The 47,827-nt window shown below is 69.0% G+C and carries 43 protein-coding genes and 4 pseudogenes; 20 read left to right on the top strand and 27 right to left on the bottom strand.

Annotation, left to right across the window (positions count from 1 at the left end; all coding sequences use genetic code 11):
* Positions 1-86: 86 nt before the first annotated feature.
* The 3 genes and pseudogenes from ABZ464_RS47035 to ABZ464_RS47025 form a co-directional block, all read left to right on the top strand.
* A pseudogene (locus ABZ464_RS47035) lies at positions 87-1,166 on the top strand (glycoside hydrolase family 38 C-terminal domain-containing protein); the annotation flags it as partial.
* A 54-nt stretch (positions 1,167-1,220) separates the two neighbouring features.
* Positions 1,221-2,594 carry an alpha-L-fucosidase gene (locus ABZ464_RS47030; RefSeq protein WP_359288137.1) on the top strand — a complete coding sequence of 458 codons (1,374 nt, stop codon included), beginning with the start codon at positions 1,221-1,223 and terminating at the stop codon, positions 2,592-2,594.
* Between the two features lie 188 nt (positions 2,595-2,782).
* A complete protein-coding gene (locus ABZ464_RS47025; protein ID WP_359288125.1) occupies positions 2,783-3,670 on the top strand; it encodes a sulfotransferase in 888 nt (295 codons plus the stop codon).
* A gap of 337 nt (positions 3,671-4,007) precedes the next feature.
* Here the strand turns inward: ABZ464_RS47025 and ABZ464_RS47020 are convergent, their stop codons facing one another.
* Positions 4,008-5,696, bottom strand: a complete 1,689-nt coding sequence (locus ABZ464_RS47020; RefSeq protein ID WP_359288123.1) for a carbohydrate binding domain-containing protein — start codon at positions 5,694-5,696, stop codon at positions 4,008-4,010.
* 190 nt (positions 5,697-5,886) lie between these two features.
* Positions 5,887-7,026 carry an ATP-grasp domain-containing protein gene (locus ABZ464_RS47015; protein WP_359288121.1) on the bottom strand — a complete coding sequence of 380 codons (1,140 nt, stop codon included), beginning with the start codon at positions 7,024-7,026 and terminating at the stop codon, positions 5,887-5,889.
* A gap of 328 nt (positions 7,027-7,354) precedes the next feature.
* On the opposite strand from ABZ464_RS47015, the gene ABZ464_RS47010 reads away from it, so the two are divergent.
* Together ABZ464_RS47010 and ABZ464_RS47005 are read left to right on the top strand one after the other, a co-directional pair.
* Complete coding sequence (locus tag ABZ464_RS47010; protein ID WP_359288119.1) at positions 7,355-8,257, top strand: metallophosphoesterase; 903 nt, start codon at positions 7,355-7,357, stop codon at positions 8,255-8,257.
* Positions 8,254-8,943 (top strand): 4'-phosphopantetheinyl transferase superfamily protein, encoded by a 690-nt coding sequence (locus ABZ464_RS47005; RefSeq protein WP_359288135.1) that lies wholly within the window; start codon positions 8,254-8,256, stop codon positions 8,941-8,943. Before ABZ464_RS47010 ends, ABZ464_RS47005 begins: the two co-directional genes overlap by 4 nt.
* 4 nt (positions 8,944-8,947) lie before the next feature.
* Here the strand turns inward: ABZ464_RS47005 and ABZ464_RS47000 are convergent, their stop codons facing one another.
* From ABZ464_RS47000 to ABZ464_RS46985, 4 genes and pseudogenes are all read right to left on the bottom strand, one after another.
* Positions 8,948-9,208 carry a hypothetical protein gene (locus tag ABZ464_RS47000; protein WP_359288117.1) on the bottom strand — a complete coding sequence of 87 codons (261 nt, stop codon included), beginning with the start codon at positions 9,206-9,208 and terminating at the stop codon, positions 8,948-8,950.
* Positions 9,209-9,539: 331 nt separating this feature from the next.
* Complete coding sequence (locus ABZ464_RS46995) at positions 9,540-10,067, bottom strand: toxin-antitoxin system, toxin component (RefSeq protein ID WP_359288134.1); 528 nt, start codon at positions 10,065-10,067, stop codon at positions 9,540-9,542.
* 32 nt (positions 10,068-10,099) lie between these two features.
* Positions 10,100-10,750 (bottom strand): helix-turn-helix transcriptional regulator, encoded by a 651-nt coding sequence (locus ABZ464_RS46990; protein WP_067251940.1) that lies wholly within the window; start codon positions 10,748-10,750, stop codon positions 10,100-10,102.
* Between the two features lie 234 nt (positions 10,751-10,984).
* Positions 10,985-11,281: pseudogene (locus ABZ464_RS46985) on the bottom strand (hypothetical protein); the annotation flags it as partial.
* A 135-nt stretch (positions 11,282-11,416) separates the two neighbouring features.
* On the opposite strand from ABZ464_RS46985, the pseudogene ABZ464_RS46980 reads away from it, so the two are divergent.
* Positions 11,417-11,567: pseudogene (locus ABZ464_RS46980) on the top strand (ABC transporter permease); the annotation flags it as partial.
* On the opposite strand, the gene ABZ464_RS46975 reads toward ABZ464_RS46980, so the two are convergent.
* From ABZ464_RS46975 to ABZ464_RS46945, 7 genes are all read right to left on the bottom strand, one after another.
* Positions 11,564-12,394, bottom strand: coding sequence for an ABC transporter ATP-binding protein (locus tag ABZ464_RS46975; protein WP_359288115.1), 831 nt, complete (start codon positions 12,392-12,394; stop codon positions 11,564-11,566). The pseudogene ABZ464_RS46980 and the gene ABZ464_RS46975 overlap by 4 nt on opposite strands.
* A gap of 29 nt (positions 12,395-12,423) precedes the next feature.
* Entirely contained in the window at positions 12,424-13,203 is a 780-nt protein-coding gene (locus ABZ464_RS46970) for an ABC transporter permease subunit (protein WP_359288113.1), read from the bottom strand.
* A complete protein-coding gene (locus tag ABZ464_RS46965) occupies positions 13,200-13,973 on the bottom strand; it encodes an ABC transporter permease (protein ID WP_359288110.1) in 774 nt (257 codons plus the stop codon). Before ABZ464_RS46965 ends, ABZ464_RS46970 begins: the two co-directional genes overlap by 4 nt.
* On the bottom strand, positions 13,970-14,938 hold the full coding sequence (locus ABZ464_RS46960; protein WP_359288108.1) for an ABC transporter substrate-binding protein: 969 nt from the start codon (positions 14,936-14,938) through the stop codon (positions 13,970-13,972). Before ABZ464_RS46960 ends, ABZ464_RS46965 begins: the two co-directional genes overlap by 4 nt.
* A 176-nt stretch (positions 14,939-15,114) precedes the next feature.
* The gene (locus ABZ464_RS46955) at positions 15,115-16,053 is read right to left on the bottom strand and encodes a PDR/VanB family oxidoreductase (RefSeq protein WP_359288106.1); all 939 of its coding nucleotides are present in this window, start codon (positions 16,051-16,053) and stop codon (positions 15,115-15,117) included.
* Positions 16,050-16,223, bottom strand: a complete 174-nt coding sequence (locus tag ABZ464_RS46950) for a hypothetical protein (protein WP_359288104.1) — start codon at positions 16,221-16,223, stop codon at positions 16,050-16,052. Before ABZ464_RS46950 ends, ABZ464_RS46955 begins: the two co-directional genes overlap by 4 nt.
* Positions 16,220-17,293 (bottom strand): aromatic ring-hydroxylating dioxygenase subunit alpha, encoded by a 1,074-nt coding sequence (locus tag ABZ464_RS46945; protein ID WP_359288102.1) that lies wholly within the window; start codon positions 17,291-17,293, stop codon positions 16,220-16,222. Before ABZ464_RS46945 ends, ABZ464_RS46950 begins: the two co-directional genes overlap by 4 nt.
* Positions 17,294-18,185: 892 nt before the next feature.
* Here ABZ464_RS46945 and ABZ464_RS46940 point away from each other — a divergent pair.
* A pseudogene (locus tag ABZ464_RS46940) lies at positions 18,186-18,314 on the top strand (IS3 family transposase); the annotation flags it as partial.
* Between the two features lie 43 nt (positions 18,315-18,357).
* Here ABZ464_RS46940 and ABZ464_RS46935 read toward each other — a convergent pair.
* The 9 genes from ABZ464_RS46935 to ABZ464_RS46895 form a co-directional block, all read right to left on the bottom strand.
* Positions 18,358-19,314 carry an aldo/keto reductase gene (locus tag ABZ464_RS46935; RefSeq protein ID WP_359288100.1) on the bottom strand — a complete coding sequence of 319 codons (957 nt, stop codon included), beginning with the start codon at positions 19,312-19,314 and terminating at the stop codon, positions 18,358-18,360.
* Positions 19,315-19,357: 43 nt separating this feature from the next.
* A complete protein-coding gene (locus ABZ464_RS46930) occupies positions 19,358-19,717 on the bottom strand; it encodes a substrate-binding domain-containing protein (RefSeq protein WP_359288132.1) in 360 nt (119 codons plus the stop codon).
* A gap of 340 nt (positions 19,718-20,057) precedes the next feature.
* Positions 20,058-20,762: an NADPH-dependent F420 reductase gene (gene npdG / locus ABZ464_RS46925; protein ID WP_359288098.1), complete on the bottom strand. Its 705-nt coding sequence runs from the start codon at positions 20,760-20,762 to the stop codon at positions 20,058-20,060.
* A complete protein-coding gene (gene cofC, locus ABZ464_RS46920) occupies positions 20,749-21,435 on the bottom strand; it encodes a 2-phospho-L-lactate guanylyltransferase (RefSeq protein WP_359288096.1) in 687 nt (228 codons plus the stop codon). Before cofC ends, npdG begins: the two co-directional genes overlap by 14 nt.
* 5 nt (positions 21,436-21,440) lie before the next feature.
* Positions 21,441-24,068: a bifunctional FO biosynthesis protein CofGH gene (locus tag ABZ464_RS46915; RefSeq protein WP_359288129.1), complete on the bottom strand. Its 2,628-nt coding sequence runs from the start codon at positions 24,066-24,068 to the stop codon at positions 21,441-21,443.
* A gap of 268 nt (positions 24,069-24,336) precedes the next feature.
* Positions 24,337-25,368 (bottom strand): TIGR03842 family LLM class F420-dependent oxidoreductase, encoded by a 1,032-nt coding sequence (locus tag ABZ464_RS46910; protein ID WP_359288094.1) that lies wholly within the window; start codon positions 25,366-25,368, stop codon positions 24,337-24,339.
* A 9-nt stretch (positions 25,369-25,377) separates the two neighbouring features.
* Complete coding sequence (gene hydA, locus ABZ464_RS46905) at positions 25,378-26,796, bottom strand: dihydropyrimidinase (RefSeq protein WP_359288092.1); 1,419 nt, start codon at positions 26,794-26,796, stop codon at positions 25,378-25,380.
* Positions 26,797-26,878: 82 nt separating this feature from the next.
* On the bottom strand, positions 26,879-27,727 hold the full coding sequence (locus ABZ464_RS46900) for a nitrilase-related carbon-nitrogen hydrolase (RefSeq protein ID WP_359288090.1): 849 nt from the start codon (positions 27,725-27,727) through the stop codon (positions 26,879-26,881).
* Positions 27,728-27,794: 67 nt separating this feature from the next.
* The gene (locus tag ABZ464_RS46895) at positions 27,795-29,081 is read right to left on the bottom strand and encodes a thymidine phosphorylase (RefSeq protein ID WP_359288088.1); all 1,287 of its coding nucleotides are present in this window, start codon (positions 29,079-29,081) and stop codon (positions 27,795-27,797) included.
* Between the two features lie 727 nt (positions 29,082-29,808).
* Here ABZ464_RS46895 and mtnA point away from each other — a divergent pair.
* The 13 genes from mtnA to ABZ464_RS46830 all read left to right on the top strand — a co-directional run bounded on the left by mtnA (position 29,809) and on the right by ABZ464_RS46830 (position 43,235).
* Entirely contained in the window at positions 29,809-30,825 is a 1,017-nt protein-coding gene (gene mtnA, locus ABZ464_RS46890) for an S-methyl-5-thioribose-1-phosphate isomerase (protein ID WP_359288086.1), read from the top strand.
* Positions 30,826-30,916: 91 nt separating this feature from the next.
* Complete coding sequence (locus ABZ464_RS46885) at positions 30,917-31,600, top strand: GntR family transcriptional regulator (RefSeq protein ID WP_359288084.1); 684 nt, start codon at positions 30,917-30,919, stop codon at positions 31,598-31,600.
* A 44-nt stretch (positions 31,601-31,644) separates the two neighbouring features.
* The gene (locus ABZ464_RS46880) at positions 31,645-33,612 is read left to right on the top strand and encodes an SDR family oxidoreductase (RefSeq protein ID WP_359288082.1); all 1,968 of its coding nucleotides are present in this window, start codon (positions 31,645-31,647) and stop codon (positions 33,610-33,612) included.
* 15 nt (positions 33,613-33,627) lie between these two features.
* Positions 33,628-34,011: a cupin domain-containing protein gene (locus ABZ464_RS46875; RefSeq protein WP_359288080.1), complete on the top strand. Its 384-nt coding sequence runs from the start codon at positions 33,628-33,630 to the stop codon at positions 34,009-34,011.
* A gap of 65 nt (positions 34,012-34,076) precedes the next feature.
* Complete coding sequence (gene lsrF / locus ABZ464_RS46870) at positions 34,077-34,961, top strand: 3-hydroxy-5-phosphonooxypentane-2,4-dione thiolase (protein WP_359214315.1); 885 nt, start codon at positions 34,077-34,079, stop codon at positions 34,959-34,961.
* Positions 34,962-35,273: 312 nt separating this feature from the next.
* On the top strand, positions 35,274-36,113 hold the full coding sequence (locus ABZ464_RS46865) for an SDR family NAD(P)-dependent oxidoreductase (protein WP_359288078.1): 840 nt from the start codon (positions 35,274-35,276) through the stop codon (positions 36,111-36,113).
* A gap of 62 nt (positions 36,114-36,175) precedes the next feature.
* Positions 36,176-37,270 carry a BMP family ABC transporter substrate-binding protein gene (locus ABZ464_RS46860; RefSeq protein ID WP_359288076.1) on the top strand — a complete coding sequence of 365 codons (1,095 nt, stop codon included), beginning with the start codon at positions 36,176-36,178 and terminating at the stop codon, positions 37,268-37,270.
* 88 nt (positions 37,271-37,358) lie between these two features.
* Positions 37,359-38,927 carry an ATP-binding cassette domain-containing protein gene (locus tag ABZ464_RS46855; RefSeq protein WP_359288127.1) on the top strand — a complete coding sequence of 523 codons (1,569 nt, stop codon included), beginning with the start codon at positions 37,359-37,361 and terminating at the stop codon, positions 38,925-38,927.
* Positions 38,920-40,008, top strand: coding sequence for an ABC transporter permease (locus tag ABZ464_RS46850; protein WP_359288074.1), 1,089 nt, complete (start codon positions 38,920-38,922; stop codon positions 40,006-40,008). The genes ABZ464_RS46855 and ABZ464_RS46850 overlap by 8 nt, the downstream gene beginning before the upstream one ends.
* Positions 40,009-40,010: 2 nt before the next feature.
* Positions 40,011-40,916 (top strand): ABC transporter permease, encoded by a 906-nt coding sequence (locus ABZ464_RS46845; RefSeq protein WP_359288072.1) that lies wholly within the window; start codon positions 40,011-40,013, stop codon positions 40,914-40,916.
* A 27-nt stretch (positions 40,917-40,943) separates the two neighbouring features.
* Positions 40,944-41,390, top strand: a complete 447-nt coding sequence (locus ABZ464_RS46840) for a cupin domain-containing protein (protein ID WP_359288070.1) — start codon at positions 40,944-40,946, stop codon at positions 41,388-41,390.
* A 51-nt stretch (positions 41,391-41,441) separates the two neighbouring features.
* Positions 41,442-42,239, top strand: a complete 798-nt coding sequence (locus ABZ464_RS46835) for an SDR family oxidoreductase (RefSeq protein ID WP_359288068.1) — start codon at positions 41,442-41,444, stop codon at positions 42,237-42,239.
* 87 nt (positions 42,240-42,326) lie between these two features.
* Complete coding sequence (locus tag ABZ464_RS46830) at positions 42,327-43,235, top strand: sugar phosphate nucleotidyltransferase (RefSeq protein ID WP_359288067.1); 909 nt, start codon at positions 42,327-42,329, stop codon at positions 43,233-43,235.
* Positions 43,236-43,479: 244 nt separating this feature from the next.
* On the opposite strand, the gene ABZ464_RS46825 is transcribed toward ABZ464_RS46830, so the two are convergent.
* The 5 genes from ABZ464_RS46825 to ABZ464_RS46805 all read right to left on the bottom strand — a co-directional run.
* Positions 43,480-44,196, bottom strand: a complete 717-nt coding sequence (locus tag ABZ464_RS46825; RefSeq protein ID WP_359288066.1) for a GntR family transcriptional regulator — start codon at positions 44,194-44,196, stop codon at positions 43,480-43,482.
* A 916-nt stretch (positions 44,197-45,112) separates the two neighbouring features.
* Positions 45,113-45,424: a hypothetical protein gene (locus tag ABZ464_RS46820; protein WP_359288065.1), complete on the bottom strand. Its 312-nt coding sequence runs from the start codon at positions 45,422-45,424 to the stop codon at positions 45,113-45,115.
* 114 nt (positions 45,425-45,538) lie between these two features.
* Positions 45,539-45,796, bottom strand: a complete 258-nt coding sequence (locus ABZ464_RS46815) for a hypothetical protein (RefSeq protein ID WP_359288064.1) — start codon at positions 45,794-45,796, stop codon at positions 45,539-45,541.
* 614 nt (positions 45,797-46,410) lie between these two features.
* Positions 46,411-47,127 (bottom strand): ParA family protein, encoded by a 717-nt coding sequence (locus ABZ464_RS46810; protein WP_359288063.1) that lies wholly within the window; start codon positions 47,125-47,127, stop codon positions 46,411-46,413.
* 172 nt (positions 47,128-47,299) lie between these two features.
* Positions 47,300-47,827, bottom strand: a 528-nt coding sequence (locus ABZ464_RS46805; RefSeq protein ID WP_359288062.1) for a helix-turn-helix domain containing protein, incomplete at its 5' end; no start/stop codon positions are given.

Below are 47,827 nucleotides of genomic sequence, written 5' to 3'. Positions count from 1 at the left end.
CGGCGCCACCACGGCTTCACGGACGAGGAGCTGGCGGAGCTGGCGCGGCAGTCGGTCCGGGGTTCGGCGGCCCCGGAGGACGTGAATCGCCGGCGCCGGTGACCGTGTCCGGCCGGACCCTCGACAACGGACTCGTCCGTGTACAGGTGGCGGACGACGGCACACTGTCTTCTGTATACGACATCCGGGCGGGCCGCGAGGTCCTCGCCGGCCGGGGCAACCTGCTCCGTCTGCACACCGACCTGCCCAACTACTGGGACGCCTGGGACATCGACAAGCACTACAAGAACCGCTTCACGGACCTGCTCGAGCCCGACTCGGTCTCCGTCGTCGAGGACGCCCCGCTGCTCGGTGCGATCCGCGTCACCCGTTCCTTCGGCAAGGGCTCGACCCTCACCCAGACGATCACCGTCCGGGCGGGCAGCCCGCGCATCGACATCGAGACCGACATCGACTGGCACGAGGCCGAGAAGATCATCAAGGCGGCCTTCCCGGTCGACGTGCGGGCCGCGCACTCCTCCGCCGAGATCCAGTTCGGTCACGTCCAGCGGCCCACGCACACCAACACCAGCTGGGAGTCGGCCCGTTTCGAGGTCTCCGGCCACCGATGGGTGCACATCGGCGAACCCGGCTACGGCGTCGCCGTCCTCAACGACTCGACGTACGGCCACGACGTCTCCCGCACGGTCCGTGAGGACGGCGGTACGACGACCACGGTCGCCCTCAGCCTGGTGCGCGCCCCGCGCATCCCGGACCCCGAGGCGGACCAGGGCCGGCACCGGTTCACGTACTCCCTGCTGCCGGGCGCCACGATTGGCGACGCGGTCGCCGAGGGCTACGCGCTCAACCTGCCGCTGCGCGTGGCGGAGTCGGCGGGCGCGGCGGAGCCGGTGGTGAGCGTGGACGGCGACGGGGTGACCGTCGAGGCGGTCAAGCTCGCCGACGACCGGTCCGGTGATGTGGTGGTGCGCCTGTACGAGTCGCGGGGCGGCCGGGCCCGGGGACTCGTGCGCACCGGGTTCCCGCTGGCCGGCTTCCAGGTCACCGATCTGCTGGAGCGGCCCCGCGAGGAGGACGCGGAGGCGGCCACGGCCGCCGACGGCGCGGTCGAGGTGACCCTGCGGCCCTTCCAGGTCCTGACGCTCCGCCTGCGGCGCGGCGAGTAGGGCCGGACCCCTTCCGGGCGGGCACGCCCGGACCCCAGCCGGGCGGGCACGGTACTGCACCACCGTGCCCGCCCTTCCCTCAAGCCCCCAGCCCCCAGCCCCCGGCCATCAGCCCCCAAGGCCCCAAGCCCTCAAGCCCCCAAGCCGAAGTCGCCCTCTTCGCCGAGGAGTTCAGTCGTGCCCATGCAACCCTGGTTCGCCGACGCCAAGTTGGGGATCTTCGTCCACTGGGGCATCTACGCCGTCGACGGCGTCCAGGAGTCCTGGTCGTTCTACGACGACATCGTGCCGCACGAGCAGTACATGTCCCAGCTCGGCCGTTTCACCGGCGCCCACTACGACCCGAAGGCCTGGGCCGACCTGTTCGCCCGCGCGGGCGCCCGGTACGCGGTGCTGACGAGCCGTCACCACGACGGGGTGGCGCTGTGGGACACGGCGTACGGCGATCTCAACCTGGGCCGCGACTACCTCACCGGCTATGCCGACGCCCTGCGCGAGAAAGGTCTGAAGGTCGGCCTGTACTACTCCCACTCCGACTGGAACCACCCCGACTACGCCTCCACCCGCAAGCCGGGCCGCCCGCCGGAGATGGAGGACAACCGCTACTCGGAGTGCTCGGCCGAGGACGAGGATCTTCAGGCCTGGGAGCGGTTCATCGCCTACCGGGACGGCCAGATCCGGGAGTTGGCCTCCCGTTACCGGCCCGACCTGATGTGGTTCGACGGGGAGTGGGACCGCAGCGAGGAGCAGTGGCGCATCCCCGAACTCGCGGCGCTGATCCGGTCGTACAGCCCGCACGTCGTCTTCAACGCACGCATGCTCAGTGAGGGCGACTACGCGACCCCCGAGCAGGGCGCGCCGATCGTGCCGCCGGACGGCCCCTGGGAGCTCTGCCTGACGATCAACGACTCATGGGGCTACCAGCACCACGATCACAACCACAAGTCCCTTGCCCAGCTGATCCGTTACTTCACGGAGACCATCGGCGGGGGCGGCAATCTGCTGCTCGACGTCGGCCCGATGGAGGACGGCACCATCCCGCAGCCGCAGGTCGAGCGGCTGGAGGGACTGGGGGAGTGGATCCGCAGGCACGCCGACGCCGTGTACGGGACGGTCCGCGGACTGCCGGCCGGGCACCACTACGGTCCCAGCACCCTCTCCGCCGACGGCCGCACCCTCTACCTCACCCTGTTCGACGCCCCGCGCGCGGAGATCGGTGTACGGGGTCTGGCGACACCGGTGCGCAGGGTCTCCGTGCTCGGCACCGGGGCCGAGCTCGGGCACCGGGTCGTGGGCGGGCTGCACGAGGCGGTCGGCGTGCTGTGGATCGACCCGCCGGCCGGGGCCGACCTCGACCCGTACGCCACCGTGCTCGCCGTGGAACTGGACGGTGAGCTGGAGCTCTACCGGGGCTCGGGCCGGTTCTGAGGCCCGGGTGCTCCGTCACACCCAGCACACACCCAGGTAAGTCATATGAACAATTAAGAAAGCGGTAAGAGGCCAGGTCAGGGGCGGAATGGGGGATTCCGCGGCTACCGCGCTTCATCTGCGAGACACCTGGACGTCGTCTTGGGCCCCTGGGATGCGGGCGCCAGGCGCAAGAGAGAGGTGTCGACGTGAGGGATACGCGCATAGCGGCGATGGGCAAGGGGCTGAAGCGCCGCGGGAGGCTCATGCGGGAGGCGGTGAGTCCGCCGCGGCGCACCCTGGACGCCATCCCCTCCCCGCGCAGGGAGCCCGCGCCCGCCGTGGCCTCGTACACCGCCCCGGCGGGCCCCCGCCTGGTGGAGTCCCCGGTCTTCGTGCTCTCCTCGGTGCGCTCCGGGTCCACCCTGCTGCGGGTGATCCTCAACAGTCACAGCCGGATCCGCGCCCCGCACGAGATGCATCTGCGCACCCTGCACGTGAAGCTCAGCCGGGACTTCACCGCCGAGGCCATGAAGGCGCTCGAACTCGACCGCACGGAGCTGGAGCACATCCTCTGGGACCGGGTCCTGCACCGGGAACTCACCCGCAGCGGCAAGGACGTCGTCGTCGACAAGACCCCGGCCAACACCCTCATCTGGCCGCGGTTGCACCGATGTTGGCCACACGCCCGGCACATCCTGCTGCTGCGCCACCCCGGCGCGGTGATCGCCTCTCTCACCGACCGCCGCAAGGACCCGGACCACGACGCCATCCGCGCCGAGGTGCTCGGCTACGCCGAGAAGCTCGAGGAGGCCCGGCTGGGTCTCGAGGGCGCGCACGTGGTCAGGTACGAGGAGCTCACCGCGGAACCGGAGCGCGTCACCCGTGACCTGTGCGCCCACCTCGGGGTGGAGTGGGAGCCCGCGATGCTGGAGTACGGCCGTGGCGACCACGGCGCCTTCCGGCCGAAGCTGGGCGACTGGTCCAGCACCATCAAGTCGGGCCGCATCCAGCCCGCCCGCACCGCCGACCCGGCCCTCGCACTGCCGCCCCGGCTGACCGAGATCGCCCGCGCCTGGGGTTATCCGACGGGGTGAGGACAGGGCGGGAGCGGGCGGCCGCTCCCCGTGACAGCGGCCGTCCGCCCCGATCCCCCGATCCCCCCGTGCCCCCCGGGCATCCCCCATGGCTCCCGGGGGCTGGTGCTTCCCCGTACTCCCCGTGCGTCACCCTGAACGGTGCACCCTGAACCGCGGTGCTTCCGCACCGGCCCACCGGGACCCTCACGTTCCCCCGTCGTCCCCGGTGGGCCTTCACGGTTACACCCTTTAGAACCCGCACCTCGCGCCGTGATACACCCCGGACGAAAGAAAGTTCCCCGGATCCTGAGCGGGATCCGGGGAACCGTGTACCGAGGGGCGGGGACGGGTCGGCTCAGCCGGTGAAGCCCGCCGTGATGGAGGTGAACTGCCAGGTGCTCTGGCTGATGCCCGAGCAGTTGCTCACCACGCCCCCGCCCGGGCAGGACCGGTCACGGTTGACGGCCCAGTAGGCGAGACGGGCGATGTGGTGCGCGTTGGCCCAGTCACGGATCGACGTCCAGATCGCCGGGGTGGTGTTCTCCTGCTGGTCGGACAGGCCGTTCATGCCGGAGATGCCGATGTGGGCGTAGGCGGTGGCGTCGTCCCAGCCGAAGGTGGACTTCAGCTTGGCCTTCAACCCCTCCGTGGCGTTCACGGTGTTGCCGTACATGTCGGAGCCGCCGCCGAAGTCGAACGGCATGATGGTGAAGACGTCGATGTCGGCGCCGATCGACTTGGCCTGCTCGATGAGACGGTTGCCGTAGTAGGTCGGCCCGGTGGTCGAGGTCCCGAAGGTGACGATGGTCCTGAGCCCCGGGTTGTTGGCCTTCACCGTCTTCAGCGCCGTCAGGATCCGCGCCTGCACGGCCTCGTTCTCGAACTCGTCCGTGTTCTCGATGTCCATGTCGATCGCCTTGAGCGCGTAGGCGTCGATCACCTTCTGCAGCGCGGCGGCCAGGGCGCTCGCGGAGGAGCAGTTGGCGCCGAGCTTGCTGCCCTGCCAGCCGCCGAACGACGGCACGATGTCACCGCCCGCCGAACGGACCTGGTTGATGACGCTCTGGTCGACGCCGCCCGTCAGCGGACGGGCGCTGTCCCACATCGGGTTGCAGCCGCCCCCGTCCAGCATGAACGCCATCGTGAACCACTTGACGCCCGTCGCGCTCATCACCGTGGACACACTCGGCGGATCGCCCCAGCCCTCGTACAGATAGGGCGCAGCCTGCTTGAAGGAGGTCCCGCCGCTGCCCGCGTTCGTCGTGACGGACACCGAGTTGGAGGACCCGGAGACGTTCCCGGCGGCGTCGCGCGCCTTCACACTGAAGGTGTAACCGGTGCTGGGCGACAGGCCGCTCACGGTGGCGGAGGTGCCGGAGACGCTCAGCACCCGCGAGGAGCCGCTGTAGACGTCGTACGCCGTGACGCCGACGTTGTCCGTGGAGGCGCCCCAGGACAGCGACACGCTGGAGGAGGTCTTGCCGGTGGAGGTCAGCCCGGTCGGCGTACTGGGCGCCTGGGTGTCCGAGCCGCCGCCCCCGCCGCCCGGCCCGTCCAGACCGATGTCGTCGGCGTAGTAGGTGCCCTGGGCGTACCAGCCGTGCACATAGACGGTCGCGCTGGTCTGCGCGGCACCGGTGGTGAAGGCCACCGACAGTTGGCTGTACGCCGACGGCGACGACGTCCAGGTGGAGGCGCCGCCGTCGACGCCGAGGTAGACGTAGCTGCCCCGCACCCAGCCGCTGAGTGTGTACGTCGTGTTCGGCTGGACGGAGACGGTCTGGCTGCATCGGGCGGTGTCGCTCGAACTCACCGCTCCGGCAAGGGCCTTGGACCCGGCGTGCACGGGCGAGGACACGACCGAGCCGAGGTTGCCGGTGCAGGACCAGGGGGAGAGGGAGCCGGATTCGAGTCCGGGGTTGGTGAGGATGTTCGCCGCCTCGGCGGTGCCGGGCAGGGCGATGGCCCCGGCGAGCGCGAGGGCGGCGGAGCCCATCAGGGCGAGAACTCGACGCCAGGGGCGTCTGTGAGGTGTCGTGCGCACGCGATCTCCCTGAAGGTATGGGGGTGTTCGGGAGTGCAGAGATGCAAAGGGGTGCGCAACAAAGTTGGTATGGACCAATCCGGCTGTCAAGGCGACGGACAGAATTGGTCCATACCGGTGAGTCGACCACCTGAAGGAGTGCGGGGAACTGCGCGAGCAACCGCAGCCGGCCCCGCACCCGGCGGCGAACCTAGAGCGGCAACACCTCGGCCGCGCCCGCCGGCGTCACCTCGACGACCTCCGCCTGCGCGGGAACCGCGGGCAGCAGCGGCTCGGTGCTGTCCTCGATCCGCTGGTGCGGCAGCGACACCGCACGCAGCGGACGCGGCCCGGACACCACCGTGTAGTCCTGCCCGAGGAACGGCGGCACGACCTCGCCCGAGTCTTCGCCGAGCGCCAACTGCACTGCCGCCCAAGGAGCGTTGACCCCGCACAGCGACAGCTGGTGCAGTCCGCCGGCGGGACGCGTGTTGACGTCCATGAGGACCGGCTCGTCACCGAACATACGGAACTGGATGTTGGACAGGTAGTGCAGCCCGAAGCCCTCGGCGATGCGCCGGGCCGGCTCCAGCCACTGCTCGTGCAGGGTGAAGCCGCGGCGGCGGCCGTTCTTGCTGCGGCCGATGGCCATCCGCACCCGGTTGTCGGGGCCGGTGAGGCAGTCCACGGACACCTCCGGCTGCTCCAGACGGGGCATCACCAGCCAGTCCACGGCCTCGTCGCCCTGCTTCAGCGCCTCGACGACCATGTCCAGCTGGACGTACGGGGTCGGGAAGCCGCTGAGGTGCATGAGCGAGAAGGGGGCGCGCGTGATCACCCGGAAGCCCACCCCGCCGGCGCCGGAGGCCGGCTTGAAGCACGCCCGGTGCCCCGCCTCCTCCAACTCCTCCACGGCGGCGACGAGTTCGTCGGCGTTGCGGGCCCGGTACCACGGCGGCACGGGCACGCCGATCGCCTGGACGGCCTCGTACGCGACGATCTTGTCCTCGAACACGGCGACGGCCTCGGGCGTCGGCGCCAGCAGGGCCGTGCCGATCGCCTCGAAGTCGGCGCGGTGCGCCACGATCGCGGCCTGCTGCAGCCGGGGCACGAACACGTCGATGCCGCGGCGCTGGCACTGGTCCAGCGCGTACTCGACGTAGGCGGCGGGGGACAGGCCCTCCGGCTCCAGGTCGGCGGTGTCGGCGGCGGCCAGCACGGGCGAGTCCGCGTCGCCGTGCGTCGCATGGATCTCGACCGCGCGATCGCTCGGATTTCGCCGCAGCTGATCCATGAAGAACACGTTCTCCGCGTACGTGCGGTTGAGCCAGACGCGTACGCGAGAGACCATGCGAGGCCGCCTTTCAGGGGTCGCGGGCAGGGCGAAGCAGGCCCGTGCCCGGGCAGGGGGATTGGAGGGTCACCAAACCGCCCTGCTGAAGAGGCGTTCATGGCGGTGGTGTTGGGGCGATCATACGGCTTCCCAGCCGTGCCGCGTGCAACGCGCGTGTTACGGATTTTCTGATCTTGTTCACTCATGTCATCCCGTCCGGTAAGGAAGTGACCACTCGGTAACCGTGGCGTGCACATGAGTGACACGAGGGGGGGCGGCCTTGTTCCGCGCCCGCGAATGTGCTGTCGTGGTGACCTTCGTGGGGTGGTGGACGGAAGGACGCGAGGTGACGTCGACGGCCGGTGGTGCCGGGCAGTTGCTGGCCATCAGCGATCTGCACATCGGCCATCCCGAGAACCGCGCCCTGGTCGAGCACATGACGCCGGACACGGACGAGGACTGGCTGCTGGTGGCCGGGGACGTCTCGGAGAACGTGGCCGACATCGGCTGGGCGCTGAAGACCCTCGCCGGCCGTTTCCGCAAGGTGGTCTGGGTGCCCGGCAACCACGAGCTGTGGACCCACCCCTCCGACCCCGTCACCCTGCGGGGCGTCGCCCGGTACGAGCATCTCGTCGGCCTGTGCCGCGACCTGGGCGTGGTCACGCCCGAGGACCCCTACCCCGTGTGGGAGGGCCCGGGCGGCCCGGTGGTCGTGGCGCCGCTGTTCCTGTTGTACGACTACTCGTTCCTGCCGGCCGGCTGCACGACCAAGGCCGAGGGGCTCGCGTACGCGGAGGGGACCGGCATCGTCTGCAACGACGAGTACCTGCTGCACCCCGACCCCTACCCGACCCGCGAGGACTGGTGCCGGGCCCGGGTCGCCGAGACCGCGCGCAGACTCGCCGAACTGCCGGACGATCTCCCGGTCGTTCCCGTCAACCACTATCCGCTGCACCGCCACCCGATGGACGTGCTGTGGCACCCCGAGTTCGCCATGTGGTGCGGCACCGAGCTGACCGCGGACTGGCACCGCCGCTTCCGCGTGGCGACCATGGTCTACGGCCATCTCCACATCCCGCGCACCACCTGGCACGAGGGCGTCCGTTTCGAGGAGGTCTCGGTGGGCTATCCGCGTGAGTGGCGGCAGCGCGTGCAGCCGCCGGGCCGGCTGCGCCGCATCCTGCCCGTGCCCGCCGAGGACACGATCCTGACGTGGCGGAAGACGCCGGCGGAGAGCGAGGACCGGTGATCGAGGAACTGCTGCCGGAGTCCGTGGTGGCCGTCGAGGCCTTCGGGGAGGAGGGCGTCCGGGAGTTCGGGGACGCGCCGCTCTACCCCGAGGAGGAGGCGCTGGTGGCGCGCGCGGTCGCCAAGCGGCGCCGTGAGTTCACCGTCGTACGCTCCTGCGCCCGGCGCGCGATGGAGAAGCTCGGGGTGCCGCCGCAGCCGGTGCTGCCCGGCGAGCGCGGCGCGCCGCAGTGGCCGGACGGCCTGACCGGCAGCATGACCCACTGCGAGGGCTACTGTGCCGCCGCGCTGGTGCGCGCCGCCGACCTCGCCTCGCTCGGCATAGACGCCGAGCCCAACGAGACGCTCCCGGAGGGGGTGCTCAGGGCCGTCGCCCTGCCCGCCGAACAGGAGCGGCTGGAGCGGCTGAGCGCCCGGCGCCCCGAGGTGCACTGGGACCGGCTGCTGTTCAGCGCCAAGGAATCCGTCTACAAGGCGTGGTTCCCCCTCACCCGTAAGTGGCTGGACTTCAGCGAGGCCGACATCGACGTCTCGGCCGGGACGGACGGGGAGGGACACGGCACCTTCCGCGCCCGGCTCCTCGTGCCCGGACCGGTGGTCGGCGGCCACCGGCTCGGGCACTTCGACGGCACCTGGACGGTCCGCCGGGGCCTGGTGGCCACGGCGGTCACCGTCCACCACCGCTGACCCGTCACGGTGCCGGGCACCAGCTCTGCAGCAGGCTGAAGAACTCCTCCTCGTTGCCCGCGAGTCCCGCCTCCGCCAGGGCCTGCTCCGCCTCCGCCAGCACGGCGGGTGGGACCACCGGGGGCCGCCGGTGGTGCGGCCGGCCGGAGACGCCGCCCCGCTCGTCGCCGGCGTCCTCGCCGAAGGCGGCGCGGACGGTGTGCAGCAGTCGCAGATAGGCCTGGACGGCGGTGCGCTCGCGGTCGGTCAGTACGGCAGTGTGCATCGGTCGGCTCTCCCCGTGTCGGCGTCGTCTCCGCGCCGCCGCGGCGGCGCGTACGCCGCCTTGCGACGGCGCACCCCCCAGCTTGCCGCGCACCACTGACAATCCGGTCGCACCGCCCGCCGGTTCGCCCGCTCAGCGGAGGCGAAACGCTCCGAAACCCCCGGACGGACACGCTCCCCACGCAGGGAGGAAGCGCTGTCGACCAGAGAGGAGGACGGGTGTTCGACGTCCCGTCAGGGCGTGCGGGAGTTTCGCGAGGCGAGTCGGCGCAGCGCGATGTGCTCGTCGTACGGAGAGGGCGGCGGTTCTCGGGAAGTCGGTTGTGCGGAGGTCAGTTCTTCGGGCCCAGATAGCCGAGCGAGGTCTCGATGCGGCCCGCCAGGTCGTCGCGGCCGCGGCCCCGCGGGGACGAACCGGCGAGCCAGGCACGGCACTTGCTGGCGAGCAGCAGGCCGAAGCTCTCGGCGTCCTTCTCCTCGGAGAGGTCGAAGCGGGTGCGCGCGGCGACCCTGCGGACCGTCGCCTGGAGGTCCGCCCCGTCGGTGAGTAAACGGGCCGCGACCGAGGCGCCCTCGACGTGCTGGCCGCAGTGGCCCGCGTTCATGTGCCACAGTTCGTGCCCGAGGATCACCAACTGGTGGTCGGGCGCGGTGCGTTCCTCGATGACGACGAGATCCTGGTCGGCCATGTCGAGCCACAGCCCGCTCGCCGTGTCGGTGGGGAAGGCGGCCGTGCGGAAGTGGACGGGGCGGCCCCGGCGTCTGCTCATCCCGTCGCACAGGGCGGTGTACAGCTCGGCCGGCGCGGCGGGCGTCGGCAGGGTCAGTTCGGAGACGAGTCCGCCGCACAGGCGGCGCATTTCCCTGGCTGTGCCCACTGTTCTCCCCCGGATCACGACTCGGGCCGCTTCACGCTCTCCAGGAGCATGTCCAGCCACTCGGCGACCTTGTCCCGGTGCTGGTCGGTGGGCAGCTGGGCCGCCCGCCAGGCGATCCCGCGCACGCCGTGGTCCTGGAGCAGCCGCTCCAGCGGGTCCTCGGCGGCGGCGGCCGCCTCGCGTGCGGCGAGCTTCTGCAGCAGCTCCTGCTCGGTGTGCTGCAGGGCGCCCGCGAGGGCCTCGGGGTCCTCCGCCGTCAGGAAGCCGGCGTGCACCCGGAAGAACCGCTGGATCGCGTCGCAGTGCTCCATCGTGGGACGGCGGTCGCCGTTGATGAGGGCGCCCGCCTGCTGCCGCGACATGCCGGCGCCGTCGGCGATCTCCTGCTGGGTGTACTTGCGGCCGTTGGGCTTGAGCCGGGTGCGGCGCAGCAGGTCCAGGCGCTGCAGAAAGCGGGCCTGGACGTCGGGTTCGCCCGCGGGGCGGCCGCTCAGCAGGGCCTTGACGACGGACTCGGGGACTCCGGAGGCCACGGACAGCCGTCCGGTGTCGAAGACCTCCGCGTGGGGCACGCCGAGCCGGTCGGCGGTCACGGCGACACGGGCGACGACGGCCGACAGCAGCACCGTCGCCGTGGCGCCCGGAACCTCGAAGCCATCCGACACCGACAGGTCTCCTACGTCTCTCACGTCCCTCTCACCGCACGGGCCCACCGCACAGGCGATCGCCGCGAACTGCGTGGAGAGTAGCCGGTCTTTCGAACTCACATCCAGGTCTCGCCACAACTGTGGCCAATTTCAGCCGTCAATGAGCATGGAATGCCACAATAGTTGACACATCATGTACCCGTGGCGGCACCGGCAAGAGGGGTGACCTCCCGATGGCGTCTCAGGCACCCGCCCGGTCTCGCGGGGCAGGGCGAACCAGTCCCAGTGGGGGCAGGCCGCGTACGCCGAGTGGCCCGGATCGAAGTCCGGCAGCAGTCGTACGTCCCCGTCGGCGCCGGTCTGCCACCACTCCGGCCACGCCGCTACGTCCGTCAGCAGACCCGGCGCCGCGACGAAGCCGCTCCCGGAGACCAACTCCTCGCGGGCGAGCAGCAGATGGAGCCCGGGGCGCGGGGCGGCGAGGTCGGCGGTGGCGGGCCGGCGGCCCTCGGCGGCCACCCGGCCGAGCAGGGCCGTCGTCTCGGCGCGCCCAGGGCCGCGGGTCTGCTGCTCATGGCACCCTCCGGTGGCCGGTGACCGGGCGCGGTGCCGCTGCGGGGCCAGGCGCAGGGCGATGAGCCGTGGCGTCGACTTCCGTACGCACCGCTAGGGGTGGGGCTCGGTGCGCTGTCGTTCGACGAGACCGTTGTGACCACCTTCACCTCGGGCCCCGGCGGTGAACATGGTGGCGGCGGTGCTCGTCCTGCTGTCCGTGATCCCGATCTGCGTCGCCCAGCGGCTGTCGGCCGGCACGGCGACCGGCAGGCGGATCTAGACGTCCTTCGTGACCGTGTCCTCAGGCGTCCCGGTCCGGGCGTCCCGGGGCTCGCCGCGTTTGGCGGCCTGGATCTGCTCGTACACATGGGTGCGCAGTTCGGCGAAGCGCGGGGCGACCCGGGTGTGCAACTGGTCGCGTTCCGCGGGGAGATCGACCTTCAGCTGCTCCCGGACGACGGTGGGCGAGGCCGAGAGCACGACCACCCGCTCGCCGAGGTAGACCGCCTCGTCGATGTCGTGGGTGACGAACAGGATGGTGATGCCGCGCTCCCGCCACAGGCCCCGGACGAGGTCCTCCAGATCGGCGCGGGTCTGGGCGTCCACGGCGGCGAACGGCTCGTCCATCAGCAGCACCTGGGGCTCGTAGGCGAGCGCCCGGGCGATCGCGACCCGCTGCTGCATACCACCGGACAGCTGCCACGGATACGCCCCGGCGGCGTCCGCGAGCCCGACCGAAGCCAGCGCGTCGGCCACCAGCTCCCGCCGCCGTTCCTTGGGCAACCCCTTCTGTTTCAAGGGGAGTTCGACGTTCGCACCGACCCGCATCCACGGGAAGAGGCTGCGCCCGTACTCCTGGAACACGAACGCCATCCCGGGCGGCGGCCCGGTCACCCGCCGCCCCTCCAGCAGGACTTCACCGGAGGTCGGGGCGAGCAGTCCGCCCATGCACTTCAGCAGGGTCGTCTTGCCGCAGCCCGACGGGCCCACGAGACAGACGAGTTCACCCGCCCCGACGGTGAACGTCAGGTCGCGCACCGCCTCGACCCGGCGCCCGGACCCCTCGTAGACCTTGCGCAGGCCGGAGACGACCAGAGTTCCGTGCATGGACCGCCCTTTCGTGAGGGGCACTTGGTTCAAGGGGACCGCCGGGTGGCGGCGCGCAGACCGTGGTACCAGCCGAGCACCCGCCGCTCGACCGCCTGGAAGAGGACCGACAGGACGAAGCCCAGCAGACCGAGCAGCAGGATCCCGGTCCACATGTCCGGGAGGGCGAAGCCCCGTTGGAACTGCACGATGGCGAAGCCGAGCCCGTTGCTCGCGGCGAACATCTCGCTGATCACCATCAGGATGATCCCGATGGACAGCGCCTGCCGCAGTCCCGCGAAGATCTGCGGGCTCGCCGACGGCAGGACCACCGAGCGCAGCCGCGCGACGCCCGTGACGCCGTACGACCGGGCCGTCTCGGCCATCACCGGGTCCACCGCCCGTACGCCCTCGACGGTGTTGAGCAGGACGGGCCACACACAGCCGCTCGCGATGACGACCACCTTCATGGTGTCGCCGATCCCCGCGAACAGCATGATCACCGGGACCAGGACCGGTGGCGGCACCGCCCGCAGGAACTCCAGCACCGGCTCGCACACCGCCCGCACCCGCCGGTACGAGCCGATGACCGTGCCCAGCGCGATCCCGACGACGGCCGCCGTGGCGTAGCCGCCGGCGAGCCGCAGCACGCTCGGCCGGACGTCGGCGCGCAGCCGCTCGCCGGTCCACACGTCCGGGAAGGCCTTCAGGATCGTGCGCAGCGGCGGCCAGTACACGTTCGTGCTGCCGTCCGAGGCCAGCCACCACACCGTGACCAGCACGGCCGGCAGCGCGAGGGCGAACAGCAGCCGCAGCAGGACGCGTCTCACACCGCCACCTCCCCGCGCACCGACTGGTGCCAGGCCAGCGCCCGCCGCTCCACCGTGCGGGCGCCCACGTTGATCAGCAGGCCGAGCACACCGGTGACGACGATCAGCGCGTACATCTCGGGCACCGCCTGCGAGGTCTGCGCGACCGCGATCCGGGCGCCCAACCCCGGTGCTCCGATGACCAGTTCGGCGGTGATGGCGAGGATCAGCGCGACGGCCGCGGCGAGGCGGACGCCGGTCATGACGTACGGCAGCGCGGTGGGCCACAGCACGTGCCGTACCCGCGCCCAGGTGCCGAGGCCGTAGGAGCGGGCGGTCTCCTCGGCGACGGGGTCCACGTCCTGGATGCCGTACAGGACCTGGAGGAGGACCTGCCAGAACGCGGCGTAGACGACGAGCAGCAGGACCGAGCGCAGTTCGGTGCCGTACAGCAGGACGGCCAGCGGGATCAGGGCCACGGACGGGATCGGGCGCAGGAACTCGACCGTGGAGGCCGTCGCCTCCCGTAGATACGGCACGACCGAGATCAGCACGCCCGCCGCGATGCCCGCGCCGACCGCGAGGGCGAGGCCCAGCGCCCAGCCGGTGAGGGTGTCGCCGAGCGCCGTCCAGAACGCGGAGTCGGCGAGCTCGTCGCCGAGGGCGCCGGCGATGCGGCTGGTGGGCGGGAAGTAGGCCTCCTTGACCAGACCGAGCCGCGGCACCGCCTCGCCCAGGGCGAGGAAGGCCGCGAGCCCGGCCGCACCGAGTGCGAGGTTCTGGCCCCTCACGGCAGCAGCTGGTCCAGGTCAGGGGTCTTCTTGAACAGCTTGTCCTGCTCGCCCAGCTTCTCCAGCGCCTCGATCGAGGCACGGTCGGCCTCGGCGGGCCACTTCGGCAGCGTGACCTGCGCCAGCACCGACGCCGGGATCTTGGTGTACGTGGTGACGACCTGCCGCACCTCGTCGGGGTGCGCGTCGGCGTAGGCGAGGGACTCGGCGGTGGCCTCCTGGAACTTCTTCACCACCTCGGGGTTCTTCTGCTCGTACTGCGTGGAGGTGAAGTACATGGCGACGGTGAGGTTCGGCGCCACGTCCACCAGCGGGGAGGCGATCTCCACCCCGCCCTGGCTCTTGACGGTCGCGAGCGCCGGTTCGACCACCATCGCCGCGTCGATCTGCCCGCTGTCCAGGGCCGCCGGCATCTGGTCGAAGGCGAGCTCCACGAACTGCACCTCGTCCGGGTCGCCGCCCGCCTTGCGCACCGACGCGCGCACCGCGGTCTCGTTGATGTTCTTCAGGGTGTTGATGGCGACCTTCTTGCCCTCGAGGTCCTTCGCGGACTTGATCGGGCTGTCCTTCTTCACCGTGATCGCCCCGAAGTCCTTGCCCTGCACCCCGGTTGAGGCGATGCCGTTCGAAACGGCCTTCACGGGAACGTCGTTGGACCGGGCGACCATCAGGGAGGTCATATTGCTGAAGCCGAACTGGAACTGGCCGCTGACCACCCCGGGCACGATGGCCGCGCCGCCCTGGGCGGTGGTGATCGACAGCTTCAGGCCGTGCTTCTCGTAGAACCCCTTCTGCACGCCCAGATAGACGGGCGCCACGTCCACGATCGGGATGAGGCCGAGTTTGACGGTCGTGACCCCGCCGGACGACGAACTCCCGCCGGACGAACCGGAGTCGGACGAGCCGCAGGCCGCCGTGGCGAGCAGGAAGGTGCCGGCCGCGAGACCGGCGAACAGACGACGCATGGCTCCCCCTGTGCAGAGACAACGGTGTTCCGACAGGCTGTGCGTGCACCGCACAGTAGTGCTCAATTGGCGTGCAGGGAACGTAGATCGTGCCGTCCGGCGGGGTCAATGGTTTTGGCTGACGAAATTGTTGACAGTCTGCCCGGCCGGTTTCCGGCCGGGCCCGGGCGGGGCTCTCAGAGATCCAGGACGAGCTTCTTCCCCACGCACCGAGACACGCAGATCATCATCGTCTCGCCCGCCTTCCGCTCCTCCTCCGACAACACGGAGTCCCGGTGGTCCGGGGTGCCCTCCAGCACATCCGTCTCGCAGGTGCCGCAGGTGCCCTCGGCGCAGGAGTACAGCACCTCGACCCCGGCGGCGCGCACGGTGTCGAGGACGGACACACCGGGCGCGACGGTCAGCGTACGGCCGCTCTGCGCGAGCTCCACCTCGAACTCGGCGTCCTCGCCCGCCTGTTGCTCCTTGGGCTGGAACCGCTCGAGCCGCAGCGCCCCGGCCGGGCAGCGCGCCTCCACCGCGTCCAGCAGCGGCCCGGGACCGCAGCAGTAGACCAGCGTCCCCTCGGGCAGCGCGTCCAGCACCGGGCCGAGGTCGAGCAGCCCCGTCTCGTCCTGCGGGGCCACCGTCACCCGGTCGCCGTAGCGCGCCAACTCCCCGGTGAACGCCATCGACGCACGGCTGCGGCCGCCGTAGAGCAGGGTCCACTCGGCTCCGGCCGCCTCCGCCGCCGCCACCATCGGCAGGACCGGGGTGATGCCGATACCGCCCGCGATGAAGCGGTACCGGGGTGCCGGGCGCAGGGCGAAGTGGTTGCGGGGGCCGCGCACCCGCACCTTGTCGCCCTGCCCCAGCTGCTCGTGCACATGGGCGGACCCGCCGCGTCCGTCCGGCTCCCGCAGCACCGCGACCCGCCAGGACGTACGGTCCGCCGGATCGCCGCACAGCGAGTACTGGCGCTCGAGACCGGGGCCGAGGACCAGGTCGACGTGGGCGCCGGGCTCCCAGGCGGGGAGCGGCTCGCCGAACGGATGGCGCAGGGTGAGGGCGAGCACCCCGTCCGCGGCGGACTCCCGCCGCTCGACGACGAGTTCGGCCTCGTACACGTCGGTCATGAAGCGTTTCCTCGTGGCTCGTGTCCTTCGGGGTGGCCGAGCATCCACTCCCACATCTCGATCGGGTCCTGGGCGGAGTGCTCGGCGCCGCAGTGACAGGTGCCGTGCAGCACATCGGTGCCCGGCAGCCAGTCGATGCGGTAGATCTCGCCGGTGGGGCTGTTGCTCACAGGACCCGCTCCACCGGCTTGTCGCCCTCCTCGACCAGCCGGGCGAGGATCCGGCGGGCCGCCAGACCGCCGGTGTCGATGTTGATGCTCAGCTCCTGGTAGCCGGCCCGCTCCGAACCCAGCGTCCGCTGCAGGAGGTTGAGGGCGTCGACGTCCTGCATGACCACGGTGTGGTTGTTGCTCCGCAGGAACTCGGTGACCTCGTCGTCGTCCGTCGCCCAGTCCCGCGAGACCATCCAGAAGTCGTACACCTTGCCGTCGGAGGACGGGGTGATGGCGTACGTGATCTCGGTGTGGAAGCCGTTCGGGTCGCTGCCGTCGGCCTCCGGCAGCACGCCCACCGGCGCGATCCGGCTGTGCAGCAGGTACAGACAGGGGGCGTGGTACTCGATGTCCTGCCAGCGGGTGATCCGGCCCTCGATCCCGGTCGAACGGGCGTAGAACGGCGGGCACTCGGCGTCGGCCATGTGCCGGCTGACCCGGACGATGCCCGCGCCCTCGTCGACCTCGGTGGTGATCGGTGTCTCGGCGACCTCGGGGGTGCCGATGTAACCGCCGTGCAGATACGTCTCGTGCGAGAGGTCGAGCAGGTTGTCGACGAGGAGGCCGTAGTCGGCGTCGATGGGCTCCATGCCGCGGACGGTGGTCCAGCCGGGGGAGTCGAGGTGCCGGGCGCGCGGGATCGTCTGCGGGTCGGCGAGCGCCGGGTCGCCGATCCACACCCACACCAGGGCGTCCTGCTCGACGACCGGGTACGACGCGACGCGGGCCGTGCGCGGGATGCGTTTCTGGCCCGGCACGTACACGCAGGTGCCGCTGGTGTCGTACGTGAAGCCGTGGTAGCCGCACACCACCCGGTCGCCGTCGAGCCGGCTGGGCTTCTCGTGCAGCGGGAAGCGGCGGTGCACACAGCGGTCGGCCAGCGCGACCGGGGTCCCCTCCTCCTCGGTCCGGTAGAAGACGAGGGGCTCGCCGAGGATGGTCCGGCCGAGCAGCTCCTCGCGCCCGACCTCGTGGCTGTAGGCGGCGACGTACCACTGGTTCCTGGCAAAAGCGGTGATGTGCGGCATGGCAGTTCCCGTCCCTGTCGGCGGGGCGTCCTCGCCCCGCGTGCCGTGGTTGGAATCAGGGTCGTGAGGCTTGCATCGGCTCGGCAAGACGGCTTCTGCCAGGCGGAAGGACTTCTGTAAAGAGGCTGGTCAGAGCCTTGCTCTGTCAACCCCTGATCGCCAGAGTCGAGTGCCGCGTGGTGCGGCGACTGGGTTCGCGCTCGGGGAGCCGGATACGGCGACGGCGAGTACGACGACTCACAATGTGGCGTTAATCGCCCAATAATGTCCACTTAGTTTCAATTGCGAAACTCCTCTGCCGGAGGATGCTCGGTACAGCGGCAAGAATCGGCATCACTGCAGGTCAACTACTGTTCGTTTGGGAGACCGGCGCCCTCGGGTCGAATCCGGGTCGAATCCGCGCCCTCTGAGGCTGTTGAGCGTGTTGCCGCTGTTCAGGGGTGGTGTGAGGTCGCCTGCTTTCGCCTTGCGGATGAGGGGTGGCGCGGCGAGAGCTGGGGCCGATGAGTCGCTGAGTGGCGGTGGTCGGGTGCCAGGGGCGGGGGCTGACCAGCGGATTCTTCGCTGCTGGTGGCGGTCGCCTTTCGTGATCATGTCCTGCGGAATGTCTTCAGGCGGGACGGCTGATCCGTGACGGCGCGGGATTTGTGGTTCCCGGCCGAAGCCGACCTGCCGAGCGTTTCAGGAGCGTCCGGGAGCCGCGCGGTGGGTGGGTCATGCGGCGGAGGCCCCGCCGCGTTGCGCAGCAGCTGGCGCTGGCTCTCGCAACATCCGGTGCACCCCGAAAATGCCGTTCCTCGGCGCCGACACCAGCACCGCCCGGTCGGCTCGCCGTCGCTAACGCCGACCTGGAAATTTCGGTACCTCAACGAGCTCATGGATGACCGCGCGAGGGTCATTGCGTAGTCTCAAGTAAGTCTTCGGCGACGCCCTGGACAACGCGCTCAGGAAATCCCAGATCGGCCTCTACAAAACCGAGCCGATCAAGCCCCGCAGGCCCTGGCACGGCCTTGCCGACGTCGTTCCACGGCCTCGGAAGGGCGGGGGCTGGTCGGGCTCGCTGTTCAGGCCGTAGCGGGGTCCCCGGCGAGAATCGAGTCGATCTCGGCCAATTCTCCCGGGGTCGGCGCCCACTGCCCGGCGGCCGCGTTGGCGCGAACCTGCTCGGCGCTGCTCGCTCCCGCGATGACCGAGCCGCAGCCGGGCCGCGCGGCGAGCACGCCAACGCCGATCTCGAGGACGCTCCGCCCGTGCACCTCGCCCCAGGCCGCGAGGCGTTCGACCGCGTCCAGGCCGGCCTCGGTCACCCGCTCGGGCCGCGACGCCAGGCGCGAGCCCGCGGGCACGCCCGTGGCACGGCGCACCTTCCCGGTCAGCATGCCGTTGGCGAGCGGGTAGAACGGCAGCACCCCGAGGCCGTAACGCAGTGCCGCAGGCACCACCTCACGCTCCGCCCCGCGTTCGAGCAGGGACCATTCGTTCTGGGCCGACACGAACGGGACGGTTCCGATCTCCCGCGCGACGTGCGCCGCCTCGGCGATCTGCCAGCCAGCGAAGTTGGAGTGCCCGATGTAGCGCACTTTGCCTTCGCGTACCAGCTCACCGAGCGCGACCAGCGTCTCGGCGATCGGTGTGCGCGGGTCGGGGCTGTGCAGTTGGTAGAGGTCGATGTGGTCGGTCTGCAGGCGTCGCAGCGACTCCTCGACCGCGCGCCGCATGTAGGCCCGGCCGCCCTTCGCTCCCGCCGCGGGCCCGTACCCCATGTCCGCCCGCTGATAGCCGAACTTGGTGGCCAGCACGACCTCGTCGCGCCGCCCCTTCAAGGCCTGGCCGAGCAGTGTCTCGGAGCCGCCCCCGTCGCCGTAGATGTCGGCGGTGTCGAAGAGCGTCACTCCGGCGTCGAGTGCTGCGTCGACCACCCCGAGTGTCTGTGCCGCGTCGAGACGTCCGCCGAAGTTATTGCAGCCGAGTCCAACCACGGAGACGAGGAGTCCGCTGTTGCCGAGCGCTCGATATTCCATTGGGCCACTCTACGTTCGGCGCGAAACGACACTGGCCGGCCCCTCACCGGGTCACTGTTCGACCGCTGAGCACGTGCCGGGCCATCAGCCACCCTGTCCATCCGTGTCTTGGTGTACCGCGGTCGAGGGAGGGGCTCACGGTCTTGGCGAAGGACCCCAGGTGCTCGGAGCCGATCACGGCAACGTCCTCCGGCACCCCAAGTCCAACCTCGCCCAGGACGTGCAGGGCTCCGCAGGCCATGAGGTCGGAGCCGACCAGGACGGCGTCCAGCTCCGGATACCGGTCCGGCAGCCGGGCGATGGCGTCTGCCCCGCCGTGCGCTGTGAAGTCACTCTTGGCAACAAGCCCCGACGGGCTGTCCGGTAGAACGTTTTCGGCAATTGCGAAGGCGGTCCGCCGCAGAGCTCTGGTCGAGAGCCGACGATCACGGCGATAGACCCGGCGCCGTCGCTGGAAGAAGACGTGTTCAACAGTGTGCTCAAGGTCGCGTACGTCTGCCGACTCCCCTTCGCCGCTGCGTCGAGGCCCGGAGGGTCGGGATCGCTACCTGAATCGCCGACTTGTGCGAGGCGTGGCGGTTACACAGCGTTCAGTTTCATGGGCCCCGATCGCCTACGAATACGAGTACCGAGCCACCCTCGCCGAGGGACTGACCGCATGGATTCCGTCCAGCAGTGTCAGTTCCCTCTCAAGGTGGGCTGACGGCGCCTGTCTCATGAGCTCGTCGGGCCCCGTGACTGGATCACAGGCCCGCGACGAGGACCCCGGCGTGCTTCTTGTAACGGCGGTTGATCGAGATGAGGTTGGCCACGAGGCCCTCGACCTGGTGGGCGTTGCGCAGTCGGCCGGCGTATACCCCGCGCATGCCGGGGATGCGATCGACCAGGGCCTGCACGAGGTCCGTGTCGGCGCGGTTCTCGCCGAGGACCAGGACGTCGGTCTCGACTGTGTCGATTTCGCGGTCGGTCAGCAGGGTGGCCGAGAGGTGGTGGAACGCGGCCGTGACGCGGGCTTTCGGAAGGAGCGTGGCGGCCTGCTCGGCCGCGCTGCCTTCCTCCGGCCGGAGGGCGTAGGCCCCCTTGGAGTCGAAGCCGAGGGGATTGACGGAGTCGATGACGAGTTTGCCCGCGAGTTCCTCCTGCACCTCCTTGAGCGTTGCGGCGTGTCCTTCCCACGGCACCGTGACGATCACGATGTCGCTGCGCCGGGCGGCTTCGATGTTGGAGTGACCGGTGACACCGAGGCCGATCTGCGCGGCCGACTCCTCGGCGCGCTCGGCCGTTCGGGAGCCGAGCACGACAGGCTGTCCGGCGAGGGCGAGGCGGTAGGCGAGGCCCGTGCCCTGAGGCCCGGTGCCGCCAAGGATGCCGACGGTCAGCTGAGCGACGTCGGGTGCACCGGTGCCGGCCGGCTTCGGCGTGATCGTGGGCGTGTCAGTGAAGCTCATGGGTGTTCCATTCCGAGAGAGGGTGAGGGGACAAGGCGGTTTGTGGGGGAGCCGACGAGATGACGGCGTGGGTATGGGGCCCGACACCGAGTCGGTGGGCGAGCCTGAGATCGTCGGAAGTGTCGACGTCGAGGCGGACGCTCACCGCCTCCAGGTCGGTGATTTCGAGCGCTCCGACTCGTTGGTGACGGCCGCGGGAGCCCTGCTCGAAGGCGGGGTGCAGCCATCGCGGGCGGGACGCGGTGAGCAGCGTGGTTCCCTCACCGTGGTGGTCGGCGAGGAACGTCCGGTCATGTGCGGACGCCGACACCAGGACATCGCCCAGTTCGGTGCTTCGCAGCGCCGGCAGGTCCGCGGTCAGGACCGCGATGGGGCGGTGGGGGGCCAGGGTCTCCGCATGGGAGACCGCGATGCGGATCGCTTCGTTGAGTCCGCGTGAAGGACGGTCGGACACGGCTGCGGCACCTCGTGCGTGTGCCTGGGCGACTGCTTCCCTGTCGTGCGTGACGACGAGCACCTGGGCGACGGCGGTGGTGCGGAGTACGGCCTCCAACGTGTCCAGGAAGAAGGCCCGCGCGAAGTCCTGGCGTGCTGTGCCGGGCCAGGGTGCCAGCCGGCTCTTGGCCTGGTGAAAGGGTTTGACCGGCAGGACGACGGTCCAGTCGAGCGCCATGTCTTTCACTCCGGCTGCGGACCACGTACCGCGGCACTGTCCAGCACGGGCAGCAGCTCCGGCAGGTGCCCGTCCGAGGCCGCCGCCGCGCGCTGTCGCTCCTCCGGCACCTCGCCGTACAGCGTCGTGCGCGGCCGGGAAGGCCGGCCCGCCGCGTCCGCGACGGCCACCAGGTCGCGTACGGACTTGTAGGAGCCGTACGACGAGCCGGCCATCCGCGAGATCGTCTCCTCCATGAGGGTGCCGCCCAGGTCGTTCGCCCCGGACCGGAGCATCTCCGCCGCGCCCTCGGTGCCCAGTTTCACCCAGCTGGTCTGGATGTTGGGGAGGTGGGGGTGCAGGAGGAGGCGGGCCATGGCGGTGACGGCGCGGTTGTCGCGCAGGGTCGGGCCGGGGCGGGAGATTCCCGCGAGGTAGACGGGGGCGTTGGTGTGGATGAAGGGCAGGGTCACGAACTCCGTGAAGCCGCCGGTGCGTTGCTGGATGCCGGCCAGGGTGCGCAGGTGGCCGAGCCAGTGGCGGGGCTGGTCGACGTGGCCGTACATCATGGTCGAGCTGGAGCGGATGCCGACCTCGTGCGCGGTCGTGACGACCTCGATCCAAGTGGCGGTGGGCAGTTTGCCCTTGGTGAGGACCCAGCGGACCTCGTCGTCGAGGATTTCGGCGGCGGTGCCGGGGATGGTGTCGAGTCCCGCCTCCTTGGCGGCGGTCAGCCACTCGCGGATCGAAAGCCCGGTGCGAGTGGCGCCGTTGACGACTTCCATCGGCGAGAAGGCGTGCACATGCATGCCGGGGACGCGCGCCTTGACCGCCTTCGCGATGTCGAAGTACGCCGTGCCGGGCAGGTCCGGGTGGATGCCGCCCTGCATGCAGACCTCCACCGCGCCCACGTCCCAGGCCTGTTGGGCGCGGTCGGCGACCTGTTCCATGGACAGGGTGTAGGCGTCGGCGTCGGTGCGCCGCTGCGCGAAGGCGCAGAACCGGCAGCCGGTGTAGCAGACGTTGGTGAAGTTGATGTTCCGGGTGACGATGTACGTCACGTCGTCGCCGACCGCCGACCTGCGCACGTCGTCCGCGATCCGGGTCAGGGCGTCCAGCGCGGGCCCGTCCGCATGGAACAGGGCGAGCGCCTCGGCGTCGGTCAGCCGGGTCGGGTCGTCGGCGGCCGTGCGCAGCGCCTCGCGCACATCGGTGTCGATGCGCTCGGGCACCATGCCGGGGGCCGCCGCCTCCCGCAGCTCCGCCCAGTCGCCGTACACCTCGTCGAAGTCGTCGCGCCGGTCGGCCGTACGGCCCTCGGTGTCGATGGCGGTGTGCAGGTCGGTGCGGCCGGAGGCCACGAAGGCCTCCTCGGGCTCCTGCCACGGGCGCCCCTCGACCACTGCGTCCGGGAGTGCCAGGCCCGTCTCCGGGTCGGCGAGCGCCCGTACGTGCGGACACAGCCGCGGGTCCAGCCACGGCTCGCCCCGCCGTACGAACTCCGGGTACACGCACAGGCGTTCCCGCAGTTCGAACCCGGCGGCCTCCGAGTGGGCGGCCAGCTCCTCGATCTGCGGCCAGGGGCGCTCGGGGTTGACGTGGTCGATGGTCAGCGGGCTCACGCCGCCCCAGTCGTCGATGCCGGCGGCGATCAGGCGCTCGTACTCGCCGGCGACGAGGTTGGGCGGCGCCTGGATGTTGCCGGAGGGGCCCATGATCAGGCGCGCCACGGCCACCGCCGCCACCAGTTCGTCCAGCTCGGCATCGGGCATGCCGCGCATCGCCGTGTCGGGCTTGGCGCGGAAGTTCTGGATGATCAGCTCCTGCACACCGTGGTACGACCGGGCCACGCGCCGCAGCGCGAACAGGGACTCGGCGCGCTCCTCGTAGGTCTCGCCGATGCCGATGAGGATGCCCGAGGTGAAAGGCACGGAGGAACGGCCGGCATCCTCCAGCACCCGCAGGCGTACGGCGGGTTCCTTGTCCGGGGAGCCGTAGTGCGGCCCGCCGGGCTCGGACCACAGCCGGGTCGCGGTCGTCTCCAGCATCATCCCCATGCTCGGCGCGACCGGTTTGAGCCGTTGGAAGTCGGTCCAGGACATCACCCCGGGGTTGAGGTGGGGCAGCAGGCCGGTCTCCTCCAGGATGCGGATGGAGATGGCGCGGACGTACGCGATCGTGTCGTCGTAGCCGTGCGCGTCGAGCCATTCGCGCGCCTCCGGCCAGCGGTCCTCGGGCTTGTCGCCGAGGGTGATGAGGGCTTCCTTGCAGCCGAGGGCGGCGCCCTTGCGGGCGATGTCGAGGACCTCGTCGGGGGACATGAACATGCCATGACCGGCGCGGCGAAGTTTGCCGGGGACGGTGACGAAGGTGCAGTAGTGGCACTTGTCCCGGCACAGCCGGGTCAGGGGGATGAAGACACTCTTGGAGTAGGTGATGACGCCGGGGCGCCCCGCCTGTTCGAGGCCGGCGTCCCGTACCCGGGCGGCGGACGCGGTGAGGTCGGTGAGGGCCTCGCCGCGAGCCTGGAGCAGGACGGCGGCCTCGGCGACGTCGAGAGCGACGCCGTCCCTGGCGCGTTTGAGGGCGCGACGCATGGAGTTGTCAGTCGGGCCCAGGAGTGGGCCTTCAGCTGTCCTCGCTCGTGAAGCCATGAGTTCCTCGCTCATCCGCAGTTCACTTCTCGATCTCGCCCGCAGATCAGCGGTCGTGCCGTTCGGGTCGCGGTGGTGGTGTCGGTCGGCGGATCCTCGTCGTGCCATCGGTGACGGCAGCCCGCAGCGGCACGCCGACCAGGAACGCGGAGAGGCCGGTTCCCGATCGGCGGCGGTGTTCAGGCGCAGGCTGGTACGACACGGCCTGCGCATCGGCGTCCGCCGCCGACGGCACCGTCGAATCAGGTGGAAAACCAGGCGGTGACCTTCAGCTCTTCGCCCTTCCGGCCGGGTTCACCAGGGGCATGACGCTGTTCCCGTAGGAGGCCAAGGTGGCGTCCTTGGCGTCGTGCTGCAGGTAGAGCGCGAACTGATCGACGCCCAGCTCTTCGAGCTCCCGCAGCCGCCGGATGTGCTCCTCGGGCGGACCGACGAGACAGAAGCGGTCGACGATCTCGTCGGGCACGAAGCTGGTGTGGTCGTTGCCGGCCTTGCCGTGGGAGTTGTAGTCGTAACTCTCCCGGCCCGCGATGTAGTCGCTGAGCGCCTTCGGAATCGCGGCGCCTTCGTTGCCGTAGCGAGCGACGAGGTCGGCCACGTGGTTGCCGACCATTCCGCCGAACCAACGGCACTGCTCGCGTGCGTGAGCGAGACCAGCCTCCGATCCGTCGGTGACGTACGCGGGCGCTGCGACGCAGATCTTGACCGACTGCGGGTCGCGGCCGGCGTCGGCCGCCGCCTTGCGGACGGCGGCGATGGACCACTCGGCGATCGTCGGGTCGGCGAGCTGGAGAATGAAACCGTCGCCGACCTCACCGGTCAGAGCGAGGGCTTTCGGGCCGTAGGCGGCCACCCAGACCGGGAGTTGGGAGCCGTGCGACCAGGGGAAGCGCAGCTTGTTGCCCTTGTAGTCGATCTCCTCGCCGTTGGCGAGACTGCGGATCACCCCGATCGAGTCGCGCAGCGTCTTCAGCGTCACGGGAGCGCCGTTGATCACGCGTACGGCCGAGTCGCCGCGGCCGATGCCGCAGACCGTCCGGTTGCCGAACATGTCGTTGAGCGTCGCGAAGAGCGACGCCGTCACGGTCCAGTCGCGGGTCGCGGGGTTGGTGACCATGGTGCCCACGGTCAGCCGGTGCGTGTTCGCCAGAATCTGACTGAACACCACGTACGGCTCCTGCCACAGCAGGTGCGAGTCGAACGTCCACGCGTGGGTGAAACCGTAGGTCTCGGCTCGTTTGGCCAGATCGACGACGCGCCAGGCGGGCGGATCGTTCTGCAGTACGACTCCGAATTGCATGTGATTTCCTCAGATCAGGTTCTGCGAGAGTTCGCGCTTGACGAAACGGCCGTGTGATTTCGTCCCGACGTAGCCCGATTCATCCACGATCACTCGGCCGCGGGACAGCACCACGTCCACGTGCCCGTCGATCTCGAAGCCCTCCCACGCCGAGTAGTCGATGTTCATGTGGTGGGTTTCGACCGAGATGGAGGTGTGGCCGTTCGGGTCGTAGACGACGATGTCGGCGTCGGCGCCGGGGGCTATGACGCCCTTTTTTCCGTACAGTCCGAACATCCGCGCCGGGGTGGTGCAGCAGACGTCGACCCAGCGTTCCTTGCTGATCCGGCCGTCCTTGACGCCCTGGAACAGCAGGTCCATGCGGTGCTCGACCGAGCCCATGCCGTTGGGGATCCTGGCGAAGTCGCCGGCCCCGAGAACCTTCTGGTCCTTCATGCAGAACGGGCAGTGGTCGGTGCTCACGGTCGTGACGTCACCGGTGCGGATGTACTTCCACAGCTCGTCCTGATGGCCTTCGGCGCGCGAACGCAGCGGCGTCGAACAGACCCATTTCGCGCCCTCGAGCTCGCCCCACTGTTCGCTCACCGCGCCGAGCTGCTCCTCCAGGGAGAGGTAGAGGTACTGCGGGCAGGTCTCGCCGAAGACGTTCTGGCCCAAGTTGCGGGCCTCGGCGATGCGGGCGAGCGCCTGCTTCGCGCTGACGTGCACCACGTACAGCGGCGCGCCGGTCATGTCGGCGAGCATGATCGCCCGGTGCGTGGCCTCCTGTTCGGCCTGCCAGGGACGGGTGACACCGTGGTGGTACGGCCCGGTCTCGCCGCGCTCGAGTGCCTGCTGCACGAGGACGTCGATGGCTGAGCCGTTCTCGGCGTGCATCATGATCAGGCTGCCGTTGCGGGCCGCCGTCTGCATCGCCTGCAGGATCTGCCCGTCGCTGGACAGGAACACGCCGGGGTAGGCCATGAACAGCTTGAAGCTGGTGATGCCCTCGCCGACCAGTTCGTCGATGGCCTTGAGTGACTCGGCGTTGACCTCCCCGATGATCTGGTGGAAGCCGTAGTCGACGGCGCTGTTGCCGCTCGCCTTCTCGTGCCAGAGCGCGACCTGGTCCTGCACCCGCTGGCCGTGGGCCTGCACGACGAAGTCGATGATCGTCGTGGTGCCGCCCCAGGCCGCCGCGCGTGTGCCCGTCTCGAAGGTGTCGGAGGCCTGCGTGCCGCCAAAGGGCATCTCCATGTGGGTGTGCGCGTCGATGCCGCCCGGGATGACGTACTTGCCGGTGGCGTCGATGCTCATGTCGGGCCGCAGGTCGGGCAGCGCGCCCGGGGCCAGGACTGCGGCGATCGTCTCGCCGTCGATCAGGACGTCGGCCCGGGTCGAGCCGGTGGCCGAGACGACCGTTCCGCCCGTGATCATCGTCGTGGTCATCGTGTGGCTCCGCTCATGGTCCCGTTGTCTCGTGGGCAGTGCGGTCGGCCGTATGGCGGCCGGCACCGGTCTGTCGCGGTGCTCACGGCTGGGTCGTCCGGGTGTAGGACTCGGGGCGCCGGTCGCGGTAGAACTGCCAGTCGTTGCGGACCGCGGTGATGGCGCCGAGGTCGAGGTCGCGGATGACGATCTCCTCCTCGTCCTTGGAGGCGATGTCGCCGACGAAGTTGCCGCGCGGGTCGACGAAGTACGACGAGCCGTAGAAGTGCGGGGCGTCCGGGCCGAACTCGTCGACCTCCTGGCCGATACGGTTGCTCGCCGCGACGAAGTACTGGTTCGCCGCGGCGGCCGCCGGCTGCTCGATCTCCCACAGCCGGTTCGACAGGCCGGGCTTGGTGGCCGAGGGGTTGAACACGATCTGCGCGTTGTTCAGACCGAACTCGCGCCAGCCCTCGGGGAAGTGACGGTCGTAGCAGATGTAGACACCGACGCGCCCGACCGCGGTGTCGAAGACGGGGTAGCCGAGGTTCCCGGGGCGGAAGTAGAACTTCTCCTGGAACGACGGCAGGTGCGGGATGTGGTGCTTGCGGTACGTGCCGAGCAGGGTGCCGTCGGCGTCGATGACCGCGGCGGTGTTGTAGTACTCGCCCTCGTTCGCGACCTCGTAGATCGGCAGCACGATCACCAGGTTCAGCTCCCTGGCCAGCGCCTGGAACCGCTCGGTGGTCGGGCCGGGGACCGACTCGACGTACTCGTAGTACTTCTGGTCCTGCACCGCACCGAAGTACGGCCCGTAGAACAGCTCCTGGAAGCCGATGATCTGCGCGCCCTGGGCGGCCGCCTCCCGGGCGAGCTCCTCGTGGCGAACGATCATGGATTCCTTGTCGCCGGTCCAGGCGACCTGCGTGATGGCGGCACGGACGATACTCATGTGATCTGTCTCCTGACAGCGGATGGGGGGATGTCGCCTCGGCCGCGTTGCCGGGCGCGGATACGTACTAGGAGGCGGTGACGCGTTCGATCACCACGGACGACGGCTGGTGGTGCTCTCCGAACACCACGCTGCCGTCCAGCGCGGCGAGGGCCGCGGGGATCCGGGCGGCGTCGTCGGTGTGCAGGTCGAACAACGGCTGGCCGGCCCGGACACGGTCGCCGGGGCGGGCATGCCACACCACACCCGCGCCCGGAGACACGGGGTCTTCCTTGCGGGCCCGGCCGGCGCCCAGTCGCCAGGCCGCGATGCCGACGGCGTAGGCGTCGAGGCGCTCGACGACACCGTCGCGGTCGGCGGTGACGGTGTGCACCTCGTTCGCGCGTGGCAGCTTGGCATCGGGGTCGCCGCCCTGCGCGCGGATCATGGAGCGCCAGGTGTCCATCGCCTTGCCGTTGGCGAGGTGGTCGGCCGGGTCGATGCCGGTGATTCCGGCCTGGTTCAGCATCTCGCGGGCCAGGGCGAGGGTGAGCTCCACGACGTCGGCGGGGCCGCCGCCCGCGAGCACCTCGACGGACTCCGCGACTTCGAGAGCGTTGCCGGCCGTGTAGCCCAAAGGGGTCGACATGTCGGTCAGCAACGCGATCGTCTCGACGCCGTGCGCCTGGCCGAGCTCCACCATGGTCTTGGCCAGCAGGCGTGCCTGGTCGGTGTCCTTCATGAACGCGCCGGTACCGGTCTTGACGTCCAGTACGAGCGCGCCGCAGCCTTCGGCGATCTTCTTGCTCATGATGGAACTGGCGATCAGCGGGATGGACTGCACCGTCCCGGTGACGTCCCGCAGCGCGTAGAGCTTGCGGTCGGCGGGCACCAGCTCGGAGCTGGCGGCGCAAATGACGGCGCCCACGTCGTTGAGCTGTCCGATGAGTTCGTCGTTGCTCAGGGTGGCGCGCCAGCCGGGGATGGACTCGAGCTTGTCCAGGGTGCCGCCGGTGTGCCCGAGCCCGCGGCCGGAGAGCTGTGGGACCGCGGCACCGCACGCCGCGACCAGCGGGGCGAGCGGCAGGGTGATCTTGTCGCCGACCCCGCCCGTGGAGTGCTTGTCGACCGTCTTCCGTTCGACCGCGCCGAGGTCCAGCCGCGCGCCGCTGTCGATCATCGCCCCGGTCCAGGCCGCCAGCTCATCGGTGTTCAGCCCGTTCAGGAGCACGGCCATGGCCAGGGCGGACATCTGCTCCTCGGCGATTGCTCCCTTGGTGTAGGCGTCGATCACCCAGGTGATCTGCTCGGTGCTGAGCGGGGATCCGTCGCGTTTGGCGCAGATCACATCGACTGCGTCAAAGGTTCCTGTCACGGCTCGTTTCCTGTCTGTTCCGATGGTGGCGCTTGGCTGCTGCTGCGCGATCAGTGACTCCCTGTGCCGACGAAGCCGATGACCTGACTGATCCTTCCGGCCGGTATCAGCCGTGTCTTGAATTTCTCCGTCGTGCATGCGGCCGCAAAAATGACCGGGACTCATGAGGATAGGGACGCATTCCCCGCCGACGGGTCCATGAAATGGCGGCATGAATATCGCCTTGAGGCGGATGTCGCCGACGGATTTCCCGCGGGGCGGGAACAGGCCAGATTCGATAAATGGCCGCGTATGAGGGGGTAACGTACTGGCGGCGCGAGGGGCCGTCAAGGCCCCCAAGTAACGTTCTCGTTACCGGCGACGCAAAGTCCGCGATGATCCCCGGCAGACGTACCGGATGCCCGGTGTGCCCCTGTTTGCTACCTGTGAGCCCAGGCAGGTTGTACGCTCAGTTGTCAGACAACAAGTCGGAGGCGGAGAGGTGTATGTCCGTGTTTGAGGCTATGAGCGACCTCCCAAGATCGCCTTACCTGTCCAAGATCTAGCAACTCTGCCTCTTGACATCAGACCACTGGTGCCCCAATCCTTGGCGCAACGAGCAGACGGACGATTCAAGGAGGAATACGGTGGCCCGTCAGTACCTCTTGCAGGTCTATGACGAAGCTGTCGCGCTTCCGGTGCAAAAGCCTGTGGAGATAGTGGCGGTGCGACGAGATGGGGGCCTGAAATGAGGACGATCGACTGGGTCGACGGCGCGATCGAGCTCATTGACCAAACGGAGCTTCCGGCGCAGGTCTCGGTTCGGCGTATTACCGAACTCGACGAATTGATCAGCGATATCCAGCGGCTGGCGGTTCGTGGTGCGCCGGCGCTCGGAGTCGCCGGCGCTCTCGGAGTGGCGCTCATCGCGCACACCGACGGCGATCGCGCTTCGCGACTCGCGGACGCAGCCCGTCTGCGCGAAGCGCGGCCCACCGCGGTCAATCTCTCCTGGGGGGTGGACCGCGTGCTCACCGCTCTGGACGACGGGCCGGACGCCGTACTCGCCGAAGCCCTGCGCGTACGCGACGAGGACATCGCCGCCTGTGTCTCCATGGGGCTCAGCGGAGCGGACCTGGTGCGCGACCTGGTGCCCGACCGCCCCCGCGTGCGGGTCGCGACCATCTGCAACACCGGAGCCCTGTGCGCCGTGGAGCGCGGCACAGCCCTCGGCGTCGTGCAGACGCTCCTGGAACAGGACTCCCTCGAAGAGGTCCTCCCCGTGGAGACGCGGCCGCTGCTGCAGGGCGCACGGCTCACGGCGTGGGAACTGAAGCAGATGAAGGCGCCATTTCGATTGATGGTGGATTCCGCTGCCCCGTATCTCCTCTCGAGGGGCCTGGTGGATGTCGTGCTCGTCGGCGCCGACCGCATCGCGGCCAACGGCGACACCGCGAACAAGGTCGGAACGTTCTCGCTCGCGCTCGCGGCTCGGCAGGCGGGAATTCCGTTCGTTGTCGTCGCTCCCGAATCGACGATCGACACCGGCACCCTCAGCGGCGCGAACATCGAAATCGAGGACCGAGGCCCCGGTGAGGTGATTCAGGTCGCCGGCACTCCGACCACGCCGACGGGCACCGATGCCATCAACCCGGCCTTCGACGTGACACCCGCGGAATTCATCACCGCCATCGTCACCGAGCGCCGGGTCGTACGGCTCGGGAATGACGGTGTCGCCACCGGTTCTGGATTGCTCACGGCCTAGCACGTCGGTCAGGTAATTGATTCGGCCTGGCGCCGTCAACGCCACGAAAGGAGTCACACGTATGGCTCGCAGTGCCACTCTGGTGTCAAAGGTGGCGACAGACCTTCGCCAGGCCATTTCACTCGGCGAATACGCACCCGGAGACCGTCTCCCCATCGAGGCGGAGCTCGCGAAGCGTTACGGAGTCTCCAGAACCACGGTTCGATCGGCACTGCGGCAGCTCGAAGCCAACTCCCTCGTCCGGACCCAGCACGGGGTCGGCACCTTCGTCGCGGACAGCCCCGCGGTCCGGGCCGGGCTGGAACGTCTCGACTCGATCACCGACTCGATCCGCGCCAGCGGACGGGCGGCCGGCATGGTCTACCGCAGCCGTACCGTACGTTCGCTCCTGCCGGACGAAGCGGCCAAGATGGGGCTGTCGGCCGAGAGCACAGCCCTGGAGCTGAGGCGCTCGATCCTGGCCGACGGTGAGGTCGTGGCCTATTCCTACGACCTGATGCCCATGTCGCTGCTTCCGGAGGACATGTCTCCCGAGGAGCTGGACGGTTCCATCTTCACGTTCCTTCGCGAACGCCTGGACATCATTCCGGAGCGTGCTGTCGCGGAAGTCCACGCCGTCGCCTCACAGCACATCGGGTGGGGCCCGGAGGCCGCGTACAACTCGCTCTACGTGCTGCTCGACCAACTGCACTACGGCACCGACCGCCTTCTGATCTACTCCCGCACCTACTTCATCGAGGGTCGGTACGCCTTCACGATCGTGCGCTCTCGCTGATCTCCCCGCATGTCACCTCGGTTCGAATCGATTGGAAACACAACATGGCTGGATCATTCGCAGCCGGGACCGGTAGTTCGATCGCCGACCTGATCACGGCGTCCCGCACGCTCGGTCGGCCCGATCTCACCCTTCACGGAGGTGGCAACACCTCTCTGAAAGGCGAATGGCTCGATGTGACGGGCGAACTCGTGCCGGCGTTGCTGGTGAAGGGGAGCGGACACGCCCTCGTGTCCATCGACGCGGACGGGTTCGCGCCGCTGCGCCTCGAGCGCCTGCGTCAACTGCTGCCCCCCACCTCCGTCGCGAGCGACGACCTGGCCAACGAGCTCCGCTGCGCCGTCCTCGACAGCGACGCGCCCGACCCGTCCGTCGAGACGCTGGTCCATGCGTTGCTCCCGCACAAGGCGGTCTTCCACTCGCACGCCGACGCGATCCTCACCCTGACGAACACCCCTGAGGGCGGTGAACTGGTCGCCGAACTCTTCGGCGGCCGCGTCCTGGTGGTCGAGTACGCGATGCCGGGAACCGAGCTGGCTGCCGCGATCGCCGGCGCCTGGGAACTCGCGGGGACGCGACAAGCGAGCCTGGAAGGCATCGTCGTACTGCAGCACGGGCTGTTCACGATGGGCGACTCGCCCGCGCAGGCTCTCGACCGCCATCTGGACATGGTCGCCGTGGCAGGCAAGTACATCGCCGACGCACGAGCCGGTGCCAAGCCCTCGCCTTCGCGGGAGCCGCTGAAGGGTTATGACACCGCGGTGCGGCTCGCCGCACTCCGCGCACGAATAAGCCGCGTCGCGGGCGGACCGCTCGTCATGACCCGTGACACCTCCGAGGAGGCGTCGCGGGCACTCGCTGATCCGGCCGTGCTCTCGGCGGTCGCCGAAGGTCCGCTGACGCCGGACCACGTCGTCTGGACCGGTTACCGGCCCCTGCTCGGTGACGACGTCGACAACTACGTCGACGGCCACGAAGAGTACGTACGGAGCAACCGAGTCCGCCGCGGCGAGGACTACGAGCCGGAGCCCGTCGCCCCCCGCGTTCTGCTCGACCCGGAGCTGGGCATCCTGTCCGTCGGCCGGACCGCGCGGGAAAGCCGGATCGTCGAGGACATCACGCGTCACACCCTGACGTCCGTGGCCGACTCGAACCTCCTGGGCGGGTACCGGCCGGCCGATCCCAGTCATGTCTTCGACCTCGATCACTGGGCGCCCCAGGGCCGCAAGCGGTCGCGCGCCGCGCGATCGCTCCCGCTGGTGGGACACGTTGCACTGGTCACCGGCGCCGCCTCCGGGATCGGGCAGGCCTGTGCGGCGGAGCTGCTTTCCCAAGGCGCGAGCGTGGTCGGCTGGGACCGGTCCGAGTCGGTGGTCGAGGCCTTCGACAGTCCGGAATGGCACGGCATCCGCGTCGATGTGACGGATCCTGTCGCCCAGCGGGAAGCCTTGACCACGACGGTCGACCGTTTCGGCGGTCTCGACATCCTCGTCGTCGCGGCGGGCGTCTTTCCCACGGCGCAGCACATCGGCCAACTCGACGCGACACAGTGGCGCAAGGCGATGAGCGTCAACGTCGACTCCGTCGCCGAGCTGTTCCGGCTCGCCCATCCGCTGCTGGCCGCGTCTCCGGTCGGTGGCCGCGTCTGCGTCGTCGCTTCGAAGAACGTGGCCGCGCCCGGCCCGGGCGCCGCGGCCTACTCCGCCTCGAAGGCCGCGCTGACACAACTCACCCGCGTGGCAGCCCTCGAATGGGCCGGAGACGGAATCCGGATCAACCTCGTCCACCCGGACGCGGTGTTCGACACGGCTCTGTGGACCCCCGAACTGCTCGCCGCCCGCGCGGCCCACTACGGCATGACCGAGGACGAGTACAAGCGCCGCAATCTGCTGCGCACCGAGATCCGCAGCGCCGACGTCGGTCGGGCCGTGCGCGCCAGCGTCGACAACACACTCCGCTGTACGACGGGTGCCCACCTGCCCGTGGACGGCGGAAACGAGCGAGTGATCTGAGAAGAAGGACCAACCATGCAATCCGCGAACCTCCACGAGGCCTCGTACCGTCACGGTGACTGGGGGCCCGCCTACCTGCTGCACACCGATTCGCTCGCACTCGGTGTCCTGCGCCTGCGTCCGGGCGACTCGGTCGAGAACCACCTCCACTGGCACTGCGACGAGAGCTTCGTCGTCGTCGAAGGCACGGCGACCCTGTGGCTGGACGCGCGCGAATCGGTCGAGCTGGGCGAGGGCGAGGTGCACAGCTGCTCGCCCGGTGAGATGCACCACCTCCGCAACGACAGCGCACAGGACTTCCGGTGCGTGTTCATCAAGACCCCGCCGAGTCCGGGCGACACGATCCCCGTGCCGTGGCAGCCCGGAGACCCGTACCCGGACGTTCCGGCGCGTCCCTGACACACCCCGCGACCCGGCTCGACACCACACACCTCATTCACCACCGTTCAAACGAAGGACTCACCATGGCAGACACCGAAGGGAACATCGGCGCGAAGGACTTCGCCGTCGGCAAGCCGCAGGAGAACGCGGGCTTCCACATCAAGGGCGCCGGACAGCTCGACTTCGGGATGCGGCACCGTCTCGCACGGATCTTCCGGGGCGACGGCCGCACCGTGATGCTGGCGTTCGACCACGGTTACTTCCAGGGGCCCACCTCCGGGCTCGAGCGCCTCGACCTGAACATCGCGCCGCTCGCTCCGCAGGCGGACGCGCTCATGGGCACCCGCGGCGCGATTCGTGCCACGATCCCGGCGTCCACCGCCGGCGCACTCGTCCTGCGGGCCTCCGGAGGACCCTCGATCCTTCGGGAGCTCTCGGACGAGCGGATCGCGATGGACATGGAAGACGCCGTGCGCATCGACGCGGCCGCCGTCGCCGTCCAGGTCTTCGTCGGCGGCGCCAACGAGACCCAGACCATCCACAACATGACCCAGCTCGTCGACCAGGGGCTGCGCGCGGGTATCCCGGTGCTCGGCGTCACGGCCGTCGGACGCGAACTCACCCGTGACTCCCGGTACCTCGGCCTGGCCACGCGCATCATCGCCGAACTCGGCGCCCAACTGGTCAAGACCTACTACTGCGATGAGGGATTCGAGCAGGTCACCGCGGGCTGCCCGGTCCCCGTCATCATGGCCGGCGGCAAGAAGCTGCCCGCCGCCGACGCGCTGACCATGGCCTTCCAGGCCGTCGACCAGGGCGCGGCAGGGGTGGACATGGGCCGGAACGTGTTCCAGCGCGAGGCCCCCGAGGCGATGTTGCAGGCGATCAACGGTGTGGTCCATGGCGGACTGGACCCGAAGACGGCGCTGGAGCTCTACCGCGACGTGTCAGGCGGCGCGCAGGACTAGGAGCCGTTGACGAAGGGAGGGGCTGACCAGTTCGGCCGATGCCTGCTGCCCTATTTCCGCCAGCCTATCCGGTGGGTGGCTTCATGGCGTCTGGTCTCAGCTCCTCATGTCTTCGTATGGGCTGGATTCTGCGCTGAAGACGGAATAACGATCAGAGGATCGACCGGAAAGAAGCCGGTAAATCGGCCTTGACGAATCTGCGCAACGCGTTGAGTATATGGCAACGGTGATAACGCGGTGAATCAGACCCTGTCGCCTTGAGCGGCGATGGTCCGTCAGTAAATCCTATGCGGACTTGCAAGGAAGCACACAATGCCTGAATTTCGCCGCGATCGATCCGTAGAGCCGATTACCGTCTCACGAAATCCGGCCTTTCCCGTTCATGCCGGCAAGAGTTTTGTCGTCACCGGGGCGGCCGGCGGAGTGGGCAGGGCACTCAGCGAGTTGCTCATCGCCGAGGGCGCTCGAGTGGTACTGGCCGACATCGACAAAGCCGAGGTCGACCAACTCGCCACCGCGCTCGGCGGGGACGAGGCCGGCGTACACGCTGTGGAACTGAACCTGCTCGACCAGGATTCCATCGGCGCGGCCGTCGCCTCGTGCCTCTCCCACCTGGGCCGGATCGACGGACTGGCCAACGTGGCGGGCGTCGTGAAGATGGCCCCGGCGCTGAGTCACACACGGGAGCTGTGGGACTTGCAGTTCGGTGTCAACGTCTTCGGCACCTTCGAGTTGACGAAGGAAATCGCTCAGCATATGGCCGACGGCGGACACGGCGGAGCGATCGTCAACGTGGCGTCCGAGGCCGGAAAAGTCGGTCACCCGAACATGCTCGCGTACAACGCGAGCAAAGCAGCCGTCATCAACATCACCCGCGTACTCGCAGTCGAACTCGCCCCGCACCACATCAACGTCAATTGTGTCGCTCCTGGTGGCGTCGACACTCCGATGTTGCACGATGTGGCGGACAAGTTCGGCGAGATGGCCGATGCGAGTAGTTCCGACATCTTCACCTACATGGCCAACGAGCAATTGGGCCGCCACATTGCACCCGTCGAGGTTGCTGTCGCAATTTCGTTCCTTCTGGGAAACCGTGTGCAAGCCATCCGCGGAGTCACCTTGAACGTCGATGGCGGCGTCACGCCCTACTGAGGTTCCAACTCACTGAATTCAACTGCCAGCACCAAAAGATCGGACACACCATGTCATATTCCGTGAACCGTCAGAGCAGCAGAGTCCGGCACGCCGTCCGCAGGAGCGGCCGTCACGTGGCCGTGGCGGCGGTCACCAGCCTCGCCCTCGTCACGCTGGCAGCATGTTCGGGTTCGGGGTCGGGCTCGAAGGACACCAAGAGCAACGGGAGCACGAGCAGCAGCGTGAAGTCCGTCGTCCTCGTCGCCGCGCAGAACACCGGGGACAACGGCCCCATCGACTCGATGAACGCCGCGCTCACCGCGACGGGCAAGAAGTACGGGGCGAGCACGCGCTTCGTGTACTCGTCCGACCCGTCCGCCTACAAGACGACGCTGCAGGCGCTCGGCCGCGCCCGCACCTCGGTCGTCGTGGCGGCGTTCCCGGCGCTGCAGTCCGCCGTGAACGCGGTCGCGCCCTCGTTCCCCGACACCAAGTGGGTCGAGCTCTACGCCGACGCCAACAAGCCCTCGCTGAAGAACGTCAAGACGGTGTCGTTCGACCAGTACAAGGTCAACTACCTGTCCGGCGTGCTCGCCGCGACGGTCAGCAAGAGCGGGAGCATCGGCTACGTCGGCGGTGCTGTGCAGCCCGGAATGAACGCGGACTTCCACGCGTACGAGGCGGGGGCCAAGTCGGTGAACTCCTCGATCAAGGTGATCGGCGCGTTCGCGGGCAGCTTCGCGGACCCGACCAAGGGCTCGCTCATCGCCTCCTCTCAGCTGAGCAAGGGCGTCGACGTGATCGACACTGACGCGGCCCAGACCTCGCTCGGCGTGATCAAGTCGGCGCAGTCGGCCGGCGCGCTGGTCATCACCGACCTCGGTTCGTCGGTGGACAAGCAGTACTCGGACACGGTGATCGGCCATGTCGCCATCGACTTCGGGGCGGCCCTGACGAAGCAGGTGGACGCGGCGGCGGCATCGGGCTGGGCCGGCGGTGCGGCGACCAGCGGTCTCGAGGACAACGTCGCGAAGCTCACGCTGTCCGAGCCGTTCCTCTCGGGTTCCTCCAAGTCCGCGGCGGCGGTCAAGGCGGCTCAGAGCAAGCTCGAGGACATCCGGGCCTCGATCGCGAGCGGCAAGATCACCGTTCCGTTCGACACCTCCAACATCTAGGCAGGGTCAGGTGGCTACTCAACAGTCGACGACCTCACCGGAGCGTGTGCCCACCGGTGGGGCTCGCCTGGAAGTCGTAAATGTGTCGATGATGTTCGGGGACTTCGCGGCCCTCTCGAATGTCTCAGCGTCGTTCGAGCCCGGACGGGTTCACGCGGTCGTCGGACAGAACGGCGCCGGCAAGACGACCTTCTCACGGGTGGTCACCGGCCTGTACCAGCCCACCGAGGGTCATATCGCGATCGACGCCCAGAAGCTGGCGGGCGGCGTCGTGGCGGCCCGCCGGCAGGGGATCGACATGGTCCACCAGAACTTCTCCCTGCCGGGGTCGTTCACCGTGGCCGAGGCGTTGCACCTGCTGGACGTCAACCGGTCGCACCGGCCGTACCGGCGCGCGACCATCCGTCGGGCGTGCGAGCAGAAGCTCGCCCGGTTCGGACCCGCCGTCGATCCCGGCGCACGGATTCGGGACCTTTCCGTCCAGCTCCGGCAGGGCGTCGAGATCACCCGTGCGCTGTCCGGTGACACACGGGTGCTCATCCTGGACGAACCGACGGCGGCGCTGTCGCCCGGTGCCGTGGAGGAGCTGTTCGCCCGACTGCGCGAGCTCGCGGCGCAGGGCGTCACGATCCTTGTCGTGCTGCACAAGCTCGACGAGGTCTGGGCCGTCGCGGACACCATCACGGTGCTGCGCGACGGCCGGGTGGCGATGCCGAAGAAGGAACTGGCCGACGTCACCCACAAAGAGGTCACGGTCGCGATCATCGGCGAGGAACTTTCCGCGTCGTCGACCCCCGCGTCGACGTCGGTGGGGGCGGACGTCAGCGCCGACGACCTGCTGCACGAACTCGAGCCAGGGCACACGGTGTTGCCGGGCGACGAACACGTCCGCCCGGCGGCGCCCGGGAAGGTCGCTGCCGGTGTACTGACTCTGACCGACGTCAGCACCGCGCGGCGCCAGGGCGACGCCGCCCTGCACAACGTCAGCCTGACCGTACGCCGAGGCGAGGTGGTGGGCGTGGCGGGGGTCGACGGCAACGGGCAGCAGTCGCTCGTCGAGGCCGTCGCCGGACTCACGCGCGTCGATGCAGGCAGCATCGAGTTGGACGACACGGTCGTCACGCATGCCTCGTTGCTTCGCCGGCGACGACTGGGGCTGCGGGTGATCCCGTTCGACCGCAACACCCAGGGTGTCAGTCTCTCGAGTGCCATCTGGCTCAATGTCGGGATCGCTGACGTCCTGATGTCGCCGCGGGCGTGGTTCTCGCCACGGCGGTTGCGGGCCAAGGTGGCCGAGAGCGTAAGTCGGTGGAGCGTGAAGCACCGGGCACTCTCGCAGCCCATCGGTGAGCTTTCCGGCGGCAATGTGCAGCGCGCCATCTTCGCCCGGGAAGCGACGGCCGACAGCCGGCTGGTCGTGGCCGCTCAGCCGACGCGCGGTCTTGACCTGGGCGCGACGGCGTTCGTTCACCGAACGCTGCGTCAGCTCGCGTCCGACGGCGCCGGAGTACTCCTCGTCTCGGCCGACCTGGACGAACTGAGAACGAACAGCGACCGCATCGTCGTCCTGCGCGGCGGGCGGATAGCTGCTGATCTACCGGCCGACGCAAGCCGCGCCCGGATCGGTGAAGCAATGGTAGGAGGTGGCGATGCGTGACAACGTGACGGCAGTCGCCCGCGTCATCATGATGATCGTCGTCGCCTTCGCGATCGCGGCGATCACCTTCTCGCTCTCGGGCTATTCGACCGGCGGAATCGTCTCCAACGCCATCGACGCCGCCATAACGGGCCCCGGAGCCTGGCAGAACACCGTGCGCTGGTTCGTGCCGCTCGCCCTGCTGGGCACCGGAACCGTCATCAGCTTCCGTGCCGGCTACTACAACGTGGGCGCCCAGGGCCAGTTCTATCTGGGATCGATCGCCGCCTTCGTGGTCGCGGACAACCTCTCCGGGCCCTCCTGGGTGGTGCAGTCGGCCGCGGTGCTCGCCGGTGTGATCGCCGGAGCGGCCTGGTCGGGAATAGCCGCAGTGCTCAAGATCTTCTTCGGCACCGACGAAACCCTCGCCACGCTCATGCTCAACTTCGTCGGCGTTCTCCTGTTGCAGTACATGGTCAACGGACCACTCAAGGACACGTCCGGCAGCGGCCAGGCGTCGCAGTCGGCTCCCCTGCCCGAAGAGGTCCGGATCAGTGACACCAGCGGAGTGTCGGCCACCATCATGGTGATCACGGTCGTCGCGCTCGTCCTGGTGTGGATCACGCTCAACCGTACGAGGTTCGGTCTCGTCGCGACCCTCGCCGGGCGGAACGCGGAAATGGTGCGCTGGCAGGGCGGGAACAGCCGCAGGACGGCGATCACCGCTTTCGTCGCCACTGGTGTGCTTTCCGGGCTCGCCGGCGCGCTCGACATCCTCGGTCCTGACGGCCAGCTGTTTGCGGGTTTCGCGCCGAACGTCGGTTTCACCGCGGTGACCGTGGCGTTGGTAGGCATTCTGTCCGTCACGGGCGCGGTACTGGCAGCCGTCTTCTTCGGTGCGCTCACCGCGACCATCCAGTTCCTGCCGATCAGCACCAATCTCCCGCCTGCCGCGTTCGACCTCCTGCAGGCCGTCATCACCGCGCTGGTCACCGCGCGGAGCGGCAGTCTCCTTCGGAAGCGTATCCGTCGGCCGAACCTGGCCCGGCCCGCCAAATCCTCATCCGAGAGCTCGGCAAGCGTGAAAAGTGAGGTTGCTTAGCAATGTGGCAATTCCTGGCAAACTCGCTTCAGGACACGAGTCCGATCCTGTTCGCCGCGCTGGGTGGACTCCTCGCCTTCAGAGCCGGGATATTCCATCTCGGCCTCGAAGGGCTCGTCTGTATGGCGTCCTTCACCGCAGTCGCCGTTTCGAAGGAAACCGGCAGCGCGACGTTCGGCGTCCTCGCGGCCATCGCGAGTGCCGTCCTGCTGTCGGTCCTCTACTGGTTCCTCATCGACGTCATGAACGGAAACGTGATCATCGTCGGTCTGGGAATCACCGGGATAGGCGTGGCCGGCTCGAGCTATCTCCTGCAGGTCGTCTTCAACACACAAGGCGCCATACAGACCGCGAACGGCCTCTACCATCCCGTCGTCGGGCATGCTCGCGGCCCCCTGTCGGTCCTGAACGGTCTCTCGATACTGACGTGGTGTCTGCCTGTCGTCGTCTTCCTGATATGGGTCCTGGTGCGGCGCTCCTTCAGCGGACTCGCCCTGACGGCGGTCGGCGAGTTCCCGTTCGCCGCACGCAGTGCCGGCATCGCTCCCCGCCGGGCAAGGCTCCTGGCCCTCATCGGCGGCGGCGTCCTGTGCGGGCTGGCCGGGTCCGAACTCTCGCTCGGCAATCTGGACTCGTTCACTCCCAACCTCACCAATGGGCTTGGCTACGTCGCTTTCACCGCGGTGGTGTTCGGCGCCGTGGCGCCGCTCGGTGTTGCCGCCGCCGGCATCGGCTTCGGGATCGCCAACGCGATCGGCATCCAGGCTCAGCTGGAAAGGTGGTCGGTTCCGACCGAGATCATCATGATGCTGCCGTACGTGTTGACGCTGATCGCGGTGACCATAGCCGCCGGGTTCAACCGCGGCCGAGGAGCGGCACAGGCGGGCTTCGCCGAGCTGCGAAGCTGATGTCCGGGAAAAGGAAACCTCATCCCCATGAACGCTGACGTCGTACGCCGTGCGTTGAACCTGGAGCCGCTGCCGGTCGAGGGCGGCCTCTACACCGTGAGCTACCGCGACGAGCATTCGAACGGTATCTACTACCTGCTGGAAAACCCCGACTTCTCGGCCATGCACGTGCTCGATTCGGCAGAGGTCTACCACTACTACTCGGGGGCACCGCTCTCGCTCCTGCTGCTCCTGCCGGACGGCTCGATCGAGCAACCCGTGCTGGGGCCGGACGTCCTGGCAGGCCAGGTTCCCCAACTCCTGGTGCCCGCCGGAGTGTGGCAGGGCTCGTCGTCGACGGGTGACTGGACCCTGGTCGGTACGACCATGGCACCGCCCTACCGTGACGAAGGCGTCCGCTTCGCCCATCGCGAGGAACTGAGCGCGCGGTATCCCGACGCCGCCGCCCGCATAGGCGCCCTCACCCGCCAGTGACCGAACCGTGCAGCGAGCCGCGGCCTGCCCGTCACCGAAAGGGGTACTCCCGTGTCCGACCTACCTCAGGCTCCGGCCGTCCGTGACCTCCTCGACCTCCGTGGACGCACCGTCCTGGTCACCGGGGCAAGCGGTGGCATCGGTGCCGCCATCGCCGTACGTCTCGCCGAGGCCGGCGCCACCGTCGTCGCTCATGCCCGAGACAACCCGGGCCGTCTCGACGCCGTCGTGGCCGGCTGCCGCGGATGGGGCGCCCCGGCCCACGCCGTCACCGGCGACCTCGCGACTCCTGAGGGCGTGCGGCACGTCACCGAGGAGACCGTCCGCCTCGCGGGCGACGTCCACGGCCTGGTCAACAACGCCGCCCTGCAGCCGCTGTCGTCCCTGACGGACATGAACATCACGGAGTTCGACGACGTCTTCGACGTCAACGTACGAGCCGTCTTCCTGCTCACCCAGAGCTTCGGCAACCGCGCGGCCGCACAGGGGCATCCTCTGAGCGTCGTCAACATCTCGTCCATCGAGGGCGAGGTTCCCGCGCCGCTGCACAGCCACTACGCGGCTTCCAAGGCCGCCGTCATCATGCACACCCGCGCCGCCGCCCTGGAACTGGGCTCCGTCGGTGTCCGCGTCAACGCGGTGCTCCCCGGAGTGATCCACCGTCCCGGCATCGAACAGGCGTGGCCCGACGGCGTCCGGCGTTGGCACGACGCCGCACCTCTTGGCCGCCTGGGAACGGGCGAGGATGTCGCCGATGCGTGCCTCTTCCTGCTCTCCGACGCCTCCCGGTGGGTAACCGCCGCCACCCTTCGCGTCGACGGGGGAGTCACCGCCAACCAGCCCTTCTGACCTCGCCCACCTCCGCCCAGGACACGTCACCATGACACACGACCCCCATCCTCCCCCTGCCGACTCTGCCCGCTCACGGAGGAGCCGATGAGCGCGACGATCCGCAGGGCTGTCATACCCGCCGCCGGACTGGGATCGCGGCTGCTGCCGCTGACCAAGGCGACTCCGAAGGAGATGCTGCCGATCGGCGACAAGCCCGTCATCGAACACACGGTGCGCGAGCTGGTGGCCTCCGGGATCACCGACATCACGATCGTCGTCAGCGGCGACAAAAGCCTGATACAGGAACACTTTCGACCCAACCCGGCCCTGGTCGAGCAGTTGCGTGCCGATGGCAAGACCGTGTTCGCCGACGCGGTCGAGGAGGTGGCGGACCTCGCCCGCCGAGGCCACATCACCTACCTGTACCAACAGGGCCCCTACGGCAATGGCACCCCAGTGCTGAACGCGGTGAGGAACTTCGGCGAGGAACCGGTTCTGGTGCTCTGGCCCGACGACGTGTTCGTCGCCGAGGTGCCCCGCGCGCAGCAGCTGGTACGCGCCTACGAGCGGACCGGATGCCCGGTGTTGGCGCTGCTGCCGATCGACCCGTCCGAGGCCGCCCGCTACGGTGTGCCACAGGTGAAGGAGGAGCTCGGCGACGGCCTCCTGCGGGTTACCGGCCTGGTGGAGAAGCCCGAACCCGAGGACGCCCTGTCCCAGTTCGGAGCCTTCGGCGGCTACGTGATCACTACCGGTGTCGTCGAGGAGCTGCGCGAGCAGACCAGGCGCTGGTACCAGCACCGCACGGGCGAGGTCTACCTCACCGACGCCATCAACGCCTACGCCGCCAGACGACCCGTGTTCGGCCAGGTGATCCAAGGCCGTTGGTACGACACCGGCAACCCCGGCGACTACCTCGTCGCGCAGTTCGCCCACGCGCTGGCCCACCCCGAGTACGGGCCACTCCTGCGCGGGATGGCCCGAGATCTCGACCTCGCCGACCGGACGAGCTGATCCGCGCCGCTCCCGCCCTGAGACATCCAGCCGTCCGTCAGGAGCCGGCTAGAAAGCCGGAGATGTTTTCCATGTGTGCGGCGGAGGCGCCAACGTTCCGTGTCGGTGACTTGACGGAGACGGGAGCGTAGCCAGCAGATAGGGGAGCGCCCGTAGCGAGTCGGAGACTCGGCAGGGGCCCCTGAGCTCGATGTGGGTGATGCTGCGTGACCTGTGCTCCTGACGCCGCCGCCCCCGTTGACGGTCAGGTGGAGCGGACGATGGTGAACGCGTACCGACCCTCGATGAAATATGTGCGGGAATAGAGAAGAAGGCGGTCGCCAGCTCCGTAATGCAGTTGGTCGAGCAATACGTAGAGCGAGTTGCTCGACGCATCCGGACCCCAGCCGATGTGCTGGGAGGACACTGCGTGAATTTCCGCGATCGCGCGCTCGGGAATGATGTCCAGACGTTCGCGAAGGAACGTGAAGATCGAGCCGTCTAGTTCCTCGACAGGGAAGTCCTCCGGGAGGAGCGAGATCGGCAGCAGGTCGTACGAGTAAGCTACGACCTCCCCGTCGGCCAGGATCGAACGCCGCACCTCCAGAGCGCTGCTCTCGGCCGACAGCCCCATCTTGGCGGCCTCGTCCGGCAGCAGCGGGCGCACGGTGCGGCTGCGGTAGACCATGCCGGCCTCTCGTCCGCTGGCGCGGATCGAGCCGGAGATCGAGTCCAGGCGCTCCAGCCCTGCCCGCACCGCAGGAGTGTCCGCGACGAACGTCCCCACACCGTGCTGAGTTCGAACGAGGGACGTCGCTTCGAGCTGGCGCAGTGCCGCACGTACCGTGGCCCTGGAAACCCCGTAGGTCCTCGCCAGGTCCGCCTCGATGGGCAGGCGGTCTCCGGGCGCGTACTCGCCGACCGATATGGCGCGGCGAAGGTCCGTCGAGACCTTCGACACAAGGGTGGCACCGCGAGCCATATCCGGGATCCTTCCGAGGCAGTGGCCATGCCGAACTCGGCTTGGCTCCAGGGCATGCGTAGTCGTGCACCCATGATGTTATCGTCACGGTCCGACTGCACGGTCCGGTGCTCGGTGACGATGGACCTGGCGAACTTTCCCTGTAGGCGTGATTGGCGTGCCGGAATAATGCATCAACGGATTTGGGTCACCATCTCTGATTCTGCATAGGTTTCGTTGATGAGGGGTCTTTCGTCTTTCGGTCGTCACCTCGCGAAATAACCCGACTTTGTTCGCGATTTCTCCTTTTCGAAATGCGTTCTACGTCATTCCTTCATAGGGGCTTCGGCTACTGAGGGCCCGGTTGCCGCGTCGGATACGCATCAGGGGTAATGGCGCACTCGCCTCCACTCCATTACTCGCCCTCATTGCATCATTGAAGCAATCGATTCGTCCTCAATTACCTATTGAACGTGCCGGACAGTTAACGGATGATCGGTCCAGCTGAGGCCAGGGACAGCCATCGATTCGCCGGGTGCCTTCTTAGTTTGGAGACTCTCAGGATTCGCTGGCTGCGTCGTCCAAGCTTGTGATCTTCGACAGGATCCGGATTGTCGGTGGGTGTCGAGGAGGTTTCCCTCCCTGGCCGGTAGCGCCGCAGGCACAGCCGTTACTGACAGTGACGCCCCGGCGGCCGCTGCCATGACCGAGTGATGCCGCACCTACTCAGGGAAGGATTTGCCGTTACCTCTTCTCCGGAGCGAGGTAAAACGATGCCCGTCATTGCTGGGAGCGGTCATCTTCGCCGGCAGCACACCTCGACGACGGCCCAATGTGACCCAAGCACGGCGCTCGCCGTCCAGTCGGCATCGTGACCGCAGCCTCCGTGCCCAAGACATGCTGCGCGACCAGGTCGAAGGAACGGCCGAGACAGCCGTCAGGAAACGTCTGTCTCTCGTGGCGTGAGGTCGGGCGGGTAGCCCTTTGCGCGGAGCCAGGTGTCGAGGGCGAGAGCGACGATGTCTCCGTGCGGTACGCCAGTGTCGGCGTTGTAGCGGCGGATCCGGCGCTGGAGCTGGAGGGCTTCGGGGATGGCGTGGTTGAACTGTCCGCGTTTGGTGTGCCGGTTGCTGATGACGTCCAGGGTGTCCGGGTGCGGCATGAGAACGTCATCGGTCTGCTGGGGCTCGGCGTCGAGCGCGTCGGCGATTTCACGTAGTCGGCGGGCATAGAGGGAGTGATCAGGCACGCGAGCTGCTCCGGTCGGTCCGGATAGGCCGATAGCTATCCGCCTATTGGTCTATTGGAATAGTCGGCACGGGGCAGCTGCGTGAGGGTGGCCGCCCCGTGCCTTGCGGTCGGATCAGAACCCGCGGGTGGTGAGCCACTCGTCCAGTGCAACCGAGACGATGTCGCCGATGGGCAGGTGGTCGAGTTCGTTGTCCAGCGCGAAGCGCTTGAGCCGCTTCTTCAGCTTCAGCGCCGCGGGGACCGACGAGTCGAGGCTCTCGCGCGTGATCATGCGCTGGTTGAGGATCACGGCGGTCTCGGGGATGTCCTTGGGACGGCCGGGACCGTGAGCCCACGGCGTTCCCTCGCTGGGTGCTGCCTCCGGTTGCACGTACTGCTCCTGGTGAGAGCCCGGAGCATCGGTCCTCACCGGGAACGCGGAACCGCCTGTGGCCGGAGAAGCCGCGGGACGAACCGCCACCTCGGCGGCCGGGGCCGCACCAGGAGCCGCGGGCGTGATGGGGGAGAGGCCGTGTCGCGCAGCGGGTTCGGTCGGCGGCGCGGGTCGCACCGCAGGAGCTGCAGGTACGGCAGCCGGGGGCTCATGCTGCACCTGTCGCCTCCCACGTTCTCCAGCGGATTCCATCCCCACCTCGGTGGCGTCGAAGGCGGGGGTCACGGGCTGACTGGTGACCGGCTCCGGCACCGGCCCGCTCGGTACCACCTCGACGCTCGGCTGGGTGGAGGTCTGCGCCGCTTCGGGCACCACCTCGCTTCGGCCCTGCTCCAAGGCCTCCACAGGGACGGTGGAAGGAGCGGGCTCACCCTTCGGCGGTTCGATGGTGGGACGGCCTGGGCCCCGGGGCGTGGCTTGTTCGGCGGCGTACTGCTCGGGGGTGAGTTCGGCGGCTGGGGGAGGGGGCGGCGGGGTCGTCTTCCTGGCTCCGCCCAGGGTACGACCGCCGGTGCGGCGGGCCGGCGGCTTCGGCCTGTCGTTCTTCTCGCTCATGCCTCGGTCAGCTCCTTCATCAGGTTGGCGTACTCGCTCAGCTCGGTCGGGATCTCGCCGAAGGCCTCCATGTAGTGCACCCAGGAGTGGATGGTGGTCTCGGCGAGCGGGAAGGGCTCGTCGCGGTCCGGGCCGATGCCCTCGCCCTCGGCGGGGTCGAGGAGCTGGCCCTTCGCGCGACCGGGCAGGCTGGTGCGGTCGTCGGCCTTGACCATGACGACGTGTGCGGTGACGCCGTGGTCGTTGCGGGCGGCGGCGCGCTCGGCCTCGTCGAAGGTGGCTACGAGCTTGCGGCGCTCGATCTTGGTGGGGGCGACCGGGACGAGGAGCAGGTTCGCCTCGGTGACGGCTTCGTGGAAGATGCGGGCGCTGCCGCCGCCGGCGTCGACCACGATCGCGCCGAACTCGGCGCGCTTGGTGCGGATGTACTCGGCGATGTCGTCGAACGGGTACCGCTCGACGATCAGGTTGGCGGGGATGTCGAAGCCGGCGGCCTGGGCGACCTTGAACCAGTCGTAGGCGGACTGGCTGGTGGCGTCGGCGTCCAGCAGCAGCGTCGGGACGCCGAGGACGACGGCGTAGTAGAGGGCGATGAACCAGGCGGAGGTGGTTTTGCCGGTGCCGCCCTTGAGCATGCCGACGACGATGACGAAGGCGTCCCAGACGTGTTGGGTGGCCGCGGCCAGGGTCTTGTGGCGGGTGTTCTCGTTCACGTGTGCTTGATCTCCTGAAGTGGAAGCGATGTTGACTCGTGCGGTTGGGTGGCACTGGGGGTACCGGGAGGCGCCCGTGCACTGTGGCTGGGGTGGGGATGGCCTTCGGGCAGGTGCTGCGGCTGGCGGGCACGGCCGTCGGAGCGATTGAGATCGTCGCGGTTGGGTGCGCTCATGGCCGTTCCTCCTCACGGCGAGTGGGGCCGTGGTGGTGCTGCGGACGCATACGGGTGCCTACCTGGTGCAGGAGGCGATAGACCGTGGCGGGGGAGTAGTTGCACTGCTCGGCGAGTTCCGGGACCGTGGCTCCGGCTTCGTACCGGGTGCGCAGGGACAGGGCGAGCTTGTGCCGCTCGGCGGCCCGGGCTGCGGCGCGCATCCGTACCGTCTGCTGGGTGGTGCGTACGGTGCCGCCGGCCTCGATCAGCAGACGCCGGGCAGCACGCCTGGTCTCTCCGGCGCCTGCGGCGAGTTCGGTGAGGGTTGCGCCCTGCTGCTCGTAGAGGATGCGGAGGTGGGCGGCGAGACGCTGGCGGGCTTGGGGGTCCTGACGCATCCGGCGGGTCTGCCAGGAGGTACGCATGACGGTCCCGGCGTCGTGGAGCCGGTTGAGGACGGTGCCGTAGGACAGGCCGCTGGCGGCGACGAGTTCGTCGACCGTGGCACCGGACTCGTACTGCTCGCGCAGGGCCTTGGGCGT

The sequence above is a fragment of the Streptomyces sp. NPDC005820 genome (assembly GCF_040630255.1).
Classification (GTDB): Bacteria; Actinomycetota; Actinomycetes; order Streptomycetales; family Streptomycetaceae; genus Streptomyces.
This window is presented reverse-complemented; position numbering and strand designations above follow the sequence as displayed.

Excerpts from the sequence above, each read along its gene's own strand:
- ABZ464_RS46840 (WP_359288070.1), top strand. The coding sequence starts at position 40,944 with ATGAACGCTGACGTCGTACGCCGTGCGTTGAACCTGGAGCCGCTGCCG.
- ABZ464_RS46875 (WP_359288080.1), top strand. The coding sequence starts at position 33,628 with ATGCAATCCGCGAACCTCCACGAGGCCTCGTACCGTCACGGTGACTGG.
- ABZ464_RS46845 (WP_359288072.1), top strand. The coding sequence starts at position 40,011 with ATGTGGCAATTCCTGGCAAACTCGCTTCAGGACACGAGTCCGATCCTG.
- ABZ464_RS46865 (WP_359288078.1), top strand. The coding sequence starts at position 35,274 with ATGCCTGAATTTCGCCGCGATCGATCCGTAGAGCCGATTACCGTCTCA.
- ABZ464_RS46960 (WP_359288108.1), bottom strand. The coding sequence starts at position 14,938 with ATGCGTCGTCTGTTCGCCGGTCTCGCGGCCGGCACCTTCCTGCTCGCC.
- ABZ464_RS46830 (WP_359288067.1), top strand. The coding sequence starts at position 42,327 with ATGAGCGCGACGATCCGCAGGGCTGTCATACCCGCCGCCGGACTGGGA.
- ABZ464_RS46975 (WP_359288115.1), bottom strand. The coding sequence starts at position 12,394 with ATGCACGGAACTCTGGTCGTCTCCGGCCTGCGCAAGGTCTACGAGGGG.
- ABZ464_RS46935 (WP_359288100.1), bottom strand. The coding sequence starts at position 19,314 with ATGGAATATCGAGCGCTCGGCAACAGCGGACTCCTCGTCTCCGTGGTT.
- mtnA (WP_359288086.1), top strand. The coding sequence starts at position 29,809 with ATGAGGACGATCGACTGGGTCGACGGCGCGATCGAGCTCATTGACCAA.
- ABZ464_RS46995 (WP_359288134.1), bottom strand. The coding sequence starts at position 10,067 with ATGCGCCGCCTGTGCGGCGGACTCGTCTCCGAACTGACCCTGCCGACG.
- ABZ464_RS46855 (WP_359288127.1), top strand. The coding sequence starts at position 37,359 with ATGATGTTCGGGGACTTCGCGGCCCTCTCGAATGTCTCAGCGTCGTTC.
- ABZ464_RS46915 (WP_359288129.1), bottom strand. The coding sequence starts at position 24,068 with ATGGCTTCACGAGCGAGGACAGCTGAAGGCCCACTCCTGGGCCCGACT.
- hydA (WP_359288092.1), bottom strand. The coding sequence starts at position 26,796 with ATGACCACGACGATGATCACGGGCGGAACGGTCGTCTCGGCCACCGGC.
- ABZ464_RS46910 (WP_359288094.1), bottom strand. The coding sequence starts at position 25,368 with ATGCAATTCGGAGTCGTACTGCAGAACGATCCGCCCGCCTGGCGCGTC.
- ABZ464_RS46900 (WP_359288090.1), bottom strand. The coding sequence starts at position 27,727 with ATGAGTATCGTCCGTGCCGCCATCACGCAGGTCGCCTGGACCGGCGAC.
- ABZ464_RS46880 (WP_359288082.1), top strand. The coding sequence starts at position 31,645 with ATGGCTGGATCATTCGCAGCCGGGACCGGTAGTTCGATCGCCGACCTG.
- ABZ464_RS46825 (WP_359288066.1), bottom strand. The coding sequence starts at position 44,196 with ATGGCTCGCGGTGCCACCCTTGTGTCGAAGGTCTCGACGGACCTTCGC.
- npdG (WP_359288098.1), bottom strand. The coding sequence starts at position 20,762 with ATGAGCTTCACTGACACGCCCACGATCACGCCGAAGCCGGCCGGCACC.
- ABZ464_RS47000 (WP_359288117.1), bottom strand. The coding sequence starts at position 9,208 with ATGCACACTGCCGTACTGACCGACCGCGAGCGCACCGCCGTCCAGGCC.
- cofC (WP_359288096.1), bottom strand. The coding sequence starts at position 21,435 with ATGGCGCTCGACTGGACCGTCGTCCTGCCGGTCAAACCCTTTCACCAG.
- ABZ464_RS46945 (WP_359288102.1), bottom strand. The coding sequence starts at position 17,293 with ATGCCGCACATCACCGCTTTTGCCAGGAACCAGTGGTACGTCGCCGCC.
- ABZ464_RS46850 (WP_359288074.1), top strand. The coding sequence starts at position 38,920 with ATGCGTGACAACGTGACGGCAGTCGCCCGCGTCATCATGATGATCGTC.
- ABZ464_RS46955 (WP_359288106.1), bottom strand. The coding sequence starts at position 16,053 with ATGACCGACGTGTACGAGGCCGAACTCGTCGTCGAGCGGCGGGAGTCC.
- ABZ464_RS47015 (WP_359288121.1), bottom strand. The coding sequence starts at position 7,026 with ATGGTCTCTCGCGTACGCGTCTGGCTCAACCGCACGTACGCGGAGAAC.
- lsrF (WP_359214315.1), top strand. The coding sequence starts at position 34,077 with ATGGCAGACACCGAAGGGAACATCGGCGCGAAGGACTTCGCCGTCGGC.